Source organism: Streptomyces sp. NPDC088124 (assembly GCF_040685895.1).
Classification (GTDB): domain Bacteria; phylum Actinomycetota; class Actinomycetes; order Streptomycetales; family Streptomycetaceae; genus Streptomyces.
In genome coordinates this window covers 1-42,527 of record NZ_JBFBJB010000074.1, presented here as the reverse complement: position 1 = coordinate 42,527, position 42,527 = coordinate 1, and the positions used below count along the sequence as shown (strand labels likewise).

At 71.6% G+C, this 42,527-nt stretch carries 31 protein-coding genes; 15 read left to right on the top strand and 16 right to left on the bottom strand.

Annotation, left to right across the window (positions count from 1 at the left end):
- From AB0P17_RS38215 to AB0P17_RS38185, 7 genes are all read right to left on the bottom strand, one after another.
- Positions 1–1,541 (bottom strand): glucoamylase family protein (locus tag AB0P17_RS38215; protein WP_365818764.1); only part of this gene is annotated, 1,541 nt, incomplete at its 3' end.
- A 259-nt stretch (positions 1,542–1,800) separates the two neighbouring features.
- Positions 1,801–3,003 (bottom strand): family 1 glycosylhydrolase, encoded by a 1,203-nt coding sequence (locus AB0P17_RS38210; RefSeq protein WP_365818762.1) that lies wholly within the window; start codon positions 3,001–3,003, stop codon positions 1,801–1,803.
- 85 nt (positions 3,004–3,088) lie between these two features.
- Positions 3,089–4,024, bottom strand: coding sequence for a carbohydrate ABC transporter permease (locus AB0P17_RS38205; protein WP_365818760.1), 936 nt, complete (start codon positions 4,022–4,024; stop codon positions 3,089–3,091).
- On the bottom strand, positions 4,021–5,013 hold the full coding sequence (locus tag AB0P17_RS38200) for a sugar ABC transporter permease (RefSeq protein ID WP_365818758.1): 993 nt from the start codon (positions 5,011–5,013) through the stop codon (positions 4,021–4,023). Before AB0P17_RS38200 ends, AB0P17_RS38205 begins: the two co-directional genes overlap by 4 nt.
- Before the next feature lie 5 nt (positions 5,014–5,018).
- Positions 5,019–6,263: a sugar ABC transporter substrate-binding protein gene (locus AB0P17_RS38195; RefSeq protein WP_365818756.1), complete on the bottom strand. Its 1,245-nt coding sequence runs from the start codon at positions 6,261–6,263 to the stop codon at positions 5,019–5,021.
- 316 nt (positions 6,264–6,579) lie between these two features.
- The gene (locus AB0P17_RS38190) at positions 6,580–7,638 is read right to left on the bottom strand and encodes a LacI family DNA-binding transcriptional regulator (protein WP_365818754.1); all 1,059 of its coding nucleotides are present in this window, start codon (positions 7,636–7,638) and stop codon (positions 6,580–6,582) included.
- Positions 7,639–8,107: 469 nt separating this feature from the next.
- On the bottom strand, positions 8,108–9,163 hold the full coding sequence (locus AB0P17_RS38185; protein ID WP_365818752.1) for a LacI family DNA-binding transcriptional regulator: 1,056 nt from the start codon (positions 9,161–9,163) through the stop codon (positions 8,108–8,110).
- A 219-nt stretch (positions 9,164–9,382) separates the two neighbouring features.
- Between AB0P17_RS38185 and AB0P17_RS38180 the strand changes: the two genes are divergently transcribed.
- The 6 genes from AB0P17_RS38180 (at position 9,383) to AB0P17_RS38155 (ending at position 17,307) form a co-directional block, all read left to right on the top strand.
- Entirely contained in the window at positions 9,383–10,762 is a 1,380-nt protein-coding gene (locus AB0P17_RS38180) for an extracellular solute-binding protein (protein WP_365818750.1), read from the top strand.
- A 23-nt stretch (positions 10,763–10,785) separates the two neighbouring features.
- Entirely contained in the window at positions 10,786–11,745 is a 960-nt protein-coding gene (locus tag AB0P17_RS38175) for a sugar ABC transporter permease (RefSeq protein WP_365818748.1), read from the top strand.
- Between the two features lie 2 nt (positions 11,746–11,747).
- Positions 11,748–12,647, top strand: coding sequence for a carbohydrate ABC transporter permease (locus AB0P17_RS38170; protein ID WP_365818746.1), 900 nt, complete (start codon positions 11,748–11,750; stop codon positions 12,645–12,647).
- Positions 12,648–12,841: 194 nt separating this feature from the next.
- On the top strand, positions 12,842–14,665 hold the full coding sequence (locus AB0P17_RS38165; protein ID WP_365818744.1) for a sugar-binding domain-containing protein: 1,824 nt from the start codon (positions 12,842–12,844) through the stop codon (positions 14,663–14,665).
- A 360-nt stretch (positions 14,666–15,025) separates the two neighbouring features.
- Positions 15,026–16,876, top strand: coding sequence for a transketolase (locus AB0P17_RS38160; RefSeq protein ID WP_365818742.1), 1,851 nt, complete (start codon positions 15,026–15,028; stop codon positions 16,874–16,876).
- 71 nt (positions 16,877–16,947) lie between these two features.
- On the top strand, positions 16,948–17,307 hold the full coding sequence (locus tag AB0P17_RS38155; RefSeq protein ID WP_365818740.1) for a WhiB family transcriptional regulator: 360 nt from the start codon (positions 16,948–16,950) through the stop codon (positions 17,305–17,307).
- Between the two features lie 89 nt (positions 17,308–17,396).
- On the opposite strand, the gene AB0P17_RS38150 is transcribed toward AB0P17_RS38155, so the two are convergent.
- From AB0P17_RS38150 to AB0P17_RS38140, 3 genes are all read right to left on the bottom strand, one after another.
- Positions 17,397–18,899, bottom strand: a complete 1,503-nt coding sequence (locus AB0P17_RS38150) for a family 43 glycosylhydrolase (RefSeq protein WP_365818738.1) — start codon at positions 18,897–18,899, stop codon at positions 17,397–17,399.
- Positions 18,900–18,923: 24 nt separating this feature from the next.
- Complete coding sequence (locus AB0P17_RS38145; RefSeq protein WP_365818736.1) at positions 18,924–22,214, bottom strand: discoidin domain-containing protein; 3,291 nt, start codon at positions 22,212–22,214, stop codon at positions 18,924–18,926.
- 165 nt (positions 22,215–22,379) lie between these two features.
- A complete protein-coding gene (locus AB0P17_RS38140; protein WP_365818734.1) occupies positions 22,380–23,408 on the bottom strand; it encodes a LacI family DNA-binding transcriptional regulator in 1,029 nt (342 codons plus the stop codon).
- Positions 23,409–23,667: 259 nt separating this feature from the next.
- Between AB0P17_RS38140 and AB0P17_RS38135 the strand changes: the two genes are divergently transcribed.
- The 4 genes from AB0P17_RS38135 to AB0P17_RS38120 all read left to right on the top strand — a co-directional run bounded on the left by AB0P17_RS38135 (position 23,668) and on the right by AB0P17_RS38120 (position 28,978).
- A complete protein-coding gene (locus AB0P17_RS38135; protein ID WP_365818732.1) occupies positions 23,668–24,987 on the top strand; it encodes a sugar ABC transporter substrate-binding protein in 1,320 nt (439 codons plus the stop codon).
- Between the two features lie 115 nt (positions 24,988–25,102).
- Entirely contained in the window at positions 25,103–26,068 is a 966-nt protein-coding gene (locus AB0P17_RS38130; protein WP_365818730.1) for a sugar ABC transporter permease, read from the top strand.
- A gap of 29 nt (positions 26,069–26,097) precedes the next feature.
- Positions 26,098–26,919 (top strand): carbohydrate ABC transporter permease, encoded by an 822-nt coding sequence (locus AB0P17_RS38125; RefSeq protein WP_365818728.1) that lies wholly within the window; start codon positions 26,098–26,100, stop codon positions 26,917–26,919.
- A 91-nt stretch (positions 26,920–27,010) separates the two neighbouring features.
- Positions 27,011–28,978 (top strand): beta-L-arabinofuranosidase domain-containing protein, encoded by a 1,968-nt coding sequence (locus AB0P17_RS38120; RefSeq protein ID WP_365818726.1) that lies wholly within the window; start codon positions 27,011–27,013, stop codon positions 28,976–28,978.
- A gap of 90 nt (positions 28,979–29,068) precedes the next feature.
- On the opposite strand, the gene AB0P17_RS38115 is transcribed toward AB0P17_RS38120, so the two are convergent.
- The 3 genes from AB0P17_RS38115 to AB0P17_RS38105 all read right to left on the bottom strand — a co-directional run bounded on the left by AB0P17_RS38115 (position 29,069) and on the right by AB0P17_RS38105 (position 32,877).
- The gene (locus AB0P17_RS38115) at positions 29,069–29,962 is read right to left on the bottom strand and encodes a geranyl diphosphate 2-C-methyltransferase (protein ID WP_365818724.1); all 894 of its coding nucleotides are present in this window, start codon (positions 29,960–29,962) and stop codon (positions 29,069–29,071) included.
- Between the two features lie 17 nt (positions 29,963–29,979).
- The gene (locus AB0P17_RS38110) at positions 29,980–31,296 is read right to left on the bottom strand and encodes a family 2 encapsulin nanocompartment cargo protein terpene cyclase (RefSeq protein WP_365818722.1); all 1,317 of its coding nucleotides are present in this window, start codon (positions 31,294–31,296) and stop codon (positions 29,980–29,982) included.
- A 168-nt stretch (positions 31,297–31,464) separates the two neighbouring features.
- Positions 31,465–32,877 (bottom strand): family 2B encapsulin nanocompartment shell protein, encoded by a 1,413-nt coding sequence (locus tag AB0P17_RS38105; protein WP_365818720.1) that lies wholly within the window; start codon positions 32,875–32,877, stop codon positions 31,465–31,467.
- 379 nt (positions 32,878–33,256) lie between these two features.
- Between AB0P17_RS38105 and AB0P17_RS38100 the strand changes: the two genes are divergently transcribed.
- The 4 genes from AB0P17_RS38100 (at position 33,257) to AB0P17_RS38085 (ending at position 40,102) form a co-directional block, all read left to right on the top strand.
- Positions 33,257–34,522: a glycosyltransferase gene (locus AB0P17_RS38100; protein WP_365818718.1), complete on the top strand. Its 1,266-nt coding sequence runs from the start codon at positions 33,257–33,259 to the stop codon at positions 34,520–34,522.
- Between the two features lie 166 nt (positions 34,523–34,688).
- On the top strand, positions 34,689–35,744 hold the full coding sequence (locus tag AB0P17_RS38095) for a hypothetical protein (protein WP_365818716.1): 1,056 nt from the start codon (positions 34,689–34,691) through the stop codon (positions 35,742–35,744).
- 92 nt (positions 35,745–35,836) lie between these two features.
- Entirely contained in the window at positions 35,837–39,052 is a 3,216-nt protein-coding gene (locus tag AB0P17_RS38090; RefSeq protein WP_365818714.1) for an amidohydrolase family protein, read from the top strand.
- A 249-nt stretch (positions 39,053–39,301) separates the two neighbouring features.
- Positions 39,302–40,102, top strand: a complete 801-nt coding sequence (locus AB0P17_RS38085) for an SAM-dependent methyltransferase (protein WP_365818712.1) — start codon at positions 39,302–39,304, stop codon at positions 40,100–40,102.
- A 122-nt stretch (positions 40,103–40,224) separates the two neighbouring features.
- On the opposite strand, the gene AB0P17_RS38080 is transcribed toward AB0P17_RS38085, so the two are convergent.
- Together AB0P17_RS38080 and AB0P17_RS38075 are read right to left on the bottom strand one after the other, a co-directional pair.
- Complete coding sequence (locus AB0P17_RS38080) at positions 40,225–40,665, bottom strand: hypothetical protein (RefSeq protein WP_365818710.1); 441 nt, start codon at positions 40,663–40,665, stop codon at positions 40,225–40,227.
- A 115-nt stretch (positions 40,666–40,780) separates the two neighbouring features.
- Positions 40,781–41,164 carry a VOC family protein gene (locus AB0P17_RS38075; protein ID WP_365818708.1) on the bottom strand — a complete coding sequence of 128 codons (384 nt, stop codon included), beginning with the start codon at positions 41,162–41,164 and terminating at the stop codon, positions 40,781–40,783.
- Between the two features lie 80 nt (positions 41,165–41,244).
- Here AB0P17_RS38075 and AB0P17_RS38070 point away from each other — a divergent pair, with 80 nt between their 5' ends.
- Positions 41,245–41,706, top strand: a complete 462-nt coding sequence (locus AB0P17_RS38070; protein WP_365818704.1) for a MarR family winged helix-turn-helix transcriptional regulator — start codon at positions 41,245–41,247, stop codon at positions 41,704–41,706.
- Between the two features lie 14 nt (positions 41,707–41,720).
- Here the strand turns inward: AB0P17_RS38070 and AB0P17_RS38065 are convergent, their stop codons facing one another.
- Positions 41,721–42,398, bottom strand: coding sequence for a GPP34 family phosphoprotein (locus AB0P17_RS38065; protein ID WP_365818702.1), 678 nt, complete (start codon positions 42,396–42,398; stop codon positions 41,721–41,723).
- Positions 42,399–42,527 lie beyond the last annotated feature (129 nt).

Genomic DNA, 42,527 nt, shown 5'->3' with positions numbered 1-42,527 from the left:
ACAGCGCGGTCGCTCCCCGGCCCAGCGCGTCCTCGACCAGTTCCTCCAGATCCGCGCGGCCCCGCTCGCTGGCGAGTGGGCCGATGTCGGTGGACCCGGGCGCGGAAGCCCCCCGTACGGAACGGGCGCTGCAGCAGCCCGGGCCGGATCGCCTGTGCCAGGGCGGCCGCGATCATGCCCTGGTCCAGGGCCAGGACGAAGTCGCTCACCCGGCCCGTGGAGACATTGACGGAGTCACGGAAGCCGTAGCCGTCGTGGTACGCGCCGAAGTCCCGGTCCAGCGCGCGCAGGTTGGCGACCGCCTCGCGGGGCGCGTACGGCAGGGCGAGGAAGGAGGCGTGCGGCGTGACCACTCCGTTGGTGAACGCGGACGGCGGCGGCAGCGGCGCGCCGTCCGTGGTGTATGTCCGGTCGGTGTTGGAGGCGTACCCGTCGACCTGCATGCCGATCGCGTCGACCCCGTACTCCTGGTATCCGCCCTCGGGAATGTTGGCGGGGGAGAAGCCCCAGTAGCCGTACGCCGCCTCCTCCAGGCCGTGTTCGATCTGGCCGCGGACGTACCGGTGGTGGGTGAGGCCCCAGGACCGGGGCGACCACTCCGGCTCCGGGACGAAGAGCGGCACCATCAGCGCCTCGAACATCGAACCGCCCCAGGTCGGAACGAGCGCGCGGCCGCGGTGGGTGTAGTGCCCCTGCCAGACGCGGACCCCGTCCATGACCTCGTACCGGCCCCCCGGGCGCTGCTCCTGCTCGTGTTCCGGGAGCATGGTGCGCAGCATGTGCCAGTAGTGGTCGGAGGGCAGTGAACCGTCCGCGATGCCGAGGTAACTCGCCATGCGGGGCTCGGTGTTGAGGGCCCCGTAGTGGTGTCCCGTCGGCTCCCCGGTGTCAGTCCAGAAGCCGCCGCGCAGCTGCCCCGGTCCGGCGACCGGGTCGGCGGGGTCGTACGGGGTGTAGTAGTACGACCAGTCGGCCGTGGCGAGCAGGCGGGCGATCCGGGGGCGCAGCGCGGGCGCGGCGTCGGCGGCGATGCGCAGCCCGGTGATCAGCCAGGCGTTGTCGACGGAGGAGAGGAAGGGGCGGACCGGGGCGCCCGTCTCCGGCCACTTGGTCAGCACCGAACCGTCGTGCGCGTCGTACCAGTTGAGCCAGAAGCCGTGGTGGCGCTCCAGCTTTTCGACGGCGCCCACGGTGCGTGCCAGGCGGCGCTCCATGGTCCGGTCGTCGATCACGCCGAGGCCGGCGGCGGCGACGGTCGACCAGAGGCCGCAGCCGATGTTGGTCGGCGAGGTCTGGCGGGAGAGTACGGGGCCGCCCGCGGCGCTGAGGTCGATCTTGTCGACGGCGAGACCGAGGTCGGTGGTCATCGCCTCGATGGAGCGGTGGGTGTCGCGGAACCAGCGCAGCAGAGGCGGAGCGGCGGAGTCCCGCGCGGCGGAGGGCGCGGAGGCCGCGGCGAGTGCGGAGGGGGCGGAGGCGGCGCCGAGGGAGAGCGCGGCGGCTCCGCTCCCCGCGGCGGTGAGAAACGTGCGACGGTCCATGACGATCCAGCTCCCGGTGACAGAAGGGGACGGGGGAAGTTCCGTGACGTACGCGGTGCGGTTCAGGGGGTCGAGCGGTGTACGGGGCCCGGTGCCGGTCAGGTGACGCCGGGCCCCGTGCGGTCGGGTGGCGGTCGGGCGGCGCCGGGTCCCGTACGGGCGGGCGGCGGTCGGGCGGCGCCGGGTCCCGTAGGGGCGTGACCGTACGGGCGGCTCCCGGCGGGTCGGGTGGCGCCCGGCAGGTGGGACGGTGGAGGCGTCAGTCGGCCAGGCGGGGGAGTGTGCGGGTGCGGCCCATGGCGCCCAGCCAGGTGGCGGACGGCTTGGGCCGCCGCTCGAAGGTCTCCGGGTCCCAGCCGATCAGGCCGAACGCGGGCTTGTACGAGCCCCACTCGTAGTTGTCCAGCGCGCTCCAGGCGAGGTATCCCTCCACGCGCAGCCCGTCCTGGAGCGCGGCGGCGACCTCGTTCAGCGCGCCGGTGTAGTAGTCGATCCGGCGCTGGTCGTCGTCGGTCGCGATGCCGTTCTCGGTGACGATCAGCGGCATGCCGGGGCCGGCGACCTCGGCGGTGTGGCGCAGCGCGTGGCCCACCGCCTCGGGGTAGTACTCCCACTGCGTGAGGGTGCGCTCGACGCCGTCGGCGGTGGGGATCGGGCCGTCGGGGCCGATCCGGGTCCGGGTGTAGGACTGCACACCGATCCAGTCGTCGCCGCGGGCGGCCTCGATGAAGACGTCCTCGCGGGGGTGCCGGTAGGCCGCCGTGACCGCTTCGGCGCCGGGCAGCGCCTGGTAGACCTGGTTGGCGACGGTCCAGCCGACCCGGATGTCCGGGTTGATGGCGCGGACCTCCTTGACGGCCGCGTGGTGCGCGGCGATCACAGCGTGGGTGGTCTCCTCGTCCGGGGTCGGCAGCCCGGCCGGCGGGAAGCCGATCTCGCCGCGCCGGGCCTGGCCCGCCATGACGGCGATCATGTTGGGCTCGTTGATGGTGCAGACGTGGCCGACGCCCTCCGAGATGACCGGGGCGCAGGCCGCGACGTACCGGGCGAAGAGTTCGGTGGCGCCCTCGGAGGTGAAGCCGCCGCGCTCCTCGAACCACTGCGGCACGGTGAAGTGGTGCAGGGTGACCATCGGGCGCAGGCCGCGTTCGACGGCGCCCTCGACCATGCGGCGGTAGTGGGCGAGTTCGGCGCGCGAGAACCGGCCCTCCGCGGGCTCGATACGCGCCCACTCGATGGAGAAGCGGTAGTCGGTGAAGCCCAGCCCGGCCAGTACGTCCATGTCCTCGCGCCAGCGGTGGTAGCTGTCACAGGCGTCCAGGCTGGGCTCCTGGATGTGGGTGCCCGCGGTGTGTTCCTTGACCCACCAGTCGCTGTTGGTGTTGTTGCCCTCGATCTGGTGGGCGGCCGTGGAGGCGCCCCACAGGAAGCCTTCGGGGAACGGGACGTGGGTGTGCGTCATCACGAGATGTCTTTCCGGTACGTGGAGGGTGGGGAAGGCGGAGCGGTCGGAGGGGTGCGGCCGGCGGGGCGCCGCCACGCGGGGGTTACTTCATGCCCGCCGTGGCGATGCCCTGCGTGAAGTGCCGCTGGAGGGCGATGAACACCACCAGGACGGGCAGCACGATCAGGAAGGAGCCGGCCATGAGCATGCCGTTCGAACCTCCGGCCTGGTTGGGGTCGGTGGCGAACGTGGCCAGGGCGACCGGCAGGGTGTACTTGTCGGGGTCGTTGGTGGCGATGAGCGGCCAGACGAAGTTGTTCCAGGACCCCAGGAACGTGAAGATGGAGAGCGTCGCCAGGGCGGGCTTCACCAGGGGCATCACGATCCGCCAGAAGATGTACCACTCACCGGCGCCGTCCATCCGGGCCGCTTCCAGCAGCTCGTCCGGGATCGACTGCATGAACTGCCGCATCAGGAAGACCCCGAAGGCTCCGGCGGCGAACGGCAGCACCAGACCGGCGTACGAGTCGATCAGGCCCATCCTGCTCATCAGCACGAAGAGCGGGAGCAGCATCAGGTTGCCGGGCACCATCAGGGCGCCGAGCACCAGTCCGAAGATCTTGTCGCGGCCGGCGAAGTTCAGCTTGGCCAGGGCGTACCCGAGCATCGAGCAGAACACCAGGTTCGACACGGTCACGAGGACCGCCACGATCAGCGAGTTCATGAAGTGGAGCGGCAGATCGAGCTTGTCGAGCAGGTCCCGGAAGTTGTCCAGGGTCCACTCGGCCGGGATCCACACCGTCGGACTGGCGGTCAGCTCACCGGGTGTCTTGAAGGCGGACAGAGCCATCCACAGGAACGGCGCCGACATGACGAGCAGGCCGAGCGCGAGCGGCGCGTGGACGAGGATCCACCGGCCCGCGGACCGGGGGCGACGGCCGGAGGACCGGTCCCGCCGGTCCGCACGGCCCGGCCGGGGAGGCCCGGGCTGCCGCGTCGGCGCCGTCACCGCGCCGCCCGGTGTACTGGAGGCGCTCATTTCGTGTTGTCCTTCAGCAGTCGGAGCTGCAGCACCGTGATGGCCATGATCACTACGAAGAGGACATACGCCATGGCGCTCGCATAACCCATGTGGAAGAAGTTGAAGCCCTCGCGGTACATGTTCAGCGACACGGTGAGGGTGGAGTCCGAGGGCCCGCCCTGCGTCATCACGAACGGCTCCTCGAACACGTTGAGGTAGCCGATGGTGGTGATGACCGTGGCGTAGAGCAGCGTGGGGCGCAGCAGCGGAACAGTGATCCGCCGGAACTCCTGCCAGACCCCGGCGCCGTCCAGCCGCGCCGCCTCGCGTACCTCGGTGGGGACGGCCTGGAGCCCGGCGATGAGGAGCACCATGACCGTGCCCAGATTGCGCCAGACCGCCATCGCGATCAGCGAGGGCATGGCCAGGGCCTCCGAGCCGAGGAAGTCCGGTGCGGTGAGCCCCACTTCGGAGAAGAGGCCCGCCACGAGCCCGTCGCTCGGATCGAGCACGAACCGCCAGACCACGGCGACCGCGACGATGGTGGTGACCACCGGGGCGTAGAAGCCGACGCGGAAGAAGGTGCGTGCCCGGTCGATGCCGTTGTTCAGCAGGACCGCGACGACCAGTCCGAGCAGGACCGTCAGCGGGACGCCGACGACGACGAAGTACGCCGTGTTGAAGAGCGAGGTGAGGAACTTGTCGTCCTGGAAGAGCTTGACGTAGTTCCCGAAGCCGATGAACTCCGCGTCCAGCGGGCGCGTGACATTGCGCAGCCCGAAGTCGGTGAAGCTCATCGCCAGCGTGGCGAGGATCGGGACGGCCATGAAGACCAGGAAGAGCACCAGGAAGGGAGTGGAGAACAGCCAGCCGGCCACGTTCTGCACACCCATCGAGGGCTTCCGGCGCCTTCGCGGCCCCCCGGGCCCGCCGGCCGGGGCCGTGACGACGCCCGCACCGGCCCGCACCTGGGCCGTCCCTGCGGCCTTTCCGGTCGTGGTGCTCATGGCTCCTACTTCACGAGCCCTTCGATCTGGGACTGCGCGGTGCCCAGCGCGTCCTCGGCGGACGCCTTGCCCTGCGTCACCTTGGCGATGGCCTGGTCCACCTTGTCGGTGATCTCCGTCCACTCGGCCAGCGACGGGGATGCCTTGGCGGTGTCCATCTGCTTCTTGAAGACCTGGAGGTTCGCGTCACCGGCGAGGTCGCCGGAGGTCCAGGCGGCCGTGTTGGCCGGCAGGTCCTTGGTGCGCTCGTACCAGTCGGCCTGACCCTTGGTGTCGGTCAGGTACGTGATGAACCGGGTCGCCGCGGCCTTGTGCTCACTGTCCTTGGAGATCACCAGCGACGAGCCGCCGGCCATGGAGACGGAGGCCGCGTCGGCGGGCACGTTGGCCACCGCCCACTTGCCCGCGATCTGCGGCTGGCCCTCGTTCAGCAGGGTGACGTGCCAGGGGCCGCCGAAGAACATCGGGACCCGGCCGTTGCCGAAGTCCTTCACCACGTCGTAGCCGGGCTGCACGGACTTGTTCGACAGGCCCTTGTCGAAGTACGCGCCGTACTCCTTGAGCGCCTTGACGGCCTGGGGGCTGTCGATCACCACCTCGCCCTTGTCGTCGACGATCTCGCCGCCCGCCGAGTAGAGGAAGGAGTAGAAGTTCTGCACCGTGTCCAGGCCGCTGGGCTGGATGGACAGGCCCCACTTGGTCCCGGCCTTCTGCTGGTACGCGGTGGCCAGGTCGCGCATCTCCTGCCAGGTGGCCGGAGCCTTGCCGACCCCCGCCTTCTCGGCCAGGTCGGTGCGGTAGTAGAGGACGCGGGTGTCGACGTACCACGGCACGCCGTACGCCTGGCCGTCCACCTCGCCCTGCTGCCAGCCCGCGGGGAAGAAGTCCTTCTTGTCGAAGGTCTTGGTGTCGACCGGCTCCAGCACACCGAGTTCCGCGAACTCGCCCAGGTAGCTGCCTCCCATCTGGGCCACGTCCGGCAGGGTGCCCGCGGCGGCCGCGGAGACCAGCTTCTGGTGGGCGACGTCCCAGCCGACCGGAGTCACCTTGACGGTGATGTTCGGGTTGGCCTCGGTGTACTTCTCGGCCACATCCGTGAGCTTCTCGCCCTCGGCCCCCATGGCCCAGACGGTGATCGTCTGCTTCGCGTCCGCGGCGACGTCGCCGCCGCCCGAGCCGCCGCACGCGGTGATACCGAAGGTGAGGGCGACTGCGATACCGGCCGAAACGGTTCTGGCGGTGCGGGGCATGGAGGGCTCCTCCTTGAGCAATCCGGATGTATGCGCTGCCTGTAAGCGCATACATCACTCTGCGGCAGATGGCTGGAAATACGCAAGAGGATGGTGGGTCACACTCGTGCAACGTGCGGGACACCCCGCGGACACCGGTCACGCCGACGGGCGCGACGGTCACGGCGCGCACGCGCCGCGCACGGTACGTGCCGTCGGGGCACGGCATTCCGACGGCACGTACCGTGCGGACGGGCGGGCAGACGGATGTACGGAGGGACGTACGGAGGGGCGTACGGGCGGGCCTCCGGTGGCCCGTGAGGCGGTGCGGCCGGCCTCAGCCGCCGCAGCCGCAGCTCGCGCGCCGGACGACGGAGACCGGCAGCATCAGCGAGACCGGGGCGCGCTCGCTGTCGCCCAGCCGCTGCACCAGCAACTCCACGGCCTGCTCGCCGAGTTGGCGGATCGGCTGCCGTACGGTGGTCAGCGCCGGTTGTACGATCCGGCTCAACGGGATCCCGTCGAACCCGGTGACGGCGATGTCCTCGGGGACCCGCACGCCCCGTCCGTCCAGTGCGCGCAGCGCGCCCACCGCCATCTGGTCGTTGGCGAAGAGCATCGCCTCCGGCCGGTCGCCCGGCCGGTCGAGCAACTGCTCGGCGGCGCGCGCGCCCTCGGCCCGGGTCATCATCCCGGCCCGCAGGTCGGGCGCGTCCGGCACCGGCAGACCGGCCTCCCGGCACGCCTCCCGGAAGCCGGAGAACCGTGCCTCGGCGTCCGGGGAGTCGGCGTCGCCGCCGACGAACGCGAGCCGGCGCAGCCCGTGGTCCTCGATCAGATGGCGGGCGAGCGCGCGCTCGCCGTCGGCGTTGGCGACCACGACGTGGTCCAGGTGGTCGATCTCGCGGGGCCCGGCGAGCATCACGATCGGCAGCCGGTTCGAGATCACTTCGAGGTCCTCGGTCGGCACGGTCTGCGCGAGGACGGCGAAGCCGTCGACCCGCCCGGCGACCTTCGCGACCAGACTCTCGGGGCCGCCCTCCAGCGACGCGGAGATCAGCAGCGCGTACCCGTGCCGCCGGGCCGCCCGCTCCATGCCGCGGATGATCTGGTCGGAGTACAGCATCACCGCGTCGTCGGCGTCGCCCTCCGCCTCCGCGTCCGCCTCGGCATCGGGATCGGCGTAGTCCGGGAAGCAGAGGCCGAGCACACCGGTGGTGCGGCTGGCCAGGCCCCGGGCGCTCCCGCTGGGGACGTAGCCCAGCGCGCGGGCCGCTTCCAGGACCCGCTCACGCGTCTGCGCGCGGACCGATCCGGGGTTGCGGTAGACCCGCGAGACGGTGGCGATGGAGACGTCCGACCGCTCGGCGACGTCGTATACCGTGGGCGCGCTCACTCGACCGACCGTCCGCTTCTTCCGCCGTACCTGGGTACGCGCTGATGCCTGCCACCGAACCGCTATGAAAGCGCATTCATCCTAGATCGCCGGTCAGGCGCCGAGCAAGACCGCCCTCGCGCGGCGAGCGGGGCCGAAGGCCTCGGCGTGACATCCGGAACCCGCTCAGGGACGGGTCCGGTACGGGGCGGGCGGGGGCCGAGGCGGCAGGCTTCCGCGTCATACGTCCCGGCGTCTCATGACGAGCAGCGTGATGGCCACCGCCGCGGTGGCCCACGCGCCGTAGACGATCCACGCCGCGGTGATGGTCAGCGGTGAAGGTGGACGCGCGGGACCGGGCGCAGTTGGTCATCCTGGCCTACGAGGCGGGGCTGGTGACGCCGACGACGCGAGGGTGGGGGCCATGCCCGTGGCACCGTCCCCTCCTTGATCCGGAGTCACCTTGATCCGGAGGCACCCGGATCCGGAATCAGCCGTGCGCCGCGCCCTCGGTGCTCTCGCGCAGGACGAGGTGGTGCGCCACGACGCGGTCCTGCGGCGACAGGGGCGCGTGCGACGGCTCGTCCGCCGGGTCCCGTGGGCGGTTCGCCTCGTCGATGCGGTGCCGCAGCAGATGCACGGCGGCCGTGGCCACCGCTCCCTTGTCGGGGGCCACGGTGCTCAGGGTCGGTACGCTGTACTGCCCGCCCTCCACGTCGTCGAAGCCCATCACGGCGATGTCCTCGGGCACCCGTACCCCGTGCTCGTGCAGCGTCCGCAACGCCCCCAGGGCGAGCTGGTCGTTGAGGCACAGCAGCGCGTCGGGGTGCCCGTCGCCGCTCAGCGCCCGGGCCGCCGCCTCGGCCCCGTCCGGCATCCGGAAGGCCGCCACGGGGAGCAGCGCCGCCGGGTCGTAGGCGAGACCCGCCGCCGACAGGGCCGCCCGGTACCCGCGCGTGCGCGCCTCCGCCGTGCCCAGCCCCGCGCTGTCGCGGCCCCCGATGACGAGGATCTCGCGCCGCCCGCGGGCGATCAGGTGCTCGGTGGCCTCACGCGCGGCCCGTTCGTTGTCGATCGCCACGTGGTCGGCCCCCTCCTCCAGCAGCTCTCCCAGCAGGACGGTCGGTGGGGATCCCGCGTGTTCGCGCAGATCGTCGGAGGTCAGGGCGAGCGGGCTGAGGATGACGCCGTCGACGAAGTCGGAGCCGAACCCCGCGAGCGCCGCCAGCTCATGGCCCCGGTCCCCGCCGGACTGGTGGACCAGCACGGTCAGCGAGGACTGCTCGGCCGCGCGGATGACGTGCCGGGCCAGTTCGGCGAAGTACGGGACGTCCAGTTCCGGCACGACCAGGGCGATGATCCCGCTGCGCCCGGTGCGCAGATGGCGGCCTGCCAGGTTTACCCGGTAGCCGAGATGGTCGATGGCCTCACGGACCACGCGCCGGGTCCGGTCCGACACATGGACGTAGTCGTTGATGACGTTCGAGACGGTCTTCTCGGACACGCCCGCGTGCCGTGCGACGTCCTTGATCCTGGGTCGTGCCACCACGTCTTCCCCCTGCTCTCGTGCACCGCCGAGTCTATGCCGTACGGGTCAGGAAGGGCGCGCGGACCCTGGTGGGAGCCCCGGCGCGGTCCGGCGGGCCCGTCGTGCAACGGGCAGTGCCACAGCTCTTTACAGCCGTTGTACATCGATGTAAAAACATGGCACCGCACCGGTGGCCGCCGTCAACGGCGCAGCCGACCGGCTGTCGAAAGGTCCGCGATGACTTCTTCTTCCCCACCCGCCCCGGGGCCCCGGCCCGCGTTCACGCCCCCGACGCCGCCGGGCGGCCCGAGCCGCCGGGGGCTCCTGCGCTACGGCCTGGCCGGGGCCGGCGCCGCGCTGCTCGGCTCCGCCGCGCTGACCGGCTGCGCCTCACCCGCCGCCTCGGCGGACGCCTCGGCCCTGCGCGTCTGGGACCTCTTCCAGGGCGGGGACGGCATGCTGATGGACGACATGATCAAGGCCGTGTCCTCCGCCCGCGACGGCTTCACCGTCGACCGCACCATCCTGGACTGGGGGCCGTCCTACTACACCAAGCTCGCCATGTCGGCCGCCGGAGGCCGCGCCTCCGACGTGGCCGTGCTCCACCTCTCGCGGCTGGCCGGATACGCCCCAGGCGGTCTGCTGGACCCCTTCGACCTGGATCTGCTCGCCGAATTCGGCTGCGGCGAGGCCGACTTCACCCCGGCCGTCTGGAAGCGCACACAGCACGAGGAAACCGTCTACGCGGTCCCGCTGGACATCCACCCCTTCATCGTCTTCTACGACCGCGACGCTGCCGACCGGGCCGGACTCCTCGACCCCTCGGGCGAACTCGCCCCGATGGGTTCCCCCGAGGCGCTGCTGGACGCGGGGAAGGCGCTCGCCGAGGCCACCGGCGGTTCGGGCATTCTCTTCGGCCATGTCACCGACACCACGCAGTGCTGGCGGCAGTTCGCGGCCTTCTACGCCCAGACGGGCGCCGAGTTCACCCTGCCCGAGGGCGGCCCGCCCGAGATCGACGTGGACGCCGCCGTGCGGGTCGTCTCGTTCATGCAGCGGCTCTTCGACGGCAGGACCAACCCCAACGACCTCGACTACTACGGTGCGATGGCCGCGTTCCTCGACCGCCGCGGCGGTATGGCCATGCTCGGCGAGTGGGAGCTGCCGACCCTGCGGAAGTCCGGGATCCCGCTGGGCGCCGCGCCCTTCCCGCAGGTCTTCGAACGGCCCGCCGTCTACACCGACTCCCACAGCTTCGTCCTGCCGCGCCAGGCCGACCCCGACCCCGCGCGGCGGCGCGAGGCGCACCGGTACGTGGCGCAGATGGTCAAGGAGAGCCTCACCTGGGCGAGCGCCGGGCACATCCCCGCGTACCAGCCCGTACTGGCCCGACCCGCATACGCGAAGCTCACACCCCAGTCGTCGTACGCGGACGCCGGCGAGGTGGCGGTGCTCGATCCGCCGAACTGGTTCGCCGGAGCCGCCTCCAACTTCCAGAACCGCATGTGCCAGCCGCTCCAGTCGGCGCTGCTCCGCAACACCTCGGCCGAGAAGGCCGTACGGCAGATGGTCCGCGAGGCGGACACGCTGCTCCGGCAGCCCAACCCGGTGGCCTGACCGCAGCACAAGGAGCTACAGACGTGACCACCACCGCACCCACCGGTGCCGCCGTGCCCACCGGCACGCCGCCCCCGTCCACCGCCCCGCGCGGCCGCCTTCGCCTCCGCCTCCGCGACAAGGGGGCCACCGGCCGGAACAACGGCCTGCTCTTCGTCCTCCCCTTCCTGGTGCTCTTTCTCCTCTTCCTGGTCTGGCCCGTCGTCCATGGCCTGTGGACGAGCCTCACCGACAGCTCGCTCGCGCTGCGCGACACGTCCTTCGTCGGATTGGCCAACTACGCCGAGGCGTTCGGTGACCCGGACGTCTGGAGCAGCCTGGGCAACACGGTCTTCTTCACCCTCATCTCGTGCGTCCCCCTGGTGCTGGTCGCCCTCGCGATGGCGCTGCTGGTGCACAGCGGGCTGGCCGGACAGTGGGCGTGGCGCCTCGCGTTCTTCGCGCCGTACCTCCTGCCCGTCACCGTGGTGACCCTCATCTGGACCTGGCTCTACCAGCCGGACATCGGCTTCGCCAACCAACTGCTCGGCGCCCTCGGCCTGGAGCCCGTCGGCTGGCTCTCCGACGAGGCGGTCGCCATGTGGTCCATCGCCGCCCTGACCGTCTGGTGGACGGTCGGCTTCAACTTCCTGCTCTACCTGGCCGCCCTCCAGGGACTGCCGGAGACCCTCGACGAGGCCGCCGCGCTCGACGGCGCGGGCGCCTGGCGCCGGCTGTGGTCCATCACCCTGCCCCAACTGCGAAGGACCACCGTGATGGTGGGCATGCTCCAGATCCTGGCCTCGCTCAAGGTCTTCGACCAGATCTACATCATGACCAACGGCGGCCCCAACGGCTCCACCCGCCCCATCCTGGAGTACATCTACGACGTCGGGTTCAGCGGCTACCGGCTGGGCTACGCCTCGGCCGTCTCCTATGTCTTCTTCGCGCTGGTGATCGTCATATCCCTCGCGCAGCTCCGCTTCTTCCGCCAGGAGGACTGACCGTGTCCGCTACCGCAACTCCCGTGCGCCCGCGGCGCCGCGCACCCCGCGAGGCCGGCGGCTCGCCGATGCTCCTCGGCCCGGGGCGGCTGCCGCGCGCCCTGGCCGGAACCGCGCTGGCCGCGCTGGCGGCCGTCTGGCTGCTGCCGCTCCTGTGGGCCGTCGCCACCTCCCTCCAGAGCGAACAGGACGTGTCGACGCCGGGCCTGTCCCCGTTCAAGGGCGCCCTCACCCTGGAGTCCTACCGGCAGATCCTGAGCCGCGGAAACGTACTGACCTGGGCCTTCAACAGCTTCCTCGTGGCCGGTCTGGTCACGCTGATCACCGTGGCCGTCTCCACGCTCGCCGCGTACGGGTTCGCCCGCGGCACGTTCCGCGGACGCCGGGTCCTGCTGGCCGTCACCGTCGCCGCCATCATGGTGCCGCCGCAGCTGCTCGTCGTCCCCCTCTTCGAGCAGATGCTGCTGTTCAACCTGGTGGACACGTACGCGGCGATCGTGCTGCCCCAAGTGGTGGCGCCGATGATGGTGTTCATCCTCAAACGGTTCTTCGAGGCCCTGCCCCGGGAGCTGGAGGACGCGGCCCGGATCGACGGCGCGTCCGAGGCGCGGGTCTTCTTCTCGGTCGTGCTGCCGCTCTCCCGGCCCATCGTGGCCGCCGTCGCGATCTTCGTCTTCATCGGCGCCTGGAACAACTTCATGTGGCCGTTCATCGTGACCAACGACCCCGGCCTCATGACCCTGCCGGTGGGGCTGGCCACGGTCAAGGACTCCTTCGGCATCGTGTATTCCCAGTCCATGGCCTCCGCGCTGCTCGCCTCGCTTCCCCTGATCGTCGTGTTCCTCCTCTTCCAGCGGCGCATCGTCAGATCGGTGGCCACCACGGGTCTCGGCGGCGCCTGACCCCGTCTCCCGGCAGCGGTTCCCGATCCCGGTCCCGGCCCCGGCCTCGATCCCCGGCCCGGGCCTCCGGGGGCGCCGCCTCCTCCCTCCTCGTCCCGATGCGTCAAGGGCGACTTCCCGGGACATGTTTACAACGATGTATAACCATGGGTCCGGTCACCGCGCCGCCCGCCCTCACACCGACTGGAGCACGTGTGCCCACTCCCTCCGTACCGCGCCCGGAGTACCCGCGACCGCAGTTCGTCCGTGACGACTGGCTCAACCTCAACGGCACCTGGCAGTTCGAGACCGACCGGGGGGACAGCGGTCTGGAGCGGGGCCTTCTGGACCGTGCCCTGACCGGTGAGATCCTCGTCCCCTTCCCGCCGGAGTCGGAGCTGTCCGGCATCGGTGACACCGACTTCCTGGAGGCCGTCTGGTACCGGCGGGTGCTCACCCTGCCCTCCGAGTGGGCCGGACGCCGGGTGCTGCTGCACTTCGGCGCCGTCGACCACGACACCACTGTGTGGGCCAACGGCACCGAAGTGGCCCGTCACCGCGGTGGGTTCACCCCGTTCACCGCCGACCTCGGTGACGTGGCCGGCCCCGGCGACGAGGTCACCCTCACCGTCCGCGCCCGCGACCCGAGGTCCGGTCCGCAGGCCCGCGGCAAGCAGGCCGTCCAGTACGCCAACCACGACTGCAACTACACCCGGGTCACCGGCATCTGGCAGACCGTGTGGCTGGAGCCGGTCCCCGACCTTCATCTGCGACGTCCCCGGATCACGCCCGATCTGGCCGGATCGGCCTTCCACCTGGAACTGCCCCTCTCCGGCAACCGTCCCGGGTACCGGGCGCGCGCCGTGCTCTCCGACGCCGCCGGCGAGGTCTGCCGCGCGGAGGTCCGCGCCGACCTCGACCTCGCGCCGCGCCTGCACCTCCCGGTCCCCGAGGAGCGCCGGCGCGAGTGGGGTCCGCGGGACCCGCACCTGTACGACCTGCGCATCGAACTCCTCGACGCGTCGGGCCGGGTGACCGACAGCGCGGCGAGCTACGCCGGTCTCCGTGCCGTCGGCATCCAGGGAAAGGCCGTCACCCTCAACGGGCGCCCCGTCTTCCAGCGGCTGGTGCTCGACCAGGGCTGGTACCCGGACGGTCTGATGACCGCGCCGACCGACGAGGCCCTGATCCATGACATCGAGATCGCCATGGCGGCCGGCTTCAACGGCGCGCGCCTGCACCAGAAGGTCTTCGAGGAGCGCTTCCTCCACCACGCGGACCGTCTCGGCTACCTGGTCTGGGGGGAGTTCGGCGACTGGGGCTGCGAGACCGGCGGCTCGTCGGGCGACAACCAGCGGCCGGACGCCTCGTACACCGCCCAGTGGCTCGAAGCGCTGGAACGCGACTACTCGCACCCCTCGATCATCGGATGGTGCCCGCTGAACGAGACGTACCAGAAGCTGCACGACCGCATCACTCAACTCGACGCCGTGACCCGGGCGATGTACCTGGCCACCAAGGCGATGGACACGACCAGGCCGGTCGTCGACGCTTCCGGATACGCCCACCGCGTCACCGAGACCGACATCTACGACTCCCACAGCTACGAACAGGACCCGGCGGCGTTCCGGCGCCAGATGTCCGGCCTGGCCAAGGACGAACCATTCGTCAACGCCTACGAGAACGGCGCCGCGTACTCCGTGCCGTACCGCGGCCAGCCCTACTTCGTCAGCGAGTTCGGCGGGATCTGGTGGGACCCGGCCGCTGCCGCCGCCGAGTCCGGCGAGGACCGGACGGAGTCCTGGGGATACGGCGAACGGGTGTGTGACGAGGAGGAGTTCCACGCGCGGTTCGCCGGGCTCACGGGCGTCCTGCTCGACGACCCCGCCATGTTCGGCTACTGCTACACCCAGCTCACCGACGTCTTCCAGGAACGCAACGGCGTCTACCGCTTCGACCGCGGCACCAAGCTGGACATCGAGCGGATCCGCGCCGCGCAGACCCGTCCCGCCGCCATCGAGGAGGGCGACCCGCGGTAGGCGGGAGCCCCGGGGGCCCGGACCCGCACGGCGGGACCCGGGCCCCCGGGGCGTGGGCCCCGACGGACCCGGTATACATCGATGTACAGCGGTGACGCGGACCGCGTCTCGCCCCCGCTCGGCGTCGGCGCTCATGTCCTTCCCGGTGTCCACCCTCCCACCACTCGCTTCGGTGTCAAATGGCAGGTGAAACGCCACGTCACAGCGGGAGCCGCACACCGGGAGCGGGCGGGCGGTGTTTGTCGGCGCTGCCTCCGGGCACGTGACCTGTGACCGGTACGACCCGATTTTTCGCCCTCCGGAGCCGGACGCGAGCGCCACGATCGGGAGGGCCTTCCGGCACGCTACGGAAGGAGCGACATGAACAGCGAACAACTCACCGAACTGGCCCAGCAGTTGCGGGTCGACTCGGTGCGCGTCGCCGATGCGGCGGGCTCCGGACACCCCACCTCCTCGATGTCCGCGGCGGATCTCATGGCGGCCCTGCTCGCCAACCACCTGCACTACGACTTCGACCACCCCGAGCACCCGGGCAACGACCGGCTGATCTTCTCCAAGGGCCACGCGTCGCCGCTGCTCTACTCCATGTACCTGGCGGCGGGCGCGATCGACGAGGAGGAGTTCCTCACCTACCGGACCCTGGGCAGCCGGCTCGAAGGCCACCCCACCCCGCGGCTCCCCTGGGTCGACGTCGCCACCGGCTCCCTGGGCCAGGGGCTGCCCGTCGGCGTCGGCATGGCGCTCGCCGGACAGCGGCTCCGCCACACCCCCTACCACGTGTGGGTACTCTCCGGCGACAGCGAGATGGCCGAGGGCTCCGTGTGGGAGGCCGTCGAACACGCCGGGGACCAGCACCTCGACTCCGTCACCCTCGTCCTCGACGTCAACCGGCTGGGACAGCGGGGACCCACCCGCCACCAGCGGGACCTGGACGCGTACGGCCGCAGGCTGCGCGCGTTCGGCTGGCACACCGTCGAGATCGACGGCCACGACATGGACGCCGTGGACGCCGCCTTCAACGAGGCGAAGTCCACCCCGCGCCAGCCGACCGCCATCATCGCGGGCACCCGCAAGGGGCGCGGCGTGCACTCCGTAGAGGACCGCGAGGGCATGCACGGCAAGCCGCTGCCGGACGCCAGGAGCGCGATCGAGGAGCTGGGCGGGCGCCGCTCCGTCCGGGTGCCGGTGGCCCGGCCCACCGCGCCGGACAGGGCCGCCCGCACCGCGCCGCGGACCGGACCCGTGCAGCTGCCGCGCTACGCCGTGGGCGACGAGGTCGCCACCCGGGACGCGTACGGCAGGGCGCTCGCCGCCCTCGGAACGGCCCGCGAGGACGTCGTCGCCCTCGACGGCGAGGTGAGCGACTCCACCCGCGTGGAGTTCTTCGCCAAGGAGCACCCCGAGCGGTTCTTCGAGTGCTACATCGCCGAACAGCAGCTCGTGGGGGCCGCCGTCGGCATGCAGGCACTGGGCCTCGCGCCGTACGCCTCCACCTTCGCCGCCTTCCTCACCCGCGCGCACGACTTCCTCCGCATGGCGGCCGTCAGCCGGGCCTCGATCACCGTCGTGGGCTCCCACGCCGGCGTGGCGATCGGACAGGACGGCCCCTCCCAGATGGGCCTGGAGGACCTCGCCATGTTCCGCGCCGTGCACGGCAGTACGGTGCTCCACCCCTGCGACGCCAACCAGACGGCGCGGCTGGTGGAAGCCACGTACGGACTGTCCGGCGTCCGCTATCTGCGCACGCTCCGGGGAAAGACACCGGTCGTCTACGGACCGGACGAGCAGTTCCCCATCGGCGGCAGCAGGACACTGCGCCGTTCCGACGGGGACCGCGTGACACTGATCGGCGCCGGCACCACCGTCCACGAGTGCCTCGCGGCGGCGGACGCCCTCGCCGGTGAGGGCATCCCCGTCCGCGTCATCGACCTCTACTCGGTCAAGCCCGCGGACGAGGCGGCCCTCCAGGCGGCGGCGGACGACACGGGCTGTCTGATCACGGTGGAGGACCATCACCCGGAGGGCGGGATCGGGGACGCGGTGGCCGAGGTGTTCTCGGACGGCCGCCCCGCGCCGAGGCGCCTCGTACGCCTGGCGGTCGGGAACCTGCCCGGATCCGCGACGGCCGGGGAGCAGCTGAGCTCCGCGGGGATCGACGCGGAGTCGGTGGCCGCGACGGTGCGGCTGCTGTCGGAAAAGGTCATGGTCTGACCCTGTTTCGCGGCGAGCCACGGGGTACTCGAACCGGTGTCCAGGAATGGGAGCGGAGGAGAGAGGACCCCATGAGCGCGCTGCCGAGCACGGCACAACAGGACACCGGCCAGGACGGGGACACCTGGGCTTGGCTGCGGCACGCGGCCTGCGCCGACGCCGACCCGGAGCTGTTCTTCCCCGTGGGGGAGTCCGGGCCCGCCGTCGAGCAGGTGGAACGTGCCAAGCAGGTGTGCCACACCTGTCCGGTGGAGAGCCAGTGCCTCGCGTGGGCGCTGAACACCGAGCGCACCACCGGGGTGTGGGGCGGTACGGACGAGGCGGAGCGCAGGCGGCTGCGCCGTCGCGCCGACCGGCGCCGGAGCCCGCGGAGCCGACCGGTGCGCGGGGAGTCACGGGCCCGCGGCCCCCGGCCGAACTCGCCGTCCTGAGACGGCGGTCACCGCCAGCGGCGGTGGCCGTCCCAGGACGGGAGCCGGCCGGAAGGGACGGCACGCCACGGCAGGCCGTGACGGTCCCGCTATTCCCCGGACGGCGCCGGCAGGGTGACTCCCAGGGCGACCGGGGTGCCGAAGTTGGGTGTGCCGTCGGCGTTCCACGTGAACTTCTGTGCCCTGGTGGAGCGGTTCATGTCGCAGCCTCCGCCCGCGGAGCTGTTGGCGTGGTACACCATCCAGTCCTCGGTCCCGTCGGGCGACTTGAAGAAGCCGTTGTGACCGGGGCCGTACACACCGTTGGCGTTGGACCGCTGGAAGACCGGGTTCGGTGACTTGACCCAGGAGGACGAGTTGAGCGGGTCACCACCGTTGTAGGTCAGCATCCCCAGCTTGTAGTCGGGTGTCGAACAGTGACTGGCGGAGTAGACGATGAACGTTCTGCCGCCCCGCTGGAGGACCTCCGCGCCCTCGTTGACCGCGCCGCCCACCGTCTCCCAGCCGTAGGTCGGCGTGGAGAGCACCCGGCGGGTGCCGCTCGCCGTCCACGGGTTCGACAGCGGCCGGATGAACATCGGCTGCGAGCCGTTGTAGAAGGTGCCCAGGAGGTAGAGCTTGCCGTCGAGTTGCAGGATGCCCGGGTCCAGCTCCCAGGTGTTGTCCTGGGTCGGGTCGAGCAGGTCGGCCTTGAAGCTGTAGGGCCCCATCGGGTCGAGCCCGGCGCTCTCCAGCACATGGATCCGCTGGGTGCCCAGGTCGTACGGCTCCCGCCCGGCCGTGTAGTAGAAGTACCACCGCTTTCCGTTGGGGCCGTCGAGCAGATGGAACTCCGGCGCCCACATGGTGCCGGCGCCGTTGGGTCGGGTGAGGTTGAAGACCACCTGCTCGGTGGCGGTGGCGAGACCCGCCAGGGTGCTCGCCTTGCGCATGGTGACAGTCGAGTTCCAGGTCGTGGTGGCGAGGTAGTAGTACCCGTCGTAGTACGTGAGCCAGGGGTCGGGCCCGCGCTGGGCGAGCGGGTTGGTGAAGGTACGCGTGCCCGTACCGCCCCCGGGGAAGCCGGGCAGTCGCCACACCCTGCCGTTCGCGGTGGCGCACGGCAACTGCACGAGGCCGGTGTTGGAGGCCGACGCGCCGCCGCTCGGGGTGACACACTTGCCCGAGCTGACGGAGACCAGGTTGAAGGTCCGGTCGGTGCCGCCCACCGCCACCGGCACGAGGCGCCACTGCTGGTTCGCCGCGCCGTGGCAGGGCCACTGGATGACCGCGCCGTTGTCGGCGGTGGACGCGCCGGAGACATCGGCGCACTGGCCGGACGGCGTGCTGATCGTGTACGTGTCGGCCGTCCCGGCGACCGGGGTGAAGCCGAAGTTCTGGCCGGCTCCGGCACCGCAGGTGAACGCGCGCAACTGCGTGCCGTTGGCTGTCGAACCGCCGGGCAGGTCCAGGCAGTTGCCGCCATTCTGGTTCACCCCGGTCGAGGTGAAGGCGGTGGCGGCGGTGGCGGCGGAGACGGGTGGCGCCACCAGGAAGGCGACCACCCCGGTGAGTACGGCCACAAGCACGGAGAGACATCTGGAGCGGGTCACTGGTGCACATCCTTCATCGGTCGGTCAGGGCCCGTACACCTTCGCTTCGAGGAGTCCGACGGAGTTCGTGCCGTTGGCGGTGAGCACCACCCGTAGTCGTGTGGTGTCGATGGCGGTGAACGTGACGGTGTTGTACTGGTTCCTGGCCAGTGGATAGCCGCTCGCACCGGGCACGTCGGCGTAGGCGCCGCCGTTCCAGTACTGCAGCTTCCACGAGGCGGGCATGTCGATGCCCTGGTCGTCGTCGAAGAAGTACACCTCGGCCTTGCCGACGGTTCTGGCCGACGGCCAGGTCAGCTCGGCCCACTGCTCCCCGGTCTCCGGCCAGGTTCCCCAGCGCGGGTTCACACTGTCGTCGGACGACGGCGGGTCGATCCCGTCGTTGACGGCGGCGACGCTCTCCCACGGGGAGGTGTACGAGGCCGACGCCGTCGCGGACGCCGCCAGGTTGGCCGGCGGCTGGACCCCGCCCCTGTTGTGGACCTTGACCTCGGTGAGGCCCGTCCTGGCCCCGGAGGCGTGGGTGGCCAGGACCCGGACGCGCTGGGCGCTGATCGCCGGGAACCGCACCAGGTTGTAGTTGGCCCGCGGCGCGGCCGGACTCCTGGTCTGGCCGGGCACCGTCACCCAGGAACTGCCGTCGTAGTACTGGACGGTGTAGGCGGACGGGGCCCGGTAGACGGTGCTCGCCGGGCGGCTGTCCTTGAAGTACAGGCGCACCTCGTCGAGGGTGCGCGCGGCGCCGAAGTTCAGCTCGTACCAGTCCTGGCTGTTGGGGGAGGAGCCCGCGCCCCAGAACGGCTCGTTGGTGGGATACCCGTCGACCGCGCCGGAGACATTGCTCCCGGACCCGGTGTACGAGGCGGAGACGCTCGCCCCGGAGGCCAGGTTGGGCAGATCCGCGGTCAGGTCGACGCCGGCCTTGGCGAGCATGTCGACCATCCGGGGACTGTTCTGCACCACCTGGTTGGGGGCCTTGAGCCCGGGGACGGACGTGTGGTGGGTGACCGTGCCGCTCGTGGTGACGTCACCGGTGGCCGGGTCCCAGGTGAGGGGCACCAGGGAGCTGACGGTGGCGACCCGGTTGCCGTTGACGAAGATCGAGTAACCCTCCGGGATGCCGGGGTAGCGCACCACACCGTCGGCCGGGTCGTCCCAGACGACGGAGAGGTCGGCGCCCCGGTAGCGGAGGTTGTTGACGGTGAAGTGACTCCAGCCGATGTCGATCGGGGAGAGTTCGACCTTGGCGTCGTTGCGCGGCCGCAGTCCGGCCACGTCCTCGATCACGGTCCAGTTGCTGCTGCCGAGGATGTTGTGGTGGATCCAGGAGCGGTAGTCGATCCCGGTGCCGTTCCAGTCGGCCCAGAACTCGTTGGCGTCGGGCCACTGGGTGTTGCCGCCGACGTACTGCGCCCAGGTGTTCCAGTAGAGCAGCTTCTTGTAGTCGGTCGCGTTCATCCAGGAGTTGGGGTAGTTGCGCAGCACGGAGGAGTACAGCCGGAACTGCACGGTGGAGTTGATGGTCGAGAAGTTGTTGGAGCCCGGGCTGCCGGCGTCCGCCGCCGCCTTCTTGTCAGCCTGGTTGGCCGTGTAGAAGGGGAAGACGGGGTACTGGGCCGGGTCGTCGTAGAGGCGCAGGGCCTGCCGGTACGTCGCGGTGTTGGGGACGGCGCCGACCGAGAACGGGTAGTAGTTGTTGATCTCCTTCCAGGGCACCCACTCGTTGGTCGACTTGAGCCGGTGCTCGAACAGCTGCCGGTTCGGGTTCCACAGCACGTTGACGATGGCGTCCTTGATCTGCCCCGCCAGCGTGCGCATCTCGTTGGCCTTGGCGGTGTTGCCGGTCGCCTCGTACGCCTGCGCGGCGGCGAGCGCGCCGCTGTACTGGTAGGCGGACTCCGCGCGGTCCATGTTCCCGGGCTTCCAGTGGAAGGAGACCGCGTCGGCGTCGTTGCCGGTCAGTGCGCCCCAGTCGTACTCGATCAGCTTGTTGTTGTCGTGGTCGTAGTAGGCGAGCTGGCCCTTGACGTCGCCCTCCGCGTACCGGGCGAGGCTGCCGGCGATCGCGGGCTGGCCGCCGTGGATCTGGTAGCTCTTCCACGCAGCCTCGGCGATGTACTGGGTGTAGCTGTTGGACCAGTTCTCCGGGTCGCCCGGGTTGTCGAGGAAGCGGCCGCCCTTGGACGTCTGGCCGACGCTGAGCCAGTCCCCGTACGCGTAGGCCGGGTTGCGCAGATACTTGAGATCGTCGATGTGCATGGGCTGGGTGAGCGCGATCGCGTTGTTGTAGCCGAGGACGCCTTCCGTCGAGGTGGGGAACTGGAAGGTCTGCCCCGGGATGTCCGCGTCCAGATTGTTGAAGCGCATCAGCCACCAGCGGTAGTAGATGTTCTTCTTGATCGCGGGCTCCGGCACGTCGATGTAGGGCACGTTCTGCGCCCACCACAGGTTGTACGCCCGGACGTGGGTGGCGAACGCGGTGGCGTTGGAGTAGCCCGCGTAGGCGGTGTACTCGGTGAGCGACTCGGGGATCTCGTCGGTGACGAAGCCCATCACCACCTTGGCGGTGACGGTGGCCCCGGCCGCGATCGTCACGGAGCGGTTCAGGCCGCCGCCGGAGGCGGTGAAACCGTCGCCGGTGAGCCGCGGGCGGATCGTGGTCAGGTTGTTGTAGGCGTTGACCTGCCCGGTCAGCTCACCGCCGGTGCCCGTGGTGGCGTACGGGGAGACGGCCCGCAACTGCAGTGTGGTGGCGGCGCTGCCGTTGTTCCTGATCGACAGGTTGGTCACGGCGACGTTGTTGTCGGTGATGAACTTCGTCTGGTCGACCGAGACCGAGCCGCTGGTGTGCACACTCTTCCAGTGGCTGGGCGTCTGCCGGCGCTGGGAGATCTGCTCGGTGAAGGTGCCGGGGGTGATCGCGACGCTGTAGGCGTTCTGGTTGCCGATGCCCTCCCAGTACGCGACGTTCCCCCCGAAGCCGAGTACGGCGGGGTTGTGGGTCTTCATGAAGAGCGCGCGCCCGCGGCTCATCAGCCAGGGACCGGCCGGGTCGTCGCCCGAGCGGGCCAGCAGCCGGTCCATCCAGAAGTCGGTTCCCGAGCTCTCCGCGTCGTACATGGCCCGCATCATGTCGCCGGGCGTGTGGGCGACGGGCGGGGCCGGGATCGCGGGCCCGTTGAAGGTGGGGAATCCGATCGTCTGCGCCGCGATGGCCGGGGGCGCGGTGACGACGGAACAGACACTGAGCACCAGTGCGACGAGGAAACCCCTCGTGCGCAGGCGTCGTGCCCGGTGGACGTGCGGTCTTCTCATCGGATGCTCCGTGTCCAGTTGACAACAAGCATGTGCTCGCGATGGCGCCGGCGTTCCTGACCCGAGGAGTGCGGAAAACGTACCTGAAAGGTTTTCGCAACGTAGGAGCGAGCTGATGGCGTGTCAAGGGAGGCGGCGGAGTACCGGTACGGCGAACCGCGCCGTTCAGGACAACGGCGCCGTCGACCCCCTGATCACCACCCGGCAGGGCAGGGCCTCGATCCCCGAGCGCCGGGCCCCGGAGATCGCGGTGAACAGGGCGTGCGCCGCGGCCCGGCCGACCTGTTCGAGGTTCATGTCGACGCTCGTCAGCGGCGGACGCGACGAGGCCGTCAGAACCTGCCAGTTGTCGAAGCCCATGACCGCCACCTCCTCCGGCACCCGCAGGCCGCGCTCGCGCAGCACGTCCATGACGCCGCGGGCGATCTGGTCGCTGCCGCACAGCACCGCGTCCACGTCGGGGTGCCGGTCGAGGAGCAGCGCGGTGGCCGCCCGCCCCCACCCCTCCGACCAGGCCCCGTACCGCGCCTCGCCCACCAGGGCGAGGCCGGCGCCGGCGAGCGCGGCCGCGGCCCCCTCGGCCCGGTCCCGCGCCGCGAGGTACCCGGGGTCGCCGGTGATGTGCGCGATCCGGGTACGGCCGCAGGCGAGCAGGTGCTCCACCGCGATCCGGCCGGCGTCCACGTTGTCGGGCACGATGGACAGGTCCGCCGGATCGTCCGAGGGCGCGTACGCGTGGACGACGGGCACGGGCAGCTCCCGGCCGAGCGACGGACGGGGGTCGGTCCTGCTGCCCACCACGATGAGGCCGTCGACCCGGCGCCCGAGCAGCGCGCGGACGTGGTGCTGCTCCCGGATCGCGTCGCCACGGGCGTCACAGAGGAAGACCGCGACCTCGCCCGCCCCGAAGGCGTCCTCGGCGCCCATGAGGATCGGGATGCTGAACCGGCCCTCCAGGTCGCTGGTGAGCAGGCCGACGGTGCCCGTCCGCCCGGCGAGCAGCCCGCGGGCCAGCTGGTTGGGCCGGAACGACAGCCGCTCCGCCGCCTCGATCACCCGCTGCCGCGTCTCGGCACGCACCTGACTGCGGCCGTTGAGCGCCTTGGACGCGGTGGCGACGGACACGCCTGCCAGCCGGGCGACATCGCTGAGCCGGGCCGGGTGGGAACGAGCGGGGCCGGTGGCCTGTGACATGGACGTTCTCCTGTTTTCGCGTCGCGTGGAGGAAACCGTACGCGAGAAGCTTTCGGCCCGGGTGGGTCCAGGGCGTATCCGTGGCTTTCGGGGGCGGCCGGACAGCCGTTCCGTGCAAGGGGATTGACGGGCAGTGCACCGGGTTCTAGCTTGCTGAAAGCCTTTTCGGTTCATTTCTGTCGAGTTCAGTGCCACCACATCCGTCGTCCCGACCGGCGGCCCGCCCACGGGCCGGGGCCGCCACCCAAGGGGGATCGTCATGGGGAGTACGGCCGGACCGCGCGACCTCTTACGCCGCCTCGCCACCGGTGGCGTCGCCCTGCTTGCCACCGTCGGCCTGCTCGCGGCATGCGGTTCGGGGGACGGCGGTTCGGGCGGCGGCGGACAGGGCGGGGCGGCGGCGCGTGCCCGGGGTGTCGACGACGGCACCACACTGACGATGTGGACGCGCGCGGCGACCCGGCCGCAGAGCGAGGCCCTGGTGAAGGCGTACAACGCACACCACAAGAACAAGATCGAACTCACCGTCGTCCCCACCGACGACTACCAGGCCAAGGTCGGTGCGGCCGCCGGGTCCCGCGACCTCCCCGACCTCTTCGCCTCCGACGTGGTGTTCGTCCCGAACTACACCTCCAGCCGGCTCTTCGCCGACCTCACCGAACGCATCGACGCCCTGCCCTTCGCCGACCGCCTGGCGCAGTCGCACATCAAGGCCGGTACGTACGAGGGCAGGAAGTACGTCGTGCCGCACACCCTCGACCTGTCGGTGCTCTTCTACAACAAGGAGCTCTACCGCCGGGCGAAGCTCGACCCCGAGAAGCCGCCGGCCACCCTGGCCGAATGGGACCGGCAGGCCCGGGCCGTGGACGCACTGGGCGGCGGTGTCGACGGCACGTTCTTCGGCGGCAACTGCGGTGGCTGCGGAGTCTTCACCTGGTGGCCGTCCATCTGGGCCGGTGGAGAGGAGGTGCTCGACAAGGAGGGCACCGAGGCGAAACTCGACTCCGGCACCGCGCGGAAGGTCTACGAGACCTACCGGGGCTGGGTACGGGACGGCGTCGTGGCGCCCGGCGCGCGCGACGAGACGGGCGCGACCTGGACCGGGGTCTTCCCCAAGGGCAAGGTCGGGGTGATGCCCATGCCGTCGACCACCCTCGGGCTGATGCCCGAGAACCTGGACCTCGGCGTCGCGCCCATCCCCGGACCCGACGGGGGCCGGTCCACCTTCGTCGGCGGTGACGCCATCGGCGTCTCCGCCACGAGCCGCTCGGCCGACCAGGCCTGGAACTTCCTCGCCTGGTCGCTGGGCGACGAGGCACAGGTCGATGTGGTCGCCGCGCACAAGGACGTGGTGGCACGCACCGATCTGGCGTCCAACAAACACTCCGACGCGGACCCGCGCCTGGTGCTGATCAACCAGCTGGTGGCGGACGGTCGCACCCCGTACGCCCTGAAGTTCGGCCAGACCTTCAACGACCCCAACGGGCCCTGGCTGAGCCTGATGCGCGACGCCGTCTTCGGCGACGGGGCGTCCGTGGCGAAGGACAACAAGGCGATCACCGCCTCACTGAGGGACTGACCAGCCAGCCGGCCCCGGCCCGCCGGGCACCGGACCCCGCACGCCCCCCTCCGACGTCTCCCGAGATCCCGAAGCCCCTTTCCCCGTCTCCCACGTCACCCGGCAGAGGAGCACCATGCAGGTGAAGGCGCCGCCCGACCGAGTGGCCGCCGCGCCCCGGACCCCACCGCGGCGCCCGGCCCACCGAGCCGCCACCGCCGCGCCCCGGTGGCGCTCGCGCACCGTCCAGGGGCTCGGCTACGCGGCGCCCACGGCCCTCTTCGTCGGGGTCTTCTTCCTGCTGCCCCTGCTCCTCGTCGGGCAGATGTCACTCAGCGACTGGCCCCTGCTCGCCGGAGACCAGGGCGCCAACGCCCCCGAGAACTACACCGACGTCACCGGCAGCACCCTCTTCTGGCCCGCCGTCCGCTTCACCCTCCTCTACACCGTGATCGTCACGGTGGCCCTCCTCGGGCTGGCGCTCCTCCTCGCCCTGCTGGTGCAGCAGTCCCGCCCCGGCACCGGTTTCCTCCGTACGGTCTACTTCCTGCCCGGCGCCCTCGGACTGGCCTCCGCCTCCCTGCTGTTCTGGGGCCTGTACAGCCCCACCACCGGCCCCCTCAGCCGCCTTCCGGAGCGGCTCGGCCTCACCGACGACCCGGTCTCCTTCCTCGGCACCCCGACCTCCGCCCTGCTGTCGACGGTGTTCCTCGTCGTCTGGAAGTTCGCCGGCTTCTACATGCTGATCCTCCTCGTGGGCCTCCAGCGCATCCCCCACGAGGTGTACGAGGCGGCACGGACGGACGGCGCGAGCCGCGGCCAGATCTTCCGGTCCATCACCCTCCCGCTGCTCCGGCCGTCCCTCGCGCTGTCCCTCCTGCTGTGTGTGACCGGATCACTGCTCGCCTTCGACCAGTTCTTCGTCCTCACCAAGGGCGGCCCCGACAACAGCACCGTCACCGTCGTGCAGCTGATCTACCGCGAGGCGTTCCAGCGGCTGGACCTCGGCACCGCGGCGGCTCTCTCGATCATCGTGCTGGCCGCCCTGCTCCTGCTCAACGTCGCCCAGTTCCGCGGCCTGGGCCGCACCGACGAATCATGACCCGCGCCTTCCGAAGGAGGGACAGCCCCGTGCTCACCCGCGCCCTCGGCCGGACGCCGTACTACGTCGTCGCCGGAGGACTGGCCGTCATCTTCCTCTTTCCCCTGCTGTGGAACGCCTGGGCGTCGGTCAGCGCCCAGCCGGGCACCGCGCAGGAGTCCGGCTACGGCCTCGGCAACTACCGCACCCTGCTCGACTACGACGCGGGCCTCTGGCGCTACCTCCTCAACAGCACCGTCGTCTCGGCGCTGACCGTCGCTCTGACCCTCGGGGTGTCGCTGCTGGGCGGCTACGCCTTCGCCCGCTTCGACTTCCCGGGCCGGAACCTGCTCTTCCTGCTGACGCTCGCCATCCTCATGGTCCCGTACGCCACCCTCCTCATCCCCCTCTACGTGCTGCTCGGCAGACTCCACCTGCAGAACTCGCTGATCGGGCTGAGCCTCGTGCTGGCGATGTTCCAACTGCCCTTCGCCACCTTCATGATGCGGATCTCCTTCGAGGCGGTGCCGCGCGAACTGGAGGAGTCGGCGCTCGTCGACGGCTGCGGCACGGCGGGCGCGCTGCGCCGGATCCTCCTGCCCGCGGTACGCCCCGGGCTGATCACCGTGGGGCTCTTCGCCTTCCTCGCGGCATGGAACGACTTCATCGCACCGCTGATCCTCATCTCGGACAGCGAGCGGGCGCCCCTGCCACTGGCCGTCGCGAACCTGCGGCAGCAGAGCATGGGCGCCGTCGACTACGGTGCCACCGAGGCGGGCGTGGTGGTCCTCGCCGTGCCCTGCCTCCTCCTCTTCCTGCTGCTCCAACGGCATTACGTACGGGGCTTCATGTCCGGCGCGCTCAAGGGCTGAGGCACCGCGACGGGCGCACCTCACGCGACGACCGGACCATAGGACCACGGACCACCGGACCACCGAAAGGACGTACCGAAGGCATGAACTGGTGAGGGAGAACACGGAGCGGTCGCTCGTCCTGCCGGTGGCGCCGACCCGGGGCCGGCTGCGGCCGCTCGGTCTCGACGAGGTCAGGATCACCGGGGGGTTCTGGGCCCGGCGCCGGCGGATCAACGCGACCGCAACACTCGGCCACTGCCGGGACTGGATGGAACGCGTCGGCTGGACCGGCAACTTCCGGGCCGCCGTCGAGGGCAGGATCCACCGGGACAGGCGCGGCCGCGAGTTCGCCGACTCCGACGTGTACAAGCTCCTCGAAGCCATGGCCTGGCAGGCGGGGGAGGGTGACGGCACCTCGCTCGACGCGGAGATCGCCGCGCTCACCGGGACCATCGCCGCCGCCCAGGAACCGGACGGCTACCTGGGCACCGCGTTCGGCCGCCCCGGCCAGCGGCCCCGCTACAGCGATCTCGAATGGGGCCACGAGCTGTACTGCTACGGGCACCTGATCCAGGCGGGGGTGGCCCAGCTGCGGTCCAGGGGCGAGGGCGAGCTGGCGAAGACCGCCCGGCGGGCCGCCGATCACGTCTGCGCCACCTTCGGCCCGGGCGGCATCGAAGGCGTCTGCGGACACCCCGAGATCGAGACGGCCCTGGTCGAACTGGCCAGGGCCACGGGCGAGCAGCGCTACCTCGACCAGGCGGCGCTCTTCGTCGACCGGCGCGGCCACGGCACGCTCGCCGACATCGAGTTCGGCCGCGCCTACTTCCAGGACGACCTGCCCGTCCGCGACGCCACCGTGCTGCGCGGGCACGCCGTGCGCGCCCTGTACCTGGCGGCCGGTGCCGTCGACGTGGCCGTGGAGACCGGGGACGACGCCCTGCTCGCCGCGGTCGTACGGCAGTGGGAGACCACGGTCGCCCGGCGCACCTATCTGACCGGCGGCATGGGTTCGCACCACCGGGACGAGTCCTTCGGCGACGACTTCGTCCTGCCGCCCGACCGCGCCTACGCGGAGACCTGCGCCGGCGTCGCCTCCGTGATGCTCGGCTGGCGGCTGCTGCTCGCCACCGGTGACCCGCGCTACGCGGACCTCGCCGAGCGGACCCTGTTCAATGTGGTCGCGACCTCCCCGTCCGAGGACGGCCGGGCCTTCTTCTACGCGAACACCCTGCACCGGCGGTCCCGGGGCACCGTGCCGCCCGCGGACGCCCAGAGCTCGCGCGCCGAGTCGAGCCTGCGGGCGCCCTGGTTCGCGGTGTCCTGCTGCCCCACCAACGTGGCGCGGACGCTGGCCCTGCTGCCCGCCTACCTGGCGACGGCGGACGACCGGGGCGTCCAACTGCACCAGTACGCCGACGCGGAGATCGCCACCACCCTCCCCGGCGGGGGCGCCGTCGCGCTGCGGGTCCGTACCGACTACCCGTACGGTGGCCGGGTGACCGTGCGGATCACCCGCTCCGCGGACCGCCCGTGGACGCTCTCGCTGCGCGTCCCCGACTGGGCGGCGGGCGCCACCACGTGGCTGGTCGACACCGACGGAGCGCGCCGTCCCGTCGCGCCCGGCACGGCCACCGTCACCCGGGCCTTCCGGGCCGGTGACGAGATACGGCTCGAACTGCCCGTGGCGCCCCGCTGGGTCGAAGCCGACCCGCGTGTCGACGCGGTGCGCGGCACCGTGGCCGTCCAGCGCGGGCCGCTGGTGTACTGCGCGGAGTCCGTGGACCTGCCCGGCGGACAGGAGGTCGACGCCGTACGGGTGGATCCGTCGGCCGACCCGGAGGACGGACCGGACGGCACCGTCGTCGTACCCGGCGAACTCGCCGTGGCGGAGGAGCGGTCCGAGTCCGAAGCCCCCTGGCCGTACGGCCCGCCCGGCGAAGCCGCCGCTCCCCCCGAGCGGGCCCCGGGGATCGTCCTGGTGCCGTACCACTCCTGGGCGAACCGCGGCCCGTCGACGATGCGGGTGTGGCTGCCGACGGCGGAGCCGGACAGTGCCAGCGCGGGGGGCCCGTAGCGGTACGCCGGGCCCCGTAGATACGCCGACGCCGGCCTCCACGACCCCGGTCAGGTAGTGAAGGCCGACGCCGGCCGCACGCGTACGGGATCAGACGCGGTCGGCCGCGATCAGGACGTACTGGAAGGAGCCGTCCTTGTAGGAGTTGATGAACGCTTCCTCGATGCCGGTGACGAGTGAGGACGTGGCCCGCAGCTCCCAGTAGGGCAGGGTCGCCGGAGTGAGGTCGATGACGGCCTGCGGTACGAGGCGGTTGTCGGCCATGGCCCGCAGGTACTCCCGGCGGGAGTGGATGTTGCACTCGAAGTGCGCGTTGATCTGGGACACCCACTTCGAGGGCTGGCCGTAGCGCGGGTTCCAGCAGCCGGTGACCGTCACGTAGCGGCCACCGACCGCGAGGACGCGGGAGTGCTCGCCGAAGAGGTCGTGCAGATCGACGTACATACTCGACTCGTTGTTCCACGAGGCGGCCGCCTGCCCGGTCTCGAAGGGCATGCCGAGCATGTTGCAGACCCGGGCGCGGACGTGGTCGTCGATGCCGAGTTCACGGGCGCGCTGGTTGGCGAAGTCGGCCTGCTTGGCCGAGAGCGTGACGCCCTCGACCGCGCACCCGAAGCGCTGGTGGGCCATGACCATCGAGCCGCCGCGGCCGCAGCCGGCGTCCACGAGGGTGTCGCCGCGCTCGACGGGGCCGAGGTGGTCCAGGAGGAATTCGGCCTGCGCGGACTCCAGGCGGTGGAGTTCGGCGATCAGCTTCTTCTCGTAGGTGCTGTCCTCGGTGTCACCGAGGGAGGCGTGGTCGACGTCGCCGATGCCGTAGTGGTGGTGGTAAAGACCGTCGACATCACCGAGACGCAGGTTCACGGGCCGGGCCTCGTGGTCCCAGTAGCGGGCGATGTCCCCCTGGTAGGGCGTTGCCGGGGAGGGGATGAACACGGAGGTGCCGGTGGCGGCGGCGACGGTGCTGAGCTGGGTGCTGGTCACAGGTGAATCCATTCTTCTTACCAGAAGTCGGGCAGGCTGTAGCGGTAGGTGTTGGTCTGGTGCCAGTAGTGGTTGCCGTCGACCCAGACGGCGACGCCGCGCAGAAAGCGCTGCGCGCTCGGGACGGGGCAGGCGGCGGCCAGGGCCGCGGCCTCGGCCTCGAAATCGCGCATGAGGTCGTTGTGGACCTCGACCGCCTTCAGATAGGCCTCGCGTTCGGAGACGTTCTCGCGTTCGGCGATCACCACCGGCAGGTTCAGGTGCCGGCCGGGGGAGGCGAGTTCCTTCGTGTACGAGTACAGGTCGTTCACGATGGTGGTGGCGTTCGAGGCGAGCGCGATGACCCGCTGCATGGCGGGCTGGGCGTGCAGGTCCGCCGGCAGTTCGTAACCGCCGACCGTGTCGGTGATGGTGGGGCAGGGGCGGAAGTTGTTGAACTGGCGCATCGCCAGGTACTCCCACACCTCGGGGACGTGGTCCGCCTGGGCCCAGGCCGCCTCGGCGAGGTACCCCATGTGCAGACGGGCCATGTCGTGCCGGAACCGGTCCGCCTGGGAGGCGGTGGACTCCTGGACGAAGTGCTCCATGGCGGAGCGGTACGCGCGCCGGGGTGCGTCCGAACGGAGCGACTCCGCCCACCGTGAGTGGTACTCCTCCGTCGTGTGGAGGGGGTCGAGGGCGGTGTGCGCCAGCAGCAGGCGTTCGCCCAGGCCGACCGGCGAGCCTCCGTGGTCCTCGCAGTAGCAGTCGTCCACCGCGTTCTCGGCGACCATCAGGCGCGTGGCGAGCATCAGGTGGTCGACGGTGGGAGCGTCCGGATGGCAGGCGACCATGTAGCGCCCCACGGAGAACCCGTCGAACTGGTCCTCCCAGTCGTCCGGATACAGGTCGACCTCGTCCAGCGCCCAGGCCTTGATCCTGCGGCTGACCTCTTCCACGCGTACGGGGTCGGGCTCCCGCACCGGGTGGTGGTAGAGGCCCGGCACCGGGGTGCCTTCCGCCGGTGGTGGGGACTCCGCTGCTGGTGACGGCTCCTCCCGCCGGGCCGGATGGAGGCTCGCCGTGCCCAGGCCGCTGGGGCCGCGCAGGATCCGTTCCAGACCGGCGGCCGGTCTCCGTACCTCGGAGCCGGAGACGGCGGGGACGGCGGCGACGGTGGAGAGGCCCACGGGGGGCGGAACCGGCGGGGAAGGGGCGGGCGGCGGGGGCGGAGGGCCGAAGGCCGCCTCGATGTCACGGGCACGGGCGGCGGCGTCGGCGAGGGCGTACGCCCCGAAGTGCGCGGCAGCCGCGGGCAGGCTCGACTGCGGAGGGGAGAGCTCAGGGTCGGGCATCCATGGCTCCATGGTGGGTTGGGTGGGGGCCCGGGTCCCCGGGGGCGTCCCGGAGTGCGGGCATGCTCGGTGGCCCGGGGGCCGGTCCGACGGAGCCGCGTGGCAGGGCGGCCCCCGGGGCGCGACCGGCGGGCGTCCGCCCCCGGGGCAGGGTGTGCCGGGAGGGGCTCAGTCGTGGCGGTGGGCGATCTGGACGTTCTCCAGCACACCGAGCGCGTCCGGCACGAGGATGGCGGCGGAGTAGTAGGTGCTGACGAGGTAGGAGATGATCGACTTCTCGTCGATGCCCATGAAGCGCACCGACAGCCCCGGCTCGTATTCCTCCGGCAGACCGGTCTGGCGCAGACCGATGACGCCCTGGTTGTCCTCGCCGGTGCGCATGACGAGGATCGAGCTGGTCTTCTCCTTGGTGATGGGGATCTTGCCGCAGGGCAGGATCGGGACCCCGCGCCAGGCCGGGACCTGCTGTCCGCCGAGGTCGACGTGGTTCGGGTAGAGCCCGCGGCGGTTGAACTCACGCCCGATCGCCGCGATCGTCCTGGGGTGGGCGAGGAAGAACTTGGAGCCGCGGCGCCGGCAGAGCAGTTCGTCGAGGTCGTCCGGGGTGGGCGGGCCGGAGTGGGTCTGGATGCGCTGCTTGAAGTCGGCGTTGTGGAGCAGGCCGAACTCCCGGTTGTTGATCAGCTCGTACTCCTGACGCTCGCGCAGCGCCTCGATGGTGAGCCTGAGCTGTTCCTCGGTCTGGTTCATCGGGCCGTTGTAGAGGTCGGCGACCCTGGTGTGGACCCGCAGAATGGTCTGCGCGACCGAGAGTTCGTACTCCCGCGGCTTCAGTTCGTAGTCGACGAACGCGCCGGGCAGCTCGGGCTCGCCGGTGTGGCCGGCCGACATGGCGATCTCGGCCTCGCCGTGACGGTTCTGCCGCTGCTGGGGGAGTGAGCTGAACTGCTGGATGTGGGCCTGGAGGCTCGGTGCCGAGGACAGCAGGGCGGCGAAGTCGGCGCGGGACAGGGTGAGCAGGGTGCCCGCCGTCTCCGCCGTGGCGGTGTAGTCCCACCGGGCGTCCCCGTCCAGCAGGGAGTTCTCGCCGAACCGGTCGCCGTCGGCGAGTACGGCCACGGCGACCTCGTCACCGTACTTGCCGACGGTGGTCTGGTTGATGCGGCCGTGGGCGATCAGATGGATCTGCTCGGCGGGCGTACCGCGCTCGACCAGCGTCTCACCGGCGCGGAAGTCGCGCTGGACGCACCGGTCGGCGAGCGCGGTCAGCACCTCCACGTCCTCGAAGCCGCGCAGCAGGGCCAGTTCGCCGAGTTCGCGGGGGATCACCCGGACCCCCGCGCCGTCCTGAATGAACTCCACGCGCCCGTCGCCCACGGTGTAGCTCAGCCGGCGGTTCACCCGGTAGGTGCCGCCCTTGGTCTCCACCCAGGGGAGCGTCCGCAGCAGCCAGCGGGAGGTGATCTCCTGCATCTGCGGGGCGGACTTGGTCGTGGTGGCGAGGTTGCGGGCAGCCGCCGTGCTGAGGCTGGACTGCCGAGGCGACTCCAGCGGTGTTTCCGGGCCGGTATCAACACTCATCGGGCGAGCTCTCCTTTGTAGAGGCGGTGGCCGGCGTACGGGCGCGTCACCGGGAAAAAGGAAAAGGGGGGGCAAAAGAGGGGCGAATGACCGGGAACCCGTCCAGATCCCTGGGAACAGTAACGGCCGGTGCGCCCAGTCGGCCTAGAAAAGCCGTCGGTGTTAACTCGATGCGATGATCTTGCCCGCGCGATGTTTAAGTGCTCGGCCGACGGTTTCGGAACGCTGCCGTGGCGCCGTTGGGGTTCGCGGAGGGGGCGGGGATCCGTCACTCCTCGCCGCCCGCAACCTACCGCGTACCGGGGGACTTGCGGCAAGACCGGGGCGCCGCCGCAGAATCACCCACCGAGGCCGGAACGCACGGACAGGGAGTCACGGAATGCGTGTGCTGTTGTCGACGTACGGGTCGCGCGGGGACGTCCAGCCCTTGGTGGCGCTCGCGGTGCGGCTGCGGGCACTCGGCGCGGAGGTGCGGATGTGCGCGCCACCGGACGAGGAGTTCGCGGAGCTGCTGGACCGCGCCGGTGTGCCGCTGGTGCCGATGGGTCCGCCGGTGCGCCCGATGATGCACGGGGCGACGCCACCGTCGGCGGACGACCTCCACCGGCGCCGACTCGATCTGGTCGCCGCGCAGTTCGACACGGTCGCCGCTGCGGCCGAGGGGTGTGATGTGCTGGTGGCGGCCGGCCTGGCGCAGGTGGCCGCGCGGTCGGTGACCGAGAAACTGGGCATCCGCTACGTGTACGTGAGCTACCAGCCGACCACCCTGCCCTCGCCGCACCACCCGCCGCACCCGCGGCCGGGCTGGCCGCTGCCACCGGACTCGGCCGGCAACCGGGAGTTGTGGGACCTGGACGCCCAGGGCATCGACGAACTGTTCGACGTGCCGCTCAACACGCACCGGGCGTCGATCGGGCTGCCGCCGGTGGACGGGATCCGCGACCATGTCTTCACCGGCCGCCCCTGGCTGGCGGCCGACCCGGTCCTGGCCCCGTGGCCGGAGCCGGCCGATCTCGACGTGGTGCAGACGGGCGCGTGGATCCTGCCGGACGAGCGCCCCCTGCCGGTCGAGGTGGAGACGTTCCTGAACGCCGGCGCGCCCCCGGTGTACGTGGGCTTCGGCAGCATGCGCGCCCCGGAGGACATCGCCCGGGTGGCCGTCGAGGCGGTGCGCGCCCAGGGCCGCCGCGTACTGGTCTTCCGCGGCTGGGCGGGGCTGGCCGTGACCGGTGACCGGGGCGACTGCCTCGCCGTCGGCGAGGTCGACCTGCGGACCCTGTTCGGCAGGGTGGCCGCCGTCGTGCACCACGGAGGCGCCGGCACCACGACGGCGGCGGCCCTGGCGGGGACGCCTCAGGTGGTGGTCCCGCAGATGGTCGACCAGCCGTACTGGGCCGCCCGGGTGGCCGGCCTGGGCATCGGCACCGCGCATGACGGTCCGACACCGACCGTCGAATCCCTGTCGGCCGCGCTCGGTTCGGCGCTGGCCCCCGGGACCCGCGCACGGGCGAGGGCCGTGGCCGGCGCGATCCGTACCGACGGGGCGACGCTGGCCGCGAAGCTCCTGGCCGACGGGGCCGACGGGGCCGACGGGGCCGGCCGGGCCGACGGGACCGACCGGGCGAGGCCGCCGGTGTCCGCCTGAACGACACCTCCCCAACCCCCTCCCGCACAGGGCAAGTTGGCAGGAGCGCGGGCCGGTCAGGTGGCGGTCGGGGCTCGTGATGACGCCGTTGAGCTGTGTGATGATGTACGGATGTCGACCGCCGCCGGGGACGGACCGGGCGCGGGCGAGGGGGCGGGAGCGCAGCATGGGCAAGGACGGGACGTCCATACCGGACGAGGAGTGGGAGCGCTTCCTGCGGGAGGCCGAGGCCGGGACCCCGGGCGCCCCCGAGGAGCCGTCGGCGCGGGCCCGGATGGTGGCGCGGCGGCTCCAGGAGGAGCCCGGCCGCCCGGAGGGCTGGCGGACGTACCGGACGGCCCCGCGGCGACGCGACAGGAAGGTCTGGTACGTGGTCGGACTGCTGGCCGCCGTCGCCCTGCTGCTCGTCGCGCTGGACCCGGGGCGGGTGACCGGCTGGTTCGGCGGCGGAAGCGGCGGGAGCGGGGAGGCGGGCGCCCTGCGTCCCACCATGGAGGAGCCCTTCAAGGGGTCGCCCGCCGAGCGGTGGGACGACGGGACGGCCGGGATCAGCCTGCCCGCGGCGCGGGCGACCGGCTGGATGGACAAGGAGGAGGTCGCGCGGGCCCTCGACCGGAGCCGGGACTTCCTCGCCGCCTCCAGCCTGGACCCCGGCGTGCTGCGCGGGGAACGGCCCCGCGAGGCGATCGCGTTGATCAATCCGCGTCAGCGGGATGTCCAGGACTATCTGACGGCCGCGTTCGGCGCGCCCAGCGAGGAGGACGACCCGCTCCTGCTGTTCAGCCGTTTCGCGGAGTCGGAGGTGCGGCTCGTCGGTGACGTGGTCAAGACACGAGGCCGGGTCACCTACCGGGAGGGTGACGCGGGGGCGGTCGAGGTGACGACCGATGTCACCTACGTCTACCCGGTCGTACGCGCCGCGGCGGGAAGCGACGAGGTCGTGCGCACCATCGCGCGCCGCGAGATCGTGATGAGCTGGGACGACCCGGAGAAGGTGGTCATCGAGCCGGGGACGTTCTCCCTCGTCTCCTACAAGGTGGACTCCACCAACGGCGGCTGCTCCACCTTCACCGGCTACTTCACCCCCGGGTTCGGTGCCGACCGCGCGACCTCGGGCCCGGAGGACGGCCCGGAGGTCGACCCGTACGACCGGAGCACCTCGATGGACGCGCGCATGCGGGAGGCCGGTGACGCCGCGTGCGGCTCCGCCATCAGGTCGTAGCGGCGGGCCGTACCCGTCGCATCGAGCCGTACCCGTTTGGCGTGAATGGCGGTGTTGCCGCTGGGCCGTGAGGTGCGCGAGCGTGCTGGGTCATGGATCCGGACCGCGAACGCAGCATCTCCGCCGCCCTCCCGCTCTCCCGCCGCCGGCTGCTGGCCGCCGCGGGCGCCGCCGGAGCGGCCACCGCCGTCGGGGCCGCCACCGTCGAGGCCGCCCCGGCGGCGGCACGGTCGCGCGCCGGGCTCTCGCTGTCGTTCACGGCGGCCACCAACGGCGCGGCGACCCTCTCACCCGCCGGTGACCGGCTCGTCGCCGAGATCCAGAACGTCCTGTGGTCGGTACCGCGCACCGGCGGCAAGGCCGTGCCGCTCACCCCGGCGGGCCTCGAACCCAACCGGCCCGTGCACTCCCCGGACGGCACGCTCCTCGCGTTCTGCGCCTACCAGGGCGGCGGCCACCACCTGTGGACCATGCGGCCCGACGGCTCGGACGTACGGCAGCGGACCGAAGGGCCCTGGGACGACCGGGGACCGGCCTGGTCACCGGACGGCAGCCGGATCGCCTACGCCTCGGAGCGCGCCGGGGACCCGGTGGCGGGCAGCCCGTACCGTATCCACGTCCTCGACCTGCGGACCGGCCACATCACCCGGGTCACCGGGCTCGCCGGACAGGACGGCCCCCTTCAGGACGGCGCCTGGGAGGACTTCGACCCCACCTGGTCGCCGGACGGGAAGCGGATCCTGTTCGTACGGGCGCGGGCCGTCACCACCTCCACCGCGCCAGGACTGGAGGCCCGTACCGTCGCCGCCGTTCCCGCCGGGGGCGCGGGACCGGTCGTGACGGAGCACACCGAGACCGAGGCGGCGCAGGTCATGACGCCGGCCCTGGCGCCGGACGGCCGCCGTCTTGCCTATCTGCGGACCACCGCGGCGCCGGGCGGCTCCTGCACGCTCGTCGTCGACGGCCGGCCCGTGCCGGTCGCCGGGGACATCGCGGCCGTACCCCCGCGCTGGACGGCCCGGGGAGAGCTGCTGCTCACCGTGGACGGCCGCTTCACCCTCGTACGCCCCGGCGAGCCGGGGAAGCCGGAGACCATCCCCTTCGCGGGTGTCCTCCCCGTGGACCGGCCGCGCTACCGCGTCAAGGAGTACGACCTGGGGGAGGCGCGGGTCCGCCCGGTGCGGGGCATCCACCTCCCGGCGCTCTCCCCCGACGGGAGGCGGGTGGCCTTCGGCGCCCTCAACACCCTCTGGCTGGCGGACACCTCGGGCGCCCGGCCGCCCGAGCGGCTGCGCCGGCCGTCCGCCACCCGCTATCCGCTCGGACCGGTGTGGGCGCGCGACGGGCGCTCGCTGCTGTACGCCGACGACCGCGACGGACTCCTCGGCGTGTACCGGCGAGATCTGGCCACCGGCGACGAGAGCACGCTCGCGACGGGCGGCCGGGTGCATCCGACGCTCTCACCGGACGGCGGGAGACTCGCCTGCCTCGACATGGCCGGCCGGCTCGTGGTGCGCGACCTGACGACCGGTACGGAACGTGTTCTCGTGGATCCGCTCGGCGGCGGCGGACTGCCCGGCCGGCCGAGCTGGTCGCCCGACGGGCGCTACCTCGCCCTCTGCGACCGCAACCGCCTCAACCTGCGCTTCAGGGAGGGGTACAACCTCATCCGGGTCGTGGACGCCACCACCGGCGCCGACCGGCTGCACGCCGTCGCGCCCCATGTCTCCGTCGCCGACCGGTACGACTCCGGGCCCGTCTGGTCGCCCGACGGCCGCTGGATGGCGGTGATCGTGGAGTCGGCGCTGTGTCTGCTGCCCGTGTCGCCCGACGGCACCCCGAGGGGAGAGCTCCGCACCCTGACCGGCGAACCGGCCGACCACCCCTCCTGGTCCGGCGACTCGGGCACGCTGCTGTACCTGTCGGGATCGAGGCTGCGGCTCATCGGCACCGACGGCGCGCGCGCCCGCACGGTCCGGGTACCGCTGGACCGGCGCACGCCCACCCCCGCCGACACCGTGGTGCACGCCGGGCGGCTGTGGGACGGCACCGGCGACGCGGTACGGGACGACGTCGACATCGTCGTACGCGCGGGCCGGATCGCGGCGGTCGAACCGCACCGCGCCGCCCGCCCCGGCGCCCTGCGGCGGATCGACGCCTCGGCGCGTACGGTCGTCCCCGGCCTGTGGGACACCCACACCCACCCGTGGCAGAGCACCTACGGCGGGCGCCAGACCGTAGGCCAGCTGACGTACGGGATCACCACCGCCGTGTCCCTCGGCGGGTTCGCCCACGAACAGGCCCGTATCCGCGAGGCGGTGGCCGCGGGACAGCTCGCGGGGCCCCGGCTGCTGACCACCGGCGAACTCCTCGACGGCGCCCGGGTCGCCTACAGCATGGGGCGCGCCCACCGCACCCGCGAAGGGCTGCGGCGCTCCCTGGAGCGAGGCGCCGCCCTCGACTGGGACTTCGTCAAGACCTATGTGCGGGCGCCTGGTTGGGTGATGGAGGAAGCCGCACGGTTCGCGCACGAGCGGCTCGGTGTGCGCGCCGGCAGCCATCTGCTCTCGCCCGGCGTCCAGCTGGGGCAGGACCTGACGACCCATCTCCAGGCCACCCAGCGAGGGGAGGCCGGCCACGCGGTGACCGCGTCCGGGCGCGCCTACGAGGACGTGGTGGAGATCTACGGCGCGCCGGGGACCGGCTTCGGCCTCATCGCCACCCCGTTCACCGCCGTACCGCTGCTCGGCGCGGATCCCGGGCTCGCCGACGACCCCCGGGTCACCGCCGTGATGCCCCCGTGGGACGTCGCGGCGGTACGGCAGTCGGCGAGCGCGCCGCCGACCGCGGCTCAGCTGGCGACCCTGCGCGCGGAGACCGACGTCTACCGGCGGGTGCTGGCCGCGGGCGGTCTGGTCGCGCTCGGTACGGACGCGCCGCTCGTCCCGGTCGGCCTCTCCCTGCACCTGGGCCTGCGGGCGCTGCACCGGGGCGGGCTGTCGCCGGCGGCGGCACTGCGCACCGCGACCGTGCTGCCCGCCCGGCTCTTCGGCCTCGACCGGGATCTCGGCACGGTGGAGCGGGGCAGGATCGCCGACCTGACAGTGGTGGACGGTGACCCGTTCGAGGATTTCGACACGCTGGTCCGGACGGTCGCGGTGCTCAGAGGCGGCGTGCCGTACACGACCGAGGACCTGGTCGCCGCGTTCGGGACGCCGGCGCGCCGTGCCCCCGCCGACGGCGACGACGAATGGCTCGCGGTGGGACGCCTGATGAGGCGGGACGGGTGCTGCGACCCGGGGATCTGAGAGGGCGGCGCGGCGCGCCCGCCGGCCGCGCGCGTTCCCGCGTGCCGTCCGCGCTCGGGGGATGTGGGGAAGTACCGCCACGGACAAGGGGAGCAGGGTCCCGCCACCGGCCAACCGCGCTGCGTAACCAGCCCACTTGACGACGGAGAGGGAGCAAGTCACCACGCCGGAAAGCGCGTTCTTTCCCGTCCGCGCGTCATGGCACACTGCATCTCGCCTCAACTGTCACGGCAGTCAACGGAGAGACGCATGACCACGGACAACACCAGGATCGACACCAGCAAGCCTCACTCGGCCCGGATGTACGACTACTACCTGGGCGGAAAGGACAACTACGAAGTCGACCGGATCGCCGCGGAACAGGTCATAGCCCGCTTTCCCGCCATCAAGGAAGGCGCGCAGATCAACCGGGCCTTCATGCACCGTGCCGCCCGGTGGCTGACCGAACAGGGGATCCGGCAGTTCCTCGACATAGGCACCGGCATTCCCAGCGAACCCAACCTCCACCAGATCGTCCAGCGGACGGCCCCCGACGCCCGCATCGTCTACGTCGACAGCGACCCCATCGTGCTCCGCCACGGCGAGGCCCTCCTGCGCAGCACCCCGCAGGGCAGTACGGAATTCATCCTCGCCGACGTCCGGGACGCCGAGAAGATCATCGAACAGGCCAAGACCACACTGGACTTCGACAAGCCCGTCGCCCTGTCGCTCGTCGCGCTCCTGCACTTCGTCTCCGACGAGTTCAACCCCACCGGTATCGTCGCGCAGCTCGTCGACGAGCTGCCGCCCGGAAGCTGTCTCGTCCTCTCCCATGTGACCGGAGACTTCGACCCGGCCACCTGGGCCGAAATCGTCGGTATCTACCGCAGTGCCGGAACGCCCGCCCAGGTCCGTTCCCACGCGGAGGTCGCGCGGTTCTTCGACGGACTGGCCCTGGTCGAGCCCGGCATCGTACCGGCCACCGACTGGCGCCCGGAGAGCGGCGGGCCGGCCACCCCGGACGGCCAGGACCCCGTCCCGCTCTACGCCGGAGTGGGACGGAAGCCCTGACGCCGCGAACGGTCCGGACGGCCTGCCCGGCGACGGCACGGCCGGTCCGCCCCGGACCTCCTCGGCCGGCGCGCCGGCGAGGAGAGCGCCGCGCGCAGACACCCGGCACCGTGCGGTGCCGGTCAGACCTGCGGACGCGATATGGCCGAAGAGTCCGTCGCCTGCCGCCGGTCGAGCTTCTCCAGCACGCGGTCGCGGAGCAGCTCGTACTCCTCGTGGAGCCTGCGCCATTCGGCCAGGGGCGGGCGGGCGACGACATCGCCGCCGGTGACGATCTCCTCGGGGCCGAACTGCTCGCGCGTGAGGTCGATCTCGAAGCCCATGCCGAGGCGGTTCCACCAGTGGTAGTCCACACGCACGCCGTCGACGTGGACCTCACCCCGGATCAGCTCGCCTCCCAGCAGGTCGTTGAGGACCATGGCGGTCACCCCGCACTGGTCCCGGGCCGGGTTCTCCTCGGTCCAGCGCGACCGGAACTCGGGAGTGCACGTCTCGGCACTCCAACTGTCGCGTACGGCTTGCTCGATGTCGGTGAGCAGCAACGGTGTCCGTGTCTGTGTCATGTCGGTGATCCTGCCAGGAGGCACTGACAACGCCCGGGCGCCATCGAACGCATCATGACCGGGCGGATGGTCACCGTCGACGGCGCCACGGGAACGGTCACGCTTGATCAGCCCGTTACTGCGGCCGGCGGCCTCCGTGCGCGGTGAGCGCGTATCCCTCGGGGCCCTCGAAGGAGAACGTCGGCCCGAACGGGCTGTCCCGCATCGGGCTGAGGATGGTGATCCCGGCGGCGGTGAGCCGGTCGTGGAGCGTGTGGGCGTCGGAGGTCTCGAACCAGAGCGCCACGCCCAGGCCGGGCCGCGCGGTGTCGGCGAGGTCGACGCCCGGGAGGGGTTCGCGGACGGCGAAGGGGGTCGGCTTCGTGTCGAACACGACCGCGTGGGGCGGTGAGACCGCCGCCCGGCGCAGTCCCAGGCGCTGCTCGAAGAAGGCCGCTGCGGCGTTCAGGTCGCGCACCTGCAGGGCGACGAAGTCGGGGCCGTCAACGGTGACAGACATGGCTTTCCCTCGATCCTTGATGTCAGTACTTTGACATAGGAGAGGCTATGACCGAGGGGTGTGTATGTCAAAATGCTGACATGCCGAAGCATCCGTCGCCCGAGCCGCCCCACTCCGCGCAGGACGTCACCCAGCACGTGGGATACCTGCTCAAACGCGCCCAGGCCGCCCTGCGCGGGGCCATGGACAAGGTCCTGCGCGAGCACGGGCTGACCGTGCCGCAGTACGCCACCCTCGAACACCTGGCCCTGCGTCCCGGCATGTCCAACGCCGACCTTGCCCGCGCGACCTTCGTCACCCGGCAGTCCGGAAACGTCGTCCTGCGGGGCCTGCAGGACGCGGGACTGATCACCCGCCCCGCGACCGCCGACCACGGCCGCGCCCGTCCCGCCCGCCTCACAGAGGAAGGCCGCGCGCGCCTGGCCACGGTCCAGGCCGCCGTCTACGCCGTCGAACAACGCATGGTCCGGGCGATCCCGCCCGAGCGCGTCGCGGCGCTCCTCGCCGACCTCGACCGCATCGCCTCGGCCCTGGAGGAGTGACCCGCCGCGGTGCGTCAGGTGATCGCGGAGACGGTGACCACGCTGCTCGCCACGGTGTTCGCCGTGGTGGTCCGCGTCACCGCGGTGCCCACGGCCGTCGCCACCCAACTGGCCTTCTCCAGCTCCTTCGCGCGCTCGTACACCTGGGTCGACCACTTCGGGGCCGGATGGAGGCTCGGCAGGGTCCCGCTCGCGGAGAGCAGCGCGATCACCGCGGCCGTACGGTCGTCGGGGCTCTCGCCGTCCTCCAGTACGGCGCAGATCCTCCGCCGGAGTTCGGCCTCGTGCCGCGCGTCGTCGACCGGCAGCCTGGTCGTGCGGAACACGCCCAGCCGCCGCCTGCTCTCACGACGGATGAAGCCGCGCTCGACCAGCCGGTCGGTCATCGGTTTCCAGAGGCCGCCGCCGATTTCGAGGAGGAGCGTCTCGACGCCCCGCGGACGCTCGGCGACCTTCTCGTACGCGGACCCGAGCAGGGGGTCCGGGAGCGGACCGTCCCCCACCGCGAGGACCTTGGGGCCATTCAGCCCCGCCCGGCCCTCGTCGGTCCCGACCCTGCCGCGGAGCGCGAGTTCGGCGAGGAGCGCGCCGCCCAGCGGGTAGTGAAGGGTGCCGGCTCCGGCCACGGCGCCCGACTCGTCGTCGAGGAGCATCAGCATCAGGTCCTCGATGAGCAGCGTCTCGTCACGCATGGTCTGCCTTTCCGCTCGGTGGTCGTTCCTGGTCGTCCCGCGCCCTGGACGGACCACGAACGCCACACCTTCGGGCGCTCGGCCCGCACCCTGCTCGCCGGACTCGCCGACCTACAAGGAGACATGGAC

Coding starts and splice junctions, on each gene's coding strand:
- AB0P17_RS38210 (WP_365818762.1), bottom strand. CDS start 3,003: ATGACGCACACCCACGTCCCGTTCCCCGAAGGCTTCCTGTGGGGCGCC.
- AB0P17_RS38090 (WP_365818714.1), top strand. CDS start 35,837: ATGGATCCGGACCGCGAACGCAGCATCTCCGCCGCCCTCCCGCTCTCC.
- AB0P17_RS38145 (WP_365818736.1), bottom strand. CDS start 22,214: ATGAGAAGACCGCACGTCCACCGGGCACGACGCCTGCGCACGAGGGGT.
- AB0P17_RS38195 (WP_365818756.1), bottom strand. CDS start 6,263: ATGCCCCGCACCGCCAGAACCGTTTCGGCCGGTATCGCAGTCGCCCTC.
- AB0P17_RS38075 (WP_365818708.1), bottom strand. CDS start 41,164: ATGTCTGTCACCGTTGACGGCCCCGACTTCGTCGCCCTGCAGGTGCGC.
- AB0P17_RS38085 (WP_365818712.1), top strand. CDS start 39,302: ATGACCACGGACAACACCAGGATCGACACCAGCAAGCCTCACTCGGCC.
- AB0P17_RS38180 (WP_365818750.1), top strand. CDS start 9,383: ATGACTTCTTCTTCCCCACCCGCCCCGGGGCCCCGGCCCGCGTTCACG.
- AB0P17_RS38105 (WP_365818720.1), bottom strand. CDS start 32,877: ATGAGTGTTGATACCGGCCCGGAAACACCGCTGGAGTCGCCTCGGCAG.
- AB0P17_RS38095 (WP_365818716.1), top strand. CDS start 34,689: ATGGGCAAGGACGGGACGTCCATACCGGACGAGGAGTGGGAGCGCTTC.
- AB0P17_RS38205 (WP_365818760.1), bottom strand. CDS start 4,024: ATGAGCGCCTCCAGTACACCGGGCGGCGCGGTGACGGCGCCGACGCGG.
- AB0P17_RS38135 (WP_365818732.1), top strand. CDS start 23,668: ATGGGGAGTACGGCCGGACCGCGCGACCTCTTACGCCGCCTCGCCACC.
- AB0P17_RS38100 (WP_365818718.1), top strand. CDS start 33,257: ATGCGTGTGCTGTTGTCGACGTACGGGTCGCGCGGGGACGTCCAGCCC.
- AB0P17_RS38070 (WP_365818704.1), top strand. CDS start 41,245: ATGCCGAAGCATCCGTCGCCCGAGCCGCCCCACTCCGCGCAGGACGTC.
- AB0P17_RS38080 (WP_365818710.1), bottom strand. CDS start 40,665: ATGACACAGACACGGACACCGTTGCTGCTCACCGACATCGAGCAAGCC.
- AB0P17_RS38155 (WP_365818740.1), top strand. CDS start 16,948: ATGAGCGCGCTGCCGAGCACGGCACAACAGGACACCGGCCAGGACGGG.
- AB0P17_RS38200 (WP_365818758.1), bottom strand. CDS start 5,013: ATGAGCACCACGACCGGAAAGGCCGCAGGGACGGCCCAGGTGCGGGCC.
- AB0P17_RS38110 (WP_365818722.1), bottom strand. CDS start 31,296: ATGCCCGACCCTGAGCTCTCCCCTCCGCAGTCGAGCCTGCCCGCGGCT.
- AB0P17_RS38140 (WP_365818734.1), bottom strand. CDS start 23,408: ATGTCACAGGCCACCGGCCCCGCTCGTTCCCACCCGGCCCGGCTCAGC.
- AB0P17_RS38130 (WP_365818730.1), top strand. CDS start 25,103: ATGCAGGTGAAGGCGCCGCCCGACCGAGTGGCCGCCGCGCCCCGGACC.
- AB0P17_RS38160 (WP_365818742.1), top strand. CDS start 15,026: ATGAACAGCGAACAACTCACCGAACTGGCCCAGCAGTTGCGGGTCGAC.
- AB0P17_RS38065 (WP_365818702.1), bottom strand. CDS start 42,398: ATGCGTGACGAGACGCTGCTCATCGAGGACCTGATGCTGATGCTCCTC.